Origin of the sequence: Pseudomonas sp. LAM2023 (genome assembly GCF_016620375.1) — a bacterium.
GTDB classification, from domain to species: Bacteria; Pseudomonadota; Gammaproteobacteria; order Pseudomonadales; family Pseudomonadaceae; genus Aquipseudomonas; species Aquipseudomonas anuradhapurensis.
The window spans coordinates 280,096-336,472 of the sequence record NZ_JAENHV010000023.1 but is presented as its reverse complement, the minus strand read 5'-3'; the positions used below and the strand labels follow the sequence as shown (position 1 = coordinate 336,472).

Here is a 56,377-nt window from a genome sequence, read left to right as displayed (position 1 = left end):
GGCTGGTCCACATCGACACGCGCTGGTCGAACAGCACGATGCTGGTGAACAGCCCCAGGCGGCGCAGGCCCAGGCCCAGCGCACGGGAGTTCTGCCGCAGGTTGTTGCCATACCAGCGGTACATCAGCTTGCGGCTGGCCTTGAGGAAGCTCTTTTCCGGCGGGTGCTCGACCGTGTTGATGGCGGCATCCGGCACGTAGAAGGTGTCGTAGCCCAGGCGCATCAGGCTGAACCAGCTGGACTTGTCGTCACCGGTGAGGAACTTGAAGCGGCCCAGACGCCAGTGCATCAGCGAGTCGCTTTCGACGTCGGCGATGAATTCCGGGTTGGTCACCACGCTGGCGCGAAACATCGACATGCGCCCGGTCATGGTCAGTACGCGCTTGGACAGGGCCATCGAGCACATGTTGATATGGCGCTGGGCAAAGCGCAGCTTGTGCCACTCGCTCATGATGTAGCCGCCACGCACTTCGCAGAACTCGTTGGTGGTCAGGCCACCGACGTTGGGGAACAGCTTGAACCACGGCACGGTCTTGCGGACCACGCCGTCGCCGAGCACGGTGTCACCGTCGATCACCGCCACCACGGCGTTGTCGTCCGGCAGCATGCGCGAGATGGCACGGAAGCCATAGGCCAGGCCGTCACGCTTGCCGGTACCGGCGATGCGCACGATGTCCAGCTTGACGTGAGCTGGCGGGTTGTACTTGGCCCACAGGCTTTTCACCAGCAGTTCGTCCGACATCTCCACCAGCGAGCAGACCACGGTGGTGGGGAAGCCACAGTTGATCGCTTCGCGGATCACCGAGCTGTACACCTGGGCGGTGGTCAGGGCTTCGATACGGAAGCTGGTCACCATCAGGTACACGTGCGACGGGTCGGCGGCATTGCCCATTTTCTGCACCTTGCGGCGCAGGTACGGGTACACGCCGTAGAGGAAGATCATGCCGCGGATGAAATGGGTGGCGCCCATGGAATAGCGCCAGATGCCGACTGCGCCGACCAGGAAGATGAAGTGCTTCGACTGCGAGTCGAAGATATCGGCTGGCAGGGCCAGGGCGATCAGCATGAGCAGGCTCATGTAGAGCAGCCACCCGGCGCACTGCAACAGCACTGTCTGGAGCCTTTGCATGTTCAGCATCCGTCGAGAATTCGGGAAAGGGTGGGCGACGCAGGTATCACCTTGTGGGCAACACCTGCGCCGCCGGCGCCTGCTGTTACCAGCAGATGCCTTCGGTACGGCTGGTAGCGCAGGTCGGTTTGCTCATGAAGCCGACCAGGTCGATCACGTGCTTGCCAGCTGGCGCTTGCTCGGCAAGTGCGCGGAACTGCTCGTCACGGTTGCCCAGGACGATGATGTCGGCATTGTCGATGACCTTCTGGAAATCGGCGTTGAGCAGCGACGAGACGTGCGGGATCTTCGACTCGATGTAGTCCTTGTTGGCGCCGTGGACACGGGCGTACTGGACGTTCTCGTCGTAGATGTCCAGCTGGTAGCCCTTGCCGATCAGGCGTTCGGCCAGTTCCACCAGTGGGCTTTCGCGCAGGTCGTCGGTACCGGCCTTGAAGCTCAGGCCGAGCAGGGCGACCTTGCGCTTGTCGTGGGCTTCGATCAGCTCGAAGGCGTTCTGTACCTGCGACTCATTGCTGCGCATCAGCGAGTCGAGCAACGGTGCGCGGACATCGAGGCTGGCGGCGCGGTAGGTGAGGGCGCGCACATCCTTGGGCAGGCACGAGCCGCCGAAGGCGAAGCCAGGGCGCATGTAGTACTGGGACAGGTTCAGCACCTTGTCCTGGCACACCACGTCCATCACCTCACGGCCATCCACGCCCACCGCCTTGGCGATGTTGCCGATCTCGTTGGCGAAGGTGACTTTGGTGGCATGCCACACGTTGCAGGTGTACTTGATCATCTCGGCCACTTCGATCGGCTTGCGGATGATCGGGGCGTCGAGTTCTTCGTACAGCGCTTGCAGAATGTCGCCGCTGGCGCTGTCCAGTTCACCGATGACGGTCATAGGCGGGTGGTCGTAGTCCTTGATCGCGGTGCTTTCACGCAGGAACTCCGGGTTCACCGCAACGCCGAAATCGACGCCGGCCTTTTTCCCCGAGCAGTCTTCGAGGATCGGGATCACCACGTTCTTCACCGTGCCCGGCAGCACGGTGCTGCGCACCACGATGGTGTGGCGGCGATCGCTGTCGCGCAGTACGTAGCCGATTTCGCGGCACACCGACTCGATGTACTCAAGGCCTAGGTCGCCGTTCTTCTTGCTCGGGGTACCCACGCAGATCATCGACACGTCGCTGGCACGAATGGCTTCGGCGAAGTCGGTGGTACCGCGCAGGCGGCCATTGGCGATGCCCTGTTGCAGCAGTGCTTCCAGGCCAGGTTCGACGATGGGCGACTTGCCCTGATTGATCAGGTCGATCTTGGTGCTGGACACGTCCACACCGATCACTTCATGGCCTCGCGCCGTCAGGCAGCCTGCACAGACTGCACCCACATAACCCAAACCAAAGATGCTGATACGCATCGCTATCACCTCATGTGTTTATCACGTCGGCGCCTCCGCAGAGAGCCGGACTGGGTGGATTAACAACAGTTTTCGGGCGCACGGATCCATGGCGAATGCACACTTCGCCGAGCGCAGGCAAAATAAATCCGGAGCGCAAAAGTTATGCACTCAAACTTGGCAGTAAAAGGCCATCAATTAAAAAACGTGCCCTGGAATGCAGCCGTCTTTATTGCAAAGCGCTACTTGGCGCGTTGCTGTGCTTGTTCTTTCAACTGGAAAAACCCTTTGAAATCAACCACTAGGACGAATTGTAAGGGACGCGTCTCTCCTGCATGGACAGGGGCTCGGGGTGTGCCCGTTATACCTGTCGAAGTTATTAGGGCGGGTAGTGGATACCTGCCGTTGTCATCTGTAAGTCATCTCGTACAGCCCGGGGGCAGGAAAATCGTTACGGCACTATGAGCGATTCGGCGTAGCAGAAGTTCCGGGTCGGTTCGGCCCGGATGAAAGATTTCTAAATATTTTTTCAGTGGCCGACAGATTTCAATCTGATAGCACGCAGGTGTTTCGCCCCGATATATAAAGGGCGAAACTGTTGCGAGATATTTTTTTGCCAGCATCCAAAAAATTTTTTCAAAATTCGTCAAAAAAGGTACGAACGGTCTTATGGCGTTTGGCGATAACGCTAGGAGTGATGGTTTTTTGGCGTCGAACAAATGACATGCTGGCAATGTGATGCCGGCTCTGGACCGAGGCAGCGCGTTAACAGATGCGGAAACACATGATGGCCACATGAATGCTAAGGCTTTTGCCGCGCTGGCCGTTACTCCCTGTGGACGCTCTGCGGAGCTGTTCATGAACGAAGGAGCGTCTTGGGCGGCCTCGGGCCGCTGGCCACCGAGGGCGTCTCATCCATTCATCACATGGAAGAGACGAGAGAACGCCAAATGAAGAAGACATCGCAAATCCTGATCGCCAGCGGTTCCTTGTTGCTGGCTGGTATGGTGCAGGCGGGGCCAAAGGTAGATGTAACCGTAAAAAATCAGGGGACCGGCACCATGGTCCTCAAGCTGGTCACCTCCAACGAAACCAGCACCTATCAAATTGCTAATCCTCGGCCAGCTCAGCAGATAGTCCCTGGCGCTGTCGACGCTTTCGGCGTGCAGCGTGTCGTCAGTCCCGATGTCAACGCGGCGATGGTGCGTTACACGATGGGACTCAAGACTTGCGCTTTCGGGACCACCTTTCAGATGCGCCTCATGCCGGGCGACATCGCGAAGACGCTGCGATGGTGGTGCCTGCCGAGGCCTTGCAGGAGGATGGAGCGGGCAGGCAATACGTGATTTATCGCCAGTCTGCGCAACAGACGCCGCGCAGGGTTGTGGTCAGCGCGGCGAGGGCGGTGGTGCAAGGGCTGCGGGTGGACGGGCTGGAGGCAGGGTTCGTGCTGCTACCGTAGGGCCGCTGTGCGGCCCATTTCGCCGGTAAGCCGGCCCCTGCAGGTATTGCCTCGGCCTGGCGTGCAGCGCAGTACCGGTGGGGGCGGTTTCAACCTCGAGGCGGCCGTTACAGGATCACTCGGCAGGATGATCGCGCAGGAACACCAGGTGGTCCGGTTTCGACTGTTCGGCACTGTAGTAGTAGCCCTGCACATCGAACTGCTTGAGCTGTTCCGGGTCGTTGATGCGCCGCTGGATCACGAAGCGACTCATCATCCCTCGTGCCTTCTTGGCGTAGAAACTGATGATCTTGTACTGGCCGTTCTTCAAGTCCTTGAAATCGACGTTGATCACCCGCGCCGTCAAGGCGCTGCGTTTCACCGCGCTGAAGTATTCGTTGCTGGCAAGGTTGAGTAGCACCTCATCGCCCTGCTCGGCCAGGGCCTGGTTCAACCATTCGCTGATGCGCGTGCCCCAGAACGCGTACAGGTCCTTGCCGCGGGCATTGGCCAGCTTGGTGCCCATTTCCAGGCGATAAGGCTGCATCAGGTCCAGCGGGCGCAGCAGGCCGTACAGGCCCGAGAGCATGCGCAGGTGCTCCTGCGCGTAGCTGAAATCGTCCTCGCCCAGGCTCTCGGCATCGAGGCCGGTGTACACGTCACCCTTGAACGCCAGCAGTGCCTGCTTGGCATTGGCCGGGGTGAAGTCCGGGGTCCAGCTGCCAAAACGCGCGGCATTCAGGCCGGCGAGCTTGTCGGACAAATGCATCAGTTCGCTGATCTGCGCTGGCGACAGTTCGCGCAGTTGCCGAATCAGTTCCTGGGAGTCGTCCAGGTATTGCGGCAGGGTGTAACGCTCGGTCACCGGCGGGGTGTCGTAGTCGAGGGTCTTGGCGGGGGAAATCACCGTCAGCATCGGGTCGGCTCCTGGCATCGTTGGCCAGGGATTCTACGGGCTGGGCGGTCCAAGTCCAAACTATGGCGACGATAGTCACAGACCATGGCCGGTGCAGGCGCTATAGTGCGCGTTTCGCCGTTGCGGAGCCTTCAACCGTGCGCATTGCCTCTGCCTTGCTGGCCGGCCTGCTGAGCCTGGCCGTGCAAGCCGCCCCCTCACCCCAGGTAAGCCTGGACCGCAGCCTGTGGCCCGAACAGCTGGACAGCCCGGCGTTGTTCGATGTGGCCTCGCGGGCGGAAATCCTCTCGTTCGCCCAGGTGCTGCACGAAAGCGAGCTGCTGGACGAGGCGACGCTGGCAACCCGCTTGGGCTTGCGCCAGATCAACCTGCAGAAGGTACGCCTGCTGCGGGCGCGCATGTGGCAGCGGTTGTGGCAAGGCTATCAACAGGCACAGCGCAGTTGCGAACAGGATGCGTCGTTCTGTTATCCGGTGACCTCGATGGCAGAGTTGCGTACCCAGGCGGCAACCTTCGCTGCCGATGTCGGCACGTTCTACACGGGCTGGATCGAACCCAGCCACCAGTTCCATGTGCACTACCTCGACGAGCAACTGCGCAAGGCCGCATTGCTGCCGCAAACCAGTAGCGAGGTGGAGCGGCTGTCGGCGCGCGAGCGCAATGGTGATGAACTGAATGACCGCATGTTCCTGCTGACCTTCGTCGGTGGGCCCGGGCCGCAGGGTGGCACGACCGACCAGCTCACCGATTACCTGCGTCGGCAGAAGCTTGCCGGTACGTTCTTCGTGCTCGGTAACCGCCTGCAGCAACGCCGCGACGCCGGCGCGGCAAGCGCCTTGCGCCAGCTCTATGGCGGCCAGTGCGTGGGTATACAGGGCTGGGAATATCGCTCCCATGCACAGTGGACGGGCTGGCAGGACTCGCTGCGGCGCAGCCAGGCGCGGGTGCAGGCCGACCTGCCGCAACAGTATGTGCCGTTGTTCCGGCCACCTTATGGGCAACGCCGCGCCGACGGCGAGACGTTCATGGCCAGCCAGCAACTGCGGGTATCGTTGTGGGATATCGATGCTCAGGATGATGGTGCACTGACGGCGCAAGCCTCGGCGCAGCGGGTGCTGACCTTGATGCTGCTGTGGCGCAAGGGGGTGATCCAGTTCCATGACAGCTTGCCCAAGGCGCAGCCGGCACTGGACTGGTTGCTGCGCAACACCGCGCAGAGCGGTATCGGCTGGGAAGGCTGCCGCGAGTATGGGTACCGCGAACCAGGGGTGTGACTTCTGACTGTAGTCCCCTCTGGCGCTGCCGCCAAGGCCCCTTCGTCATTCGGCAAAATAAACTTCAAAAACGCGTAAAAACGCTTTTTCCGGTCATGGCTTTTGCGGTATGAAGAAACCAGACAGCCGATTCCTGCAGCACAGGTGGCGTCATCCAGGCCCACCTAGCCAGGTTCGCTTCCCGCCCGTAACAACGCGGATACGGGGAGAACGGCAGTCACTCTGCGGCGTAACAGACCACGCCGTGTGGCTTCGACATAAGGTGACCGAGTATGGATGACCAAGGACGCAACCCTCCCTCCAGCAAGCCAATCCTGTATGTGCTCGATACCAACGTCCTGATTCACGACCCCAACGCGTTACTCAACTTCGAGGAGCACCATGTCGCCATCCCGATGACGGTGCTGGAGGAACTCGACAAGCTCAAGACCGGCAAGCAGAGCATCGCAGCCGAATGCCGCCAGGCCATTCGCCTGATCGACCAGACCCTCGGTGACGCCTCGCCCAACGATGTCGAGCAGGGCGTGCCGATCCAGCGTGGCAAGAGCGGGCCCAAGGGCTTCCTGTCGATCCTGATGACCCCGCGCAACGAGCCCAACAAGCTGCTGCCGGAAAACCTCAACGACAACATCATCATCAACCAGCTGCTCGAAGTGAGGGCCCGGCGCACCGACCTGGACGTGGTGCTGGTTACCAAGGACATCAACATGCGCCTGAAGGCGCGCGCCTGCGGCATCGCCGCCGAGGACTACAGCACCGACCAGTTGGTCGATGACGTGTCCTTGCTGTCCAAGGGCTACCATTCGGTCAGCGGTTCGTTCTGGGACCGGGTAAGCAAGGTCGATACCCGCCAGGAGCGTGGCCGCACCTGGCACCGGGTGCAACTGATCGACAACCTGCCGGCGGTGCATGTCAATGAGTTCATCATCGATGAACAGGGCTTCGTCGGCTGGATCAAGGGCATCCGCAACGATGAGCTGCTGTTGCTCGACCTGCACCAGGAGCCGCTGCTGCACCAGGAGGCCTGGGGCCTCAAGCCTCGCGATATCCACCAGAGCCTGGCGCTGTTCGCGCTGCTCGACCCGGATATCCACCTGGTCAACCTGACCGGCGCCGCCGGTTCCGGCAAGACCATCCTGGCCCTGGCCGCGGCCATCGAGCAGACCATGGTCAGCAAGCGCTACCGGCGCATCATCGCCACCCGCAGCGTGCAGGGGCTGGACCAGGAGATCGGCTTCCTGCCAGGCACCGAGGCGGAGAAGATGGAGCCCTGGCTGGGCGCCATCACCGATAACCTCGAAGCCTTGCACATGGATGACGAAAGCACCCATGGCAGCGTCGAGTACATCCTTGAACGTGTGCCGTTGCAGTTCAAGTCGCTGAACTACATCCGTGGTCGCAGCTTCCAGCAAAGCCTGATCCTGATCGACGAGTGCCAGAACCTGACGCCGCACCAGATGAAAACCATCATCACCCGTGCCGGCTCCGGGTCCAAGGTGGTCTGCCTGGGCAACCTGGCGCAGATCGACACCCCCTACCTGTCCGCGACCAGCTCGGGCCTGACCTACCTGACCGAGCGCTTCAAGGACTTCCCCCATGGCGTGCACATCACCCTGCAGGGCGTGCCCCGCTCGGTGCTGGCCGAGTACGCCGAATCGCACTTGTAAAACCCTGCAGCCGGGCAGTTCACTGCCCGGCCCCCTGCTCAAACCTGACCCACAGGTTTACACTGCCAGTTCCCTTCACAGGAGCAGAGCAGTGCTGACACATCTTGATTCCCAGGGGCGGGCCAACATGGTCGACGTCACTGAAAAGGCCGTGACCGAGCGCGAGGCCACCGCCGAGGCGCGGGTGCGCATGTTGCCGCAGACCTTGCAGATGATCGTCGACGGCGACCACCCCAAGGGCGACGTGTTCGCCGTGGCGCGCATCGCCGGGATCCAGGCGGCGAAAAAGACCAGCGACCTGATCCCGCTGTGCCACCCGCTGATGCTGACCAGTGTCAAGGTCGAGCTCGGTGCCGAGGGCGAGGATGCCGTGCGCATCGTTGCCCGCTGCAAGCTGGCTGGCCAGACTGGTGTGGAGATGGAGGCGCTGACCGCAGCCAGCGTAGCCGCGCTGACGATCTACGACATGTGCAAGGCCGTGGACAAGGGCATGGTCATCGAGCAGGTGCGCCTGTTGGAAAAACTTGGCGGCAAGAGCGGCCACTACAAGGTGGACGCGTGATGAAGGTCAAGGTGATGTACTTCGCCCGTTACCGCGAACTGCTGGGTGTCGATGCCGAGCGGGTGGAGGGTGCTTTCAAGGTGCTGGACGATGTGCGCCAGGCCTTGGTCGCCAAGGGCGGGCCGTACCAGGTGCTGGCCGAGCAGAACTTGATGTGTGCGCGCAACGAAGAGCTGTGCAAGCTCGATGAAGCGCTGGAAGAGGGCGATGAAGTGGCGTTCTTCCCACCGGTGACCGGAGGCTGAACATGGCAGTGCGAGTTCAGGCAGGTGCGTTCGACCCGGGTGCCGAGACCAATGCCATGCATGCGGCCAATGTCGGCGTGGGCGCGGTGGTCGCCTTTGTCGGCTATGTCCGGGACTTCAACGATGGACGGGAAGTGGCGGGGATGTTCCTCGAGCACTATCCGGGCATGACCGAGAAGGCCCTGGCCAAGATCGTGGTCGAGGCTGAGCAGCGCTGGCCGTTGCTCAAGGTCGAGGTGCTGCACCGCATCGGTGCGCTGGAGCCGGGTGAACCGATCGTCTTCGTTGGCGTGGCCAGTGCCCACCGGCAGGCGGCGTTCGATGCCTGCAACTTCATCATGGACTACCTGAAGACCCGGGCGCCGTTCTGGAAGAAGGAAAATACCCAGCAAGGGCCGCGCTGGGTCGAAGGGAAGCAGAGTGACCAGGATGCTGCCGGGCGCTGGTAGCCAAGGCTGCGCCGATTCCTTGTAGGAGCGGCCTTGCGTCGCGAAAGGGCTGCGAAGCAGCCCCTGGATTTCAACCTTGATGCATGGATTGCCGGGGCTGCTTCGCAGCCCTTTCGCGACGCAAGGCCGCTCCTACAGGGACGGTGCCAGCATTCGGATCGTCAGTGGTGCTTGCGCGGCACCGGCTTCAACAGCTCATCCGCTGGCATTTCGCACTTGATCTTGCGCCCCAGCAGCTCTTCGATCGCCGGCAACTGGTAGGAATCATCCTCACCGGCAAAGCTGATCGACACCCCGCTGGTACCGGCACGCCCGGTACGGCCTATGCGGTGCACGTAGTCGTCCGGGTCTTCCGGCAAGGTGAAGTTGATCACGTGGCTGATGCCGTCGATGTGGATGCCGCGCCCGGCCACGTCGGTAGCCACCAGCACGGTGATGCGCCCTTCGCGGAAGCTCTCCAGGGTGCGGATACGCTTGTGCTGTGGCACGTCGCCCGACAACTGGGCGGCATTGATGCCGTCGCGCACCAGTTTTTCCTCGATGCGCCGCACTTCGTCCTTGCGGTTGGCGAATACCATCACCCGTTCCCACTTGTTCTGGGTCACCAGGTTGTACAGCAGTTTATATTTGTCGCTGCCGGCAACGGCATACACGTGCTGTTCCACCGTTTCGCTGGCCACGTTCTCCGGCTCGATCTCGACGATGGCCGGGTTGGTGGTCCACTGCTTGGCCAGGTTCATCACGTCGTCGGTGAAGGTGGCGGAGAACAGCAAGGTCTGGCGCTCGCTTTTCGGTGGGGTCTGGCGAATGATCTGCCGGACCTGGGGGATGAAGCCCATGTCGAGCATGCGGTCGGCTTCGTCCAGGACCATCACCTCGACCATGTCCAGGTGCACCTCGCCACGCTGGTTGAAGTCCAGCAGACGGCCGGGGGTGGCGACCAGGATGTCGCAATGGCGCGCTTCCAGGGCCTTGAGCTGTTTGTCGAAGTCCATGCCGCCGACGAAGCTCATGACGTTGAGGCCGGTGTACTTGGTCAGGGCGATGGCGTCCTTGGCGATCTGCACCACCAGTTCGCGGGTAGGGGCGATGATCAGCGCGCGCGGCTCGCCCATGTAGCGTTCCTTGGGCGGCGGTGTCTGCTGCAACTGGGAAATGATCGAGATCAGGAACGCTGCAGTCTTGCCGGTACCGGTCTGGGCCCGGCCGATGGCGTCCTGGCCACGCAGGGTGTAACCCAGCACCTGCGCCTGGATCGGCGTGCAGTAGGGGAAGCCCAGGTCATGGATGGCGTGCATCAGCTCGTTGGACAGCTTGAAGTCGTGGAAGCGGGTCTTGCCTTCCTGTGGTTCGACCACGAAGTCTTCCGGTTTCCACAGGCTGGCCTGCGGCTTGGGCTTGCGCTCACGGCGCGGTTTGTCCTTGGCCGGCTTGTCGGCGGCCGGTGCAACCACAGCAGGTTGTTCAGCCTTGGGTGCAGGGGTGGCGCGCGGGGCGGTCGGTTTTGCCGCTGGCCGGGCGTCGGTGGCGGGCGCAGGCGCCGTCACGCTGGCAGCAGGAGCGACGGCCTGTGGCGCGGCGTCTCCCTTGCCGAATATTTTCTTGAGTGCCTTGAGCACGATCGTCTCATCAACTGGTTAAGGAATGTACGCCGGCAGTGTAATGCAAGATTCAGGCGCGGCGTAGTGGCTTGGGCTGACAACTACAGGTGGCTTCTGCTTATTGCAGCTGCCTGGCCAGCCAGTCGTGGATGTCGTTCAGCTCTTCCACCACCACTTCGTGCTCCATCGGGTATTCGTGCCAGCGCGCGGCGACGCCCCAGGTGTCCAGGTACTCGAACGCGGTGCGGCCCATGGACGGAATCACCACCGGGTCGTGCACGCCATGCAGGCACAGGGCCGGGGTGCGTTGCTGGCAGGCGCTCAGCTGATGCTGGTCGTTGAAGGTGGGGGCGTAGGTGGACAGGGCGATCACGCCGCCCAGGGCTTCCTGCCACTTTATATAGGCAGTGTGCAGCACCACTGCGCCGCCTTGGGAAAAGCCGGCCAGGAAGATTCGCGACAGGCTGATGCCTTTGGCTTGCTCGGCCTTGATCAGGCCAATCACCTGCTCGGCCGATTCCTCCAGTTGCGCTTCGTCGATGGCGCGGGCCGGGGTCATGGCCTTGATGTCATACCAGCTGGGCATGGCATAGCCGCCATTGATGGTCACTGGGCGGGTCGGTGCCTGGGGCATGATGAAGCGGGTAGTGAGCAGACGCTCCTGCATGAATTCGGCAACCGGTAGGAAGTCGTAACGGTCGGCACCCAGACCGTGCAACCAGATCACACAAGCGTCGGCGGTTTTTTGCGGTTCGAGAATCAGCGGGTTGGTCATGACTGCTCCGAAAGTGTGCGGGTCTCGTTAAGGCGTGCCTGAAAATAAGGCGCTGGAAATGATTGTCTGAAAAAGAATGTCGCAACGATACAACTTTACCTACTTGACGAGCGCTTAAACGCTACAGCCAAACAATCTGGTACGGGCTTTGCAATTCAACCTTCGATGCAAAGGGCGGGCCGTGACGGTAACACCCTTTGCACGCGAAGGCTGTCACAGAACAGCCCATTGCGCCAATTGACCCAATAACAAGCCAATACGGGTCGGATACGCCTCAAAAGGGTGCGGTGCAATTCCGGCTCGATACAACAAGAGCGATTTGGAGGTTGTGAATGAAGATGTTGAAAACCACCCTGGCAGTCCTGACCGCTGCCGCTGCGCTGGGCGCCGTGAGCAACGCCCAGGCCGGCGCCACCCTCGATGCGGTAAAGAAGAAGGGCTTCGTCCAGTGTGGCGTGAGCGACGGTCTTCCAGGCTTCTCGGTACCTGACGCGCAGGGCAAGATCGTCGGTATCGACGCCGATGTGTGCCGTGCCGTGGCCGCCGCCGTGTTCGGCGACGCGACCAAGGTCAAGTTCAGCCAGCTCAACGCCAAGGAACGCTTCACCGCGCTGCAGTCGGGCGAAGTCGACGTGCTGTCGCGCAACACCACCTGGACCAGCTCGCGCGATGCCGGCATGGGCCTGGTGTTCGCCGGTGTTACCTACTACGACGGTGTCGGCTTCCTGGCCAACAAGAAGCTGGGGGTATCCAGTGCCAAGGAACTCGATGGCGCGACCATCTGCATCCAGGCCGGTACCACCACCGAGCTGAACGTGTCGGACTACTTCCGCGCCAATGGCCTGAAGTACACCCCGATCACCTTCGACACCTCCGATGAAAGCGCCAAGTCGCTGGAGTCCGGCCGTTGCGACGTGCTGACCTCGGACAAGTCGCAGCTGTTCGCCCAGCGCTCCAAGCTGGCCGCCCCGGCCGAGTACGTGGTGCTGCCGGAAACCATCTCCAAGGAGCCCCTCGGCCCGGTGGTGCGCAAAGGCGACGAAGAGTGGTTCAGCATCGTCAAGTGGACCCTGTTCGCCATGCTCAACGCCGAAGAGGCGGGCATCACCTCGAAGAATGTCGAGGCCGAAGCCAAAAATACCAAGAACCCGGACGTCGCCCGCTTGCTGGGCGCGGATGGCGAGTACGGCAAGGACCTCAAGCTGCCCAAGGACTGGGTAGTGCAGATCGTCAAGCAAGTCGGCAACTATGGCGAAGTGTTCGAGAAGAACCTGGGCCAGGGCACCGCTCTGAAGATCGACCGTGGCATGAACGCCCTGTGGAACAACGGCGGCATCCAGTACGCGCCACCTGTGCGCTGATGGCTGCACCCTGCGGCGGCATTCGGCCGCCGCAGGTTGTTCGGAACCCTACTTTCCGGGGCACTTCATGCAAAATCGAATTGGCGCACAAAAGGGGTTATCCCTGAGCGATCCACGTGTGCGTGCGTGGCTGTTCCAGATCCTCACGATAGCCTTCGTGGTCGGTCTGGGCTGGTACCTGTTCCACAATACCCAGACCAACCTGCAACACCGAGGTATCACCTCGGGCTTCGACTTCCTCGACCGCAGTGCCGGCTTCGGCATCGCCCAGCACCTGATCCCCTACGTGGAATCCGACAGCTATGCGCGGGTGTTCGTCATCGGCCTGCTCAATACCCTGCTGGTGACCTTCATCGGCGTGATACTGGCGACCATCCTCGGCTTCATCATCGGTGTGGCACGGCTGTCGTCGAACTGGATGATCAACAAGCTGGCGACGGTGTACGTGGAAACCTTCCGCAACATCCCGCCGTTGCTGCAGATTCTGTTCTGGTATTTCGCCGTGTTCCTGACCCTGCCGGGGCCGCGCGGCAGCATCAACCTCCAGGACACCTTCTTCATCAGCAACCGTGGCCTGAACATGCCTGGTGCGACCATGGCCGACGGCTTCTGGCCGTTCGTCATTGCCCTGGGCGTGACCGTGCTGGCCATCGTCGCGATGGTGCGCTACGCCAACAAGCGCTTCGACGAAACCGGCGAGCCATTCCACAAGTTCTGGGTGGGGCTGGCGCTGTTCATCGCCATTCCGGGTGCCTGCGTACTGCTGTTCGGTAGCCCGGTGCACTGGGAAGTGCCGCAATTGAAAGGATTCAACTTCGTCGGTGGCTGGGTACTGATTCCCGAGCTGCTGGCGCTGACCCTGGCGTTGACCATCTATACCGCCGCGTTCATCGCCGAGATCGTGCGTTCCGGTATCCGTTCGGTCAGCCATGGCCAGACCGAGGCCGCGCGCTCGCTGGGCCTGCGCGAGGGGCCGACCCTGCGCAAGGTGATCATCCCCCAGGCACTGCGGGTGATCATTCCGCCGCTGACCAGCCAGTACCTGAACCTGGCGAAGAACTCGTCGCTGGCGGCCGGTATCGGCTACCCGGAGATGGTCTCGCTGTTCGCCGGTACCGTGCTCAACCAGACCGGCCAGGCCATCGAGGTGATAGCCATCACCATGAGTGTCTATCTCGCCATCAGCATCAGCATTTCGCTGCTGATGAACTGGTACAACAAGCGCATTGCGTTGATCGAGCGGTGAGGATACGCCTGTGAATGCCCATGTTTTCAAACCCGACATGCCGCCACCGGTGAAAACCGTCGGCGTGCTCGCATGGATGCGTGCCAACCTGTTTTCCAGCTGGCTCAACACGCTGCTGACCCTGTTCGCCATCTACCTGGTGTGGCTGATCGTGCCGCCACTGCTGCAGTGGGCGTTGATCGACGCCAACTGGGTCGGCACCACCCGTGCCGACTGCACCAAGGAGGGCGCCTGCTGGGTGTTCGTGCAGCAGCGCTTCGGCCAGTTCATGTACGGCTACTACCCGACCGAACTGCGCTGGCGCGTGGACCTGACCGTGTGGCTTGCGGTGCTGGGCGCCGCGCCATTGTTCATCAAGCGTTTCCCGCGCAAGGCTTTCTACGGCCTGGGCTTCCTGGTGCTGTACCCGATCCTGGCCTACACGCTGCTGCACGGCGGCGTGCTCGGCCTGGAGAATGTACCGACCAGCCAGTGGGGCGGGCTGATGCTGACCCTGGTGATCGCCACCGTGGGGATCGTCGGCGCCTTGCCGCTGGGCATCCTGCTGGCCCTCGGGCGGCGTTCGAAGATGCCGGCGGTGAAGGTGGTGTGCGTCACCTTCATCGAGTTCTGGCGTGGCGTGCCGCTGATCACCGTGCTGTTCATGTCATCGGTGATGCTGCCGTTGTTCCTGCCCGAAGGCATGAGCTTCGACAAGCTGCTGCGGGCGATGATCGGGGTGATCCTGTTCCAGTCGGCGTACATCGCCGAAGTGGTGCGTGGCGGCCTGCAGGCCATCCCCAAGGGCCAGTACGAAGCGGCCGCGGCCATGGGCCTGGGCTACTGGCGGGCGATGGGCCTGGTGATCCTGCCGCAGGCGCTCAAGCTGGTGATCCCTGGCATCGTCAACACCTTCATTGCCCTGTTCAAGGACACCAGCCTGGTGATCATCATCGGCCTGTTCGACCTGCTGAACAGTGTCAAGCAAGCCGCCGCCGACCCGGCCTGGCTGGGTATGGCCACCGAGGGCTACGTGTTCGCTGCCCTGGTGTTCTGGATTTTCTGTTTCGGTATGTCCCGCTACTCCATGCACCTGGAGCGCAAGCTGGACACTGGCCACAAGCGTTAGGAGTTTCGAAATGAGTGAAGCGATCAAGCAGCCTGCCGGCCCCGAAGGCATCATCCAGATGCAGGGCGTGAACAAGTGGTACGGCCAGTTCCATGTGCTCAAGGACATCAACCTGAACGTGCGCCAGGGCGAGCGTATCGTGCTGTGCGGGCCGTCCGGCTCGGGCAAGTCCACCACCATCCGGTGCCTCAACCGCCTGGAGGAGCACCAGCAGGGGCGCATCGTGGTCGACGGCGTGGAGCTGACCAATGACCTCAAGCAGATCGAGGCCATCCGCCGCGAGGTGGGCATGGTTTTCCAGCACTTCAACCTGTTCCCGCACCTGAGCATCCTGGAAAACTGCACCCTGGCACCAATGTGGGTGCGCAAGATGCCGCGGCGTAAGGCTGAAGAAATTGCCATGCACTACCTGGAGCGCGTGCGTATTCCGGAGCAGGCGCACAAGTACCCGGGGCAGCTGTCCGGTGGCCAGCAGCAGCGTGTGGCGATTGCCCGTGCATTGTGCATGAAGCCGAAGATCATGCTGTTCGACGAACCGACCTCGGCGCTGGACCCGGAAATGGTCAAGGAGGTGCTCGATACCATGGTGGGCCTGGCCGAGGATGGCATGACGATGCTCTGCGTGACCCACGAGATGGGCTTTGCCCGGACCGTGGCGAACCGGGTGATCTTCATGGACAAGGGCGAGATCGTCGAGCAGGCGTCGCCGGATGACTTCTTCGACCGGCCGCGCAGTGACCGGACCAAGTTGTTCCTGAGCCAGATCTTGCATTGATGCCGTAGCGGCTGCACACGCGGTCCCTGTAGGAGCGGCCTTGTGTCGCGATCGGGCCGCAAAGCGGCCCCGGCGATATCAGCGGTGAAGCTGAAATCCCGGGGCCGCTGCGCGCCCCATCGCGACGCAAGGCCGCTCCTACACGGGTTGCCAGACCGGAGCGTTACTTCTCTTCGTTGGCCACCGCCGGCGCTGGCGGCGGCCGCAGGCCGACCTCGGCAATCAGCTTCAGCTGCTGCCCGTTGCGCATCACTTCGATGGTGATTTTCTCGTTCGGCTTGATCCGCGCCACCTGGTTCATCGACTTGCGCCCGTCACCGGCCGGCTCGCCGTTGATACTCAGGATCACGTCACCCAGCTGCAACCCGGCCTTCGCCGCCGGCCCCTCGCGGAAGATACCTGCTACCACGATGCCCGGGCGGCCTTTCATGCCGAACGATTCGGCCAGCTCCTGGCTCAGCGGCTGCACTTCGATGCCCAGCCAGCCCCGGATCACCTGGCCGTGCTCGACGATCGACTTCATCACCTCCAGCGCCAGTTTCACCGGGATCGCGAAGCCGATGCCCTGCGAACCGCCCGACTTGGAGAAGATCGCCGTGTTGATACCGATCAGGTTGCCGTTGGCGTCCACCAGCGCACCACCGGAGTTGCCCGGGTTGATCGCCGCGTCGGTCTGGATGAAATCTTCGTAGTTGTTCAGCCCCAGCTGGTTGCGCCCAGTGGCGCTGATGATGCCCATGGTCACGGTCTGGCCGACCCCGAACGGGTTGCCGATGGCCAGCGACACGTCGCCGATGTGAATGGTGTCGGAGCGGCCGATGGTGATCGCCGGCAGGTTCTTCAGGTCGATCTTCAGCACTGCCAGGTCGGTTTCCGGGTCGCTGCCGATAACCCGGGCCAAGGTCTCGCGGCCATCCTTCAGGGCCACGACGATCTGGTCGGCGCCGCTGGTCACGTGGTTGTTGGTCAGCAGGTAGCCTTCGGGGCTCATGATCACCGCCGAACCCAGGCTCGACTCCCAGCGGCGCTGCTTGGGCAGGTTGTCACCGAAGAAGCGGCGGAACTGCGGGTCTTCGAACAGCGGGTGCGAGCTCTTGTTCACCACCTTGGTGGTGTACAGGTTGACCACTGCCGGGGCGGCCAGGGTCACGGCCTCGGCATAGGACACCGGGCCCTGCATGATCCGTGAAGTCTGCGGTGCTTGCTGCAGGTTGACGTCCTGGCTGGGCAGGCCGACCCATTGCGGAAAGCGCTGGATGATCAGCATGGCGACCAGTATGCCGGTAAGCAGGGGCCAGCCAAAGTAACGCAAAGCCTTGAACATGAACGAATCCTGGAAAGAGCAAAGGCCGGAGGGCGCGCGGTGGGGCATGAGCGCGCGCGATCATACACCGGTTCCCCCAGTGCCGGCGACGGCCCATAATGGCCGGCATTATACGGGCGTTGCATGGGCGTTGTGCCCGATAAAAATGCAGATTTCGAGGAGATTTTCATGGCCGTCGCTCTGAACACCCTGGTCGAGGAAGCCGAGCGTTACCTGGGCAGCGCGAAGATCCAGGATTACTGCCCCAATGGCCTGCAGGTCGAGGGCCGGCCGCAGGTCAGCCGCATCGTCAGCGGGGTCACCGCCAGCCAGGCGCTGCTGGATGCAGCGGTCGAGGCCGAGGCCGACCTGGTGCTGGTGCACCATGGTTATTTCTGGAAGGGGGAAAACCCGTGCGTCACCGGCATTCGCCAGCGCCGCTTGAAGACCTTGCTGAACAACGACATCAGCCTGCTGGCGTTCCACCTGCCGCTGGATGTGCACCCGGACGTGGGCAACAACGTGCAGCTGGCGCGGCAGCTGGAGATCACCGTCGAAGGCCCGCTGGACCCGGAAAACCCCAAGGTGGTCGGGCTGGTCGGTTCGCTGGCCGAGCCGCTGACCGCACGCGACTTTGCCCGTCGTGTGCAGGAAGTGCTGGGACGCGAGCCGTTGCTGGTCGAGGGTGAGCAGATGATCCGCCGGGTTGGCTGGTGCACCGGCGGTGGCCAGGGCTACATCGACACCGCGATAGCCGCCGGGGTCGACCTGTACCTGACCGGGGAAGCCTCCGAGCAGACCTACCACAGCGCGCGCGAGAACGGCATCAGCTTCATTGCCGCCGGGCACCATGCCACCGAGCGCTATGGGGTACAGGCGCTGGGCGATTACCTGGCGCGGCGGTTTGCCGTCGAGCACCTGTTCATCGATTGCCCGAACCCGATCTGACTACGGCGTGGCTTTCTTCGCGGGCAGGCCCGCGAAGAGGCCCAAAACTTCAGTCATATGGTTAGATTTTTTCGATCTAGCCGGCCGCCTAAATAGAAGCACCCGCTGTGATAAAGTGGCTCGCTCGAACACGGCCCGCAGGCCGTCCATAAGATCGTTTTTCGTGAGTAGCCATGGTCGACAAACTGACGCACTTGAAACAGCTGGAGGCGGAGAGCATCCACATCATCCGCGAGGTGGCCGCCGAGTTCGACAACCCGGTGATGCTGTACTCGATCGGCAAGGATTCCGCCGTGATGCTGCACCTGGCGCGCAAGGCCTTCTTCCCGGGCAAGCTGCCGTTCCCGGTGATGCACGTCGACACCCAGTGGAAGTTCCAGGAGATGTACCGCTTCCGCGACAGGATGGTCGAGGAAATGGGCCTGGAGCTGATCACCCACGTCAACCCCGAGGGCGTGGCGCAGGGTATCAACCCGTTCACCCATGGCAGCTCCAAGCACACCGACATCATGAAGACCCAGGGCCTGAAGCAGGCGCTGGACAAATATGGCTTCGATGCCGCCTTCGGTGGCGCGCGCCGCGACGAAGAGAAGTCGCGGGCCAAGGAGCGCGTGTACTCGTTCCGTGACAGCAAGCACCGCTGGGACCCGAAGAACCAGCGCCCCGAGCTGTGGAACGTGTACAACGGCAAGGTCAACAAGGGCGAGTCGATCCGGGTCTTCCCGCTGTCGAACTGGACCGAGCTGGACATCTGGCAGTACATCTACCTCGAAGGCATCCCGATCGTGCCGCTGTACTTCGCTGCCGAGCGTGAGGTCATCGAGAAGAACGGCACCCTGATCATGATCGACGACGAGCGCATCCTCGAACATCTCACCGATGAAGAGAAAGCCCGCATCGTCAAGAAGAAGGTGCGTTTCCGTACCCTTGGCTGCTACCCGTTGACGGGTGCTGTCGAGTCGCAAGCCGAGACCCTGACGGACATCATCCAGGAAATGCTCCTGACCCGTACGTCCGAACGCCAGGGCCGTGTCATCGACCACGATGGCGCCGGCTCCATGGAAGACAAGAAACGCCAAGGCTACTTCTAATTTCAGGGTTACTCCATGTCGCACCAATCTGATCTGATCAGCGAGGACATCCTCGCCTACCTGGCCCAGCACGAGCGCAAGGAACTGCTGCGTTTCCTGACCTGCGGCAACGTCGACGACGGCAAGAGCACCCTGATCGGGCGCCTGCTGCACGACTCGAAGATGATCTACGAGGACCACCTCGAGGCCATCACCCGTGATTCGAAGAAGGTCGGCACCACCGGCGAAGAAGTCGACCTGGCGCTGCTGGTCGACGGCCTGCAGGCCGAGCGCGAGCAGGGCATCACCATCGATGTCGCCTACCGCTACTTCTCCACCGCCAAGCGCAAGTTCATCATTGCCGACACCCCGGGCCACGAGCAGTACACCCGCAACATGGCCACCGGCGCGTCCACCTGCGACCTGGCGATCATCCTGGTCGATGCCCGCTACGGCGTGCAGACCCAGACCCGCCGCCACAGCTACATTGCCTCGCTGCTGGGCATCAAGCACATCGTGGTCGCGGTCAACAAGATGGACCTCAAGGGCTTCGACCAGGGCGTGTTCGAGTCGATCAAGGCCGACTACCTGAAGTTCGCCGAAGCCATCAACCTGGTGCCGAGCAGCCTGCACTTCGTGCCGATGTCGGCGCTCAAGGGCGACAACGTGGTCAACCACAGCGAGCGCTCGCCGTGGTACGCCGGCCCGACGCTGATGGAAATCCTCGAAACCGTCGAGGTTTCGGCCGACCGCAACTTCACCGACCTGCGCTTCCCGGTGCAGTACGTCAACCGCCCGAACCTGAACTTCCGCGGCTTCGCCGGCACCATCGCCAGCGGCGTGGTGCACAAGGGCGATGAAATCGTCGTGCTGCCATCGGGCAAGAGCAGCCGGGTCAAGTCCATCGTCACCTACGAGGGTGAGCTGGAAAACGCCGGCCCCGGCCAGGCCGTGACCCTGACCATGGAAGACGAAATCGATATCTCCCGTGGCGACCTGCTGGTGCATGCCGACAACGTTCCACCGGTCACCGACCAGTTCGACGCCATGCTGGTGTGGATGGCCGAGGAGCCGATGCTGCCGGGCAAGAAGTACGACATCAAGCGCGCCACCAGCTACGTGCCGGGCTCGATTGCCAGCATCACCCACAAGGTCGACGTGAATACCCTGGAGCAGGGTGCTGCCAGCGCGCTGCAACTGAACGAGATCGGCCGCGTCAAGGTATCCCTGGATGCCCCGATCGCCCTGGACGGCTATGACAGCAACCGCACCACCGGTGCGTTCATCGTCATCGATCGCCTGACCAACGGCACCGTCGGCGCCGGCATGATCATCGCCCCGCCAGTGCTGCCGCACGGCAGCACCGGCCATCACGGCAAGCAGGCCCACGTGTCCACCGAAGAGCGCGCCCTGCGCTTCGGCCAGCAGCCGGCCACTGTGCTGTTCAGCGGCTTGTCCGGCGCTGGCAAGAGCACCCTGGCCTATGCCGTGGAGCGCAAGCTGTTCGACATGGGCCGTGCGGTGTACGTGCTCGATGGCCAGAACCTGCGCCATGATCTGAACAAGGGCCTGCCGCAGGACCGTGCCGGCCGCACCGAGAACTGGCGCCGCGCCGCCCATGTGGCGCGCCAGTTCAACGAAGCCGGCCTGCTGACCCTGGCCGCGTTCGTGGCCCCGGATGCCGAAGGCCGCGAACAGGCCAAGGCATTGATCGGCAAGGAGCGCCTGGTGACCGTTTATGTCCAGGCTTCGCCATTGGCCTGCCGTGAGCGTGACCCGCAAGGCCTGTACGCAGCTGCTGGCGACAACATCCCGGGCGAAAGCTTCCCGTACGATGTACCGCTGGATGCCGACCTGGTGATCGACACCCAGACCACCAGCGTGGACGAGGGCGTGAAACAGGTGCTGGACGTACTGCGTCAGCGTGGCGCGATCTAAGCGCTAGCCAGCAAGAAAAACCCCGCCTCGGCGGGGTTTTTTGTTTGTCGATATGCTTGCGGGGCCCTTGTGAGCGGCCTTGTGTCGCGCTGGGCTGCACAGCAGCCCCAGCGTAGCCATAATCCGCACAGACATTTCATACGAGGGTAACAGCGCAAAGCGTACAGCCGCAGGCAGGTCCGTCTCGTTTTGAACGGTCGAGGTGGCTTGCGCAGCATCATTTCACTGGCTCTTCCGTCAATCGGAAATGCTCTTGGTAGTCTTTCATTCGTTCACACCCTTGTTTGTATGGGTCCATGTCACAGCTGAAATTTTCATGCTCGCGGTCAGGAAGTATCAGGAGCCTCTCACCGCTGCACCCCGATAATAGAAAAATACCAATTAGTGTCAGATGTTTCATGGATATGATCTCCTAGCAATGACTGAAGCCTGCTTTTGATCGAATTTGTGCTGTTCTGCGCAGATATTGTCTCGCATTCTGCAAGTTGAATTTGGGTAGATGTAAGTGGTCTTGATCTTTTTAAGCTGTAAGATTTTTTACTGTTTTTTCCAGGGGTGTATTTCTGGTTATTTATAATGGGAGGTCCCGGAGAAAATGGGTGTGCAACCTTCGCTAGAGGGCTTGTTAAATTTTTCGGAATAAGGGGGCTGCTATGGGAAAGAGTAAGTATCGGAAGATTCAATACAAACCGTTTCATAATTCTGGAGGCGAATTGCTTCCTCCAAATTAGGCCATGCGGCCGGGCCAATTTATCAAATCCAGCAGCGGTAGGTTCCTGCTTCGTCTCCGGCACGATGGAAACCTGGTCCTGGAAGATGGTGGCGCCGTTATCTGGGTCGCAGACGAAAGGCAGCCATATAGTTATACGCTTCGTACTAGAAAGCGAGAGCCGTTGCAGTTCGTCGTTAGCAACTCAGGGTTACTGCATGACCCTGCTCGCGAGCGACTATGGGCCGCAGCGAGTACGGAGCCACTTGATAGATCCTATTGGGAGAATAATTATCTCAAAGTAACCGATACTGGTAATATCTTGATTTTTGATGGGCGCAATGCAGAAATTCGATGGGGGCGATTCGGTTTTGTGCCGGGACGGATATCAAATAAACCAAAAGTTTACCCGGAAATATATCCGCCAATTCCTCCACCGTTGATTAAGATTCCTCATGATTTTCCATAGTGATCAGCATATTTTGTGACTGGGGTAGGCTTAGAAGCTGGAGATATCTCACAGCTTCGAGGCCTGCACTAGACAAACGAGCCAAATTCATCGATCAAATATGTCGTTCTGTTACCGGAATAACTCGCTTGCTTTTCACCTCTTTGTAGGAAAAGCTCGAATAGATCTCCTTTACGCCTGGCAATCGCTGCAAAACCTCTCGCGCAAACTCACCAAACGACTCCAGGTCCCGCGCCAATATTTCCAGCAGAAAGTCATAACGCCCGGAAATATTATGACAGGCGACTATCTCGGGAATTTCCATTAGCCGCTGTTCGAACGCCAGTGCCATGTCCTTGGTGTGCGAGTCCATCATGATGCTGACGAACGCGGTAACACCGAAGCCCAGCGATTTAGGCGAAAGGATCGCCTGGTAGCCGGTGATGTAACCGTTGTCTTCCAGCAGCTTTACCCGCCGCCAGCAGGGCGAGGTGGTCAGTGCCACCTGGTCGGCCAGTTCGGCAATGGTCAGGCGGGCATTGTCCTGCAGGGCTGCGAGCAGGGCGCGGTCGGTGCGGTCGAGGCTTGAAGGCATTTTTTGCCCTCCTGATCCGGTAATTATTGTTTTTGTTCCAACAAGCGCGCGATTGCGTGGGTCATTTTGGAAAAAATCGGGCAGCTCGGTGGCATAAGCTTATAACAAACCACAAGAGGCTGTTGCGATGCGCGGCTCCGATAACAACACCGGTTTTTCCACACGGGCCATTCATCATGGCTACGACCCGCTTTCCCACGGTGGCGCCCTGGTGCCGCCGGTGTACCAGACCGCTACCTACGCCTTCCCCAACGTCGAGTACGGCGCTGCGTGCTTTGCCGGCGAACAACCGGGGCACTTCTACAGCCGCATTTCCAACCCCACCCTGGCCCTGCTAGAACAGCGCATGGCCTCGCTTGAAGGGGGCGAGGCGGGGCTGGCCCTGGCGTCGGGCATGGGCGCCATTACCTCGACGATCTGGACCCTGCTGCGGCCCGGCGACGAGTTGATCGTCGGGCGCACCTTGTACGGCTGCACTTTCGCCTTCCTGCACCATGGCATCGGCGAATTCGGGGTGAAGGTCCGCCATGTCGACCTGAATGACGTCAAGGCACTGAAAGCGGCGATCAACAGCAAAACGCGGATGATCTACTTCGAAACCCCTGCCAACCCCAACATGCAACTGGTGGATATCGCGGCGGTTGCCGAGGCCGTGCGCGGGCACGATGTACATGTGGTGGTCGACAATACCTACTGCACGCCGTACCTGCAGCGGCCGCTGGAGCTGGGGGCTGATCTGGTGGTGCATTCGGCCACCAAGTACCTCAGCGGCCACGGCGATATCACCGCCGGCCTGGTGGTGGGGCGCAAGGCGCTGGTCGACCGCATCCGCCTGGAAGGCTTGAAGGACATGACCGGGGCGGTACTGTCGCCGCACGACGCCGCGCTGTTGATGCGCGGCATCAAGACCTTGGCGCTGCGCATGGACCGCCATTGTGCCAATGCCATGCAGATCGCGCGGTTTCTCGCGCGGCAGCCGCAGGTGGAGTTGATTCACTATCCGGGGTTGCCATCGTTTGCCCAGTACGAACTGGCGCAGCGGCAGATGCGTCTGCCGGGCGGGATGATCGCGTTCGAACTCAAGGGCGGTATCGAGGCGGGCCGGCGTTTCATGAACGCGCTACAGCTGTTCGCCCGCGCGGTGAGCCTTGGCGATGCGGAGTCACTGGCGCAGCATCCGGCGAGCATGACCCATTCCAGCTATACGGCGCAGGAGCGGGCGCACCACGGGATTTCGGAGGGACTGGTGCGGTTGTCGGTGGGGCTGGAGGATGTGGAAGACCTGCTGGCGGATGTCGAGCAGGCATTGCAGGCTTGCAGCTAGGTTGCCTGGGCCGGCCTCTTCGCGGGCACGCCCGCTCCCACAGGTATCACACGGATTTCAAATGCTGTGGTGTACCTGTGGGAGCGGGCGTGCCCGCGAAGAGGCCAGTGAATCCAGCCCACAAAAAAGGCCTCTTGCGAGGCCTTTGTCATGTTCGGCAGTTCAGCGCTTGAGGCCGTAGCTCTCGTCGAGCATGCCCGGCGAGTTCGGCGCCTTCGGTGCGTAGTCGCGCGGCGCTTCGGCGTCCTTCGGCGGGGTCAGGCGGTCGCGCGGGCCTTGCGCTGCCTCGGAGTGCAGGGCCGCCAGCAGGCGTTGGCGAGTGACGTCGTCGAGGGCCAGGCTGTTGGCGCCTTCGGCCAGGTGATCTTGCACGTCCTGATAGCTCTGGGTCAGCTTCTTGACCAGTACGGCAGTGCTGTTGAAATGAGTTACCACTTCGTTCTGATAGCTGTCGAAGCGCTTCTGGATATCATCCAGTTGACGTTGGGTGCTGCTCGGTGCTGCATTGGGCAGCAGGCGAGCGACGACGAAACCGACCACCACGCCGATGACCAGGGCCAGGGTCGGCAACAACCAAACAAGGAGCGAGAGTTCCACGAGTCCTTCCTCTATAAACGGCTTTGCTTTACGTTAACGGCTCAGACCTGCGCTGTATACCGCGAGCGATCGCAAATCAGAACAGAATTCCTCACCTAGACGAATCGACCCCTTCCGAGGTCACGGAGTAGTGCCTTGCTTGTCCGCGAAACCCCCTTGTTCATCGATGGCCCCAGCGGCCAGCTGGAAGCCTTGTATCTGGACGTGGCCGATGCCCGTGGCGTGGTGCTGATCTGCCACCCCAACCCGGTCCAGGGCGGCACCATGCTCAACAAGGTGGTCTCGACCCTGCAACGCACTGCCCGTGATGCTGGCTATGTGACCCTGCGTTTCAACTACCGTGGCGTCGGCCAGAGCGCCGGCAGCCATGACATGGGCGCTGGCGAAGTGGCCGATGCCGAGGCTGCCGCGGCCTGGCTGCGCGAAAAGCACCCCGGGCTGCCGCTGGTGCTGATGGGCTTCTCGTTCGGTGGCTTTGTCGCCATTAGCCTGGCCGGCCGCCTGGAAGCCGCCGGGGTAACCCTGCAGCAGCTGTTCATGATCGCCCCGGCGGTGATGCGCCTGACGCCGGAATTTGCGCTGCCGCAGCAGTGCCCGATCATCGTGGTGCAGCCTGACACCGATGAAGTCGTTGCGCCGCAGCTGGTTTACGAATGGTCCGACAGCCTGTCGCGCCCCCATGAGCTGCTGAAAGTGGCAGAATGCGGACACTTCTTCCATGGCAAGCTGACCGATCTGAAGGATCTGCTGCTGCCGCGCCTTTCGAACTGAGCCAAGCCTGAATAAGCGAACACCCATGACCACGCGCATTCTTACCGGTATCACCACCACCGGCACTCCGCACCTGGGCAACTATGCCGGCGCCATCCGCCCGGCCATCCTTGCCAGCCAGCAGCCCGGCGTCGACTCGTTCTATTTCCTGGCGGACTACCACGCGCTGATCAAGTGCGACGACCCGCTGCGCATCCAGCGCTCGCGCCTGGAAATCGCCGCCACCTGGCTGGCCGGCGGCCTCGACCCGGACAAGGTGACCTTCTACCGCCAGTCCGACATCCCGGAAATCCCCGAACTGACCTGGCTGCTGACCTGCGTCAGCGCCAAAGGCCTGCTCAACCGCGCGCACGCCTACAAGGCCTCGGTGGACAAGAACCTGGAAAACGGCGAAGACCCGGATGCCGGGGTGACCATGGGCCTGTACAGCTACCCGGTGCTGATGGCTGCCGACATCCTGATGTTCAACGCCAACAAGGTGCCGGTCGGGCGTGACCAGATCCAGCACGTGGAAATGGCCCGTGACATCGGCCAGCGCTTCAACCACCTGTTCGGCCAGGGCAAGGACTTCTTCGCCTTGCCTGAGGCGGTGATCGAGGAAAGCGTGGCGACCCTGCCGGGCCTGGACGGGCGCAAGATGTCCAAGAGCTACGACAACACCATCCCGCTGTTCGCCAGCGCCAAGGAAATGAAGGACGCCATTTCGCGCATCGTCACCGACTCGCGCGCCCCCGGCGAAGCGAAAGACCCCGACAACGCCCATCTGTTCACCCTGTTCCAGGCCTTCTCGACGCCGGCACAATGCGCCGAGTTCCGCGAGGAACTGCTGCAGGGCCTGGGCTGGGGCGAGGCCAAGCAGCGCCTGTTCCAGCTGCTGGACGGCCAGCTGGCGGAGAAGCGCGAGTACTACCACCAGCTGATTGCCCGCCCGGCAGACCTGGAAGACATTCTGCTGGCCGGTGCCGCCAAGGCGCGCAAGATCGCCACGCCGTTCCTCGAACAACTGCGCGAGGCGGTTGGCCTGCGTTCGTTCCGCACCAATCTGCAAGCCAGCACCGAAGTGAAGAAAAAGGCCGCCAAGAGCGCGCGGTTCGTCAGCTTCCGTGATGAAGACGGCAGCTTCCGCTTCCGCCTGCTGGGCGCCGACGGTGAACAGTTGCTGCTGTCGCGCAGCTTCGCCGACGGCAAGAGCGCCGGTGCCGTGAGCAAACAGCTGCAACAAGGTGGCGAGGCAGATGTGCGCGTCGAGGGCCTGGGCTTCGGTCTGTGGCTGAACGGCGAACAGGTCGCCGACGGGCCGCAGTTCGACAACGCCGAGGCGCGTGATGCGGCCATCGAAAGCCTGCGTGTAGCCTTGGCGCCACAACCAGACTGATGTGGGAGCGGGCGTGCCCGCGAAACAGGCGCCGCGGTGCATGGCACCGGCTTTGCCGGTGTTCGCGGGCACGCCCGCTCCCACAGACTGATTGCCATTAAGCGGGCCTGTCGCTACAGTGACGGCCCGTTTTTTGTTGCCCCGCTAACGAAATCATGACGCCCCTAGAACGATATCAAGCAGATCTGAAACGTCCCGACTTCTTTCATGATGCGGCGCAGGAAACTGCGGTACGTCACCTGCAGCGCCTGTACGACGACCTGGTGCATGCGCAGAACAACAAGCCGGGCATGTTCGGCAAGCTGTTCGGCAGGAAGGAGCAGGCCCCGGTCAAGGGCCTGTACTTCTGGGGTGGGGTAGGGCGCGGCAAGACCTACCTGGTCGATACTTTCTTCGAGGCGCTGCCGTTCAAGCAGAAGATGCGTACGCACTTCCACCGCTTCATGAAGCGTGTGCACGAGGAAATGAAAACCCTCAAGGGCGAGAAGAACCCGCTGACCATCATCGCCAAACGCTTCAGCGAAGAAGCCAAGGTAATCTGCTTCGACGAATTCTTCGTCTCGGACATTACCGACGCGATGATCCTCGGCACCTTGATGGAAGAGCTGTTCAAGAACGGCGTATCGCTGGTGGCGACCTCCAACATCGTGCCGGACGGCCTGTACAAGGACGGCTTGCAGCGCGCGCGCTTCCTGCCGGCGATTGCCATGATCAAGCAGTACACCGAGGTGGTGAACGTCGACAGCGGGGTCGACTATCGCCTGCGTCACCTGGAACAGGCCGAACTGTACCACTACCCGCTCGATGAGGCGGCGCACCAGAGCCTGCGCGCCAGCTTCAAGGCATTGACCCCTGAGTGCACCCAGGCGGTCGAGAACGACGTGCTGATGATCGAGAATCGCCCGATCCAGGCCCTGCTGACCTGTGACGACGTGGCCTGGTTCGACTTCCGCGCCCTGTGCGATGGCCCGCGTAGCCAGAACGACTACATCGAGCTGGGCAAGATCTTCCATGCCGTGCTGCTGAGCAACGTCGAGCAGATGGGCGTCACCACCGACGACATCGCCCGGCGCTTCATCAACATGGTGGACGAGTTCTACGACCGCAACGTCAAGCTGATCATCTCGGCCGAGGTGGAGCTGAAGGACCTGTATACCGGCGGGCGCCTGGCCTTCGAGTTCCAGCGTACCCTGAGCCGGTTGCTGGAGATGCAGTCGCACGAATTCCTGGCGCGCGCGCACAAGCCGTAAACATGCTTGGGGCCGCAAAGCGGCCCCCTGGCCCTCGGCCCTATGGCCTTCAGGCCTCCTGCATGAACTGCTGCCGATACTGGTTCGGCGACAACTCCGTGTGCTGACGGAACAGCCGCGCGAAGAAACTGGCATCGTCATAGCCGACCTCGTAGCTGATGGTCTTGATGCTCTTGCGCGTACTCGACAGCAAGCCCTTGGCCGTCTCGATCCGCAGCCGTTGCAGGTAATGTAGCGGCTTGTCGCCGGTCGCTCCCTGGAAGCGGCGCATGAAGTTGCGGATGCTCATGCCGTGGTTGCGGGCCACGTCCTCGAAGCGGAACTTGTCGGCGAAGTGTTCCTCCAGCCAGTGCTGGATCTGCAGGATGATCAGGTCCTGATGCAGCTTCTGGCCGCCAAAGCCCATGCGCCCCGGGGTGTAGTTGCGCTGCACTTCGTAGAGGATGTCACGCGACACGGCGCGGGCCACGTTGGCGCCGCAGAAACGTTCGATCAGGTAGATGTACAGGTCGCAGGCCGAGGTGGTGCCGCCGGCGCAATACAGGTTGTCGGCGTCGGTCAGGTGCTTGTCCTGGTTCAGCCGGATCTTCGGGAAACGCTCGGCAAAGCTGTTGAAGAAGCGCCAGTAGGTGGTCGCCTCCTTGCCGTCGAGCAGGCCGGACTCGGCCAGCCAGAATACACCGCTGGCCTCGGCGCACAGCACCGCGCCACGTGCATGCTGCTCGCGCAACCATGGCAGCACCTGTGGATAACGCTGCAGCAAGTTGTCGAAATCGTCCCAGAAGGCCGGCAGGATGATCACGTCGGCATCGTCCAGGCCACCGTCGACCGGCAGCTGCACATTGCTGAAGCTGTCCACGGGCTGGCCGTCCGGGCTCACCAGGCGAATCTCGAACATGGGCTGCAGGCCCAGGCCAAGCTGCTTGCCGTAGCGCAGGCTGGCGAGGTGGAAGAAGTCCTTGGCCTGCATCAGGGTCGAAGCGAACACCTTGTCAATGGCCAGGATGCTGACGCGCCGCAGCGACGCGGAGGGTTGGGTAAACATCATTGTCATTGTTCTTATAGGGTAGAGTGGTCAATCACCGGCTGGATCGTCTTATTTTTTGGCGATGCTGTCCAGCCTGTGCAATTGGGGGCCGCTGCGCGACCCCTTTCGGCTCAAGGCGCCGGGTTCGGCTGCTGCTGGTGAATTGCCTCGATCGCCGCCAGCAGCTCATCGCTCAGCTTCAGCTCCAGGCTGGCCAGGTTGCTGTCCAGCTGCGCGAGGCTGGTCGCGCCAATGATGTTGCTGGTCACGAACGGCTGCCGGGTGACGAATGCCAGGGCCATCTGCGCCGGGTCCAGGCCGTGCTCGTGGGCCAACTGCACATAACGGCTGCAGGCGGCCACGGTCTGCGGGTTGGAATAGCGGGCAAAACGGCTGAACAGGGTCAGGCGCGCATTGGCTGGCCGCGCGCCGTTCTCGTACTTGCCCGAGAGCATGCCGAAGGCCAGCGGCGAGTAGGCCAGCAGGCCGCACTGCTCGCGGATGGCCACTTCCGCCAGGCCCACTTCGAAGCTGCGGTTGAGCAGGTTGTACGGGTTCTGGATCGACACCGCCCGCGGCCAGCCACGGCTCTCGGCCAACTGCAGGAACTTCATGGTGCCCCACGGTGTTTCGTTGGACAGGCCGATGTGGCGGATCTTGCCGGCACGCACCTGCTCGTCGAGCACTTCGAGGGTTTCTTCCAGCGGGGTGAAGTGGTCCTGTGGCAGGTGCTGGTAGCCCAGCTTGCCGAAGAAGTTGGTGCTGCGCTCCGGCCAGTGCAACTGGTACAGGTCGATGCGGTCGGTGTGCAGGCGCTTGAGGCTCTCGTCCAGCGCCGCAACGATGTGCTGGCGGTTGTGCTTGAGCTGGCCGTCGCGAATGTGGCTGATGCCGTTGCCCGGGCCGGCGACCTTGCTGGCCAGCAGCCAGTCGTCGCGATCACCCCTGGCGCGGAACCAGTTGCCGATGATGCGCTCGGTGGCGGCGTAGGTTTCGGGGCGGGGCGGCACCGGGTACATTTCGGCGGTGTCGATGAAGTTGACCCCGGCGGCTTTGGCCCGGGCAATCTGCTCGAAGGCCTCGGCCTGGTCGTTCTGTTCGCCCCAGGTCATGGTGCCCAGGCACAGGGCGCTGACGTTGAGGTCGGTACGGCCGAGCTGGCGGTATTCCATCGGGTAGACACTCCTTGGCAATGAAAGCTCATCAAAGCAGGTTGAAAAATTTCGCGCAATCTGGATAATTCGGCCCCTCTCCGTGTGGCGGAAGTGATGCACCACCATGCAGGAAGAACCCCGTCGAACGTTGGCGTGCCTGACCCGAGCCCCCAAAAGCGTCAGTGTTCGGCTGCGCGCTTGCCCTTGGCAAGCTGTGCACTATCCAGTAAGATTCGCCGTCTATTTTTCGCTGGGCGGCCTCTGAGGCTTTAGAGAATGAAAACTTTTACTGCTAAACCGGAAACAGTAAAGCGCGAGTGGTTCGTAGTCGACGCCGCTGGCCAGACCCTGGGTCGTCTGGCTACCGAAATCGCTAGCCGTCTGCGTGGCAAACACAAGCCAGAATACACCCCTCACGTTGACACCGGCGACTACATCGTCGTTATCAACGCCGAGCAGGTTCGTGTGACTGGTGCCAAGTCTTCCGACAAGATGTACTACTCCCACTCCGGTTTCCCGGGCGGTATCAAGGAAATCAACTTCGAGAAGTTGATCGCCAAGGCCCCTGAGCGTGTTATCGAAACTGCGGTCAAAGGCATGCTGCCGAAGAACCCGCTGGGTCGCGACATGTACCGCAAGCTGAAAGTGTACGCGGGTGCTGCTCACCCACACACTGCTCAGCAGCCTCAAGAACTGAAGATCTAACGGGATAGTTCATTATGTCGGCGACTCAAAACTACGGCACTGGCCGTCGCAAGACCGCAACCGCTCGCGTATTCCTGCGTCCGGGTACTGGTAACATTTCCATCAACAACCGTTCTCTGGACGTGTTCTTCGGTCGTGAAACCGCTCGCATGGTTGTTCGTCAGCCGCTCGAGCTGACCGAAACCGTCGAGAAGTTCGACATCTACGTCACCGTTTCCGGTGGTGGTGTCAGCGGTCAGGCCGGTGCGATCCGTCACGGTATCACCCGCGCTCTGATGGAATACGACGAAACCCTGCGTGGCGCTCTGCGTCGTGCTGGCTACGTCACCCGCGACGCTCGTGAAGTCGAGCGTAAGAAAGTGGGTCTGCGTAAAGCGCGTAAGCGTCCTCAGTACTCCAAGCGTTAATACCGCTTCGGCAGTCGAAAAAAGCCCGGTTCCTTGGAACCGGGCTTTTTTTATGTCTTGAACTAACCTGTCAGCATGTCAGTGACCACTTGTCGCATAGACGCAGATCAAGCAAAGCGTGGGTAGGCGCCCTTGGTCGGGGTAATCACCTTGTCAGTGTGTGGATTTGTTTCTTACCATGGCGGCCAATTTTTAGTGCCACTGACACAACCTAAGTACAGGTCTGGTTCAACAGGCCAAGCAAGCTGATGGGAGAGGACTGAATGAGCAATGACGGCGTCAACGCAGGCCGGCGCCGCTTCCTCGTAGCCGCGACATCCGTAGTCGGGGCAGCGGGGGCAGTGGGGGCTGCGGTACCGTTCGTGGGGTCATGGTTTCCCAGTGCCAAGGCGAAAGCCGCAGGTGCACCGGTGAAGGTCAATATTGCCAAGGTCGAGGCCGGGCAGCAGATGGTGGCCGAGTGGCGGGGCCAGCCTGTGTTCATCGTGCGGCGAACGGATGAAATCCTTGGCAACCTGAAGAAAGTCGCTGGTGATTTGGCCGACCCCGAGTCCAAGGCGTCGGTACAGCCAACCTACGTTGACCCGCAGGTTCGTTCGATCAAGCCGGAAATCCTTATCCTCGTCGGGTTGTGCACGCACCTCGGCTGCTCACCCACCTTCCGCCCGGAAGTCGCGCCTGCCGACCTCGGCCCGAAATGGGTTGGTGGTTACTTCTGCCCTTGCCACGGCTCCCACTATGACCTGGCAGGTCGTGTCTACAAGTCGCAGCCTGCACCTCTCAACCTGCCCGTGCCACCGCACTCTTACGAGTCGGACGAGATCGTCGTCATCGGCGTTGACCAGGAGAACGCATGATGAGCAAGTTCATGGACTGGATTGATGCTCGCTTCCCCGCCACCAAGATGTGGGAAGACCACCTGAGCAAGTATTACGCACCCAAGAACTTCAACTTCCTGTACTTCTTCGGCTCCCTCGCGTTGCTGGTGCTGGTCAACCAGATCGTCACCGGTGTGTGGTTGACCATGAGCTTCACCCCCTCGGCGGAAGAGGCGTTCGCCTCGGTCGAGTACATCATGCGTGACGTGGAGTACGGCTGGATCCTGCGCTACCTGCACTCTACCGGTGCGTCGGCGTTCTTCATCGTGGTCTACCTGCACATGTTCCGCGGCCTGCTCTACGGCTCCTATCAGAAACCGCGCGAGCTGGTATGGTTGTTCGGCATGCTGATCTACCTGGCGTTGATGGCCGAAGCGTTCATGGGCTACTTGCTGCCGTGGGGGCAGATGTCCTACTGGGGTGCCCAGGTGATCATCTCGCTGTTCGGTGCCATCCCGGTGATCGGGGGCGACCTCACCCAGTGGATTCGCGGTGACTACCTGATCTCGGGTATTACCCTTAACCGCTTCTTCGCCCTGCACGTCGTTGCCCTGCCGATCGTGATCCTCGGCCTGGTGGTGTTGCACATTCTTGCCTTGCACGAAGTGGGTTCGAACAACCCTGATGGCGTCGACATCAAGAAGAAAAAGGACGAAAACGGCATCCCGCTGGACGGTATTCCGTTCCACCCGTACTACACCGTCAAGGATATTGTCGGGGTGGTGGTGTTCCTCTTCGTGTTCTGCGCCGTGGTGTTCTTCTTCCCGGAAATGGGCGGTTATTTCCTGGAAAAACCGAACTTCGAGCAGGCCAACGCCTTCAAGACCCCTGAGCACATCGCGCCTGTGTGGTACTTCACGCCGTTCTACGCGATCTTGCGTGCCGTGCCTGACAAGCTGATGGGTGTGATCGCCATGGGGGCAGCCATTGCCGTGTTGTTCGTGCTGCCCTGGCTCGACCGCAGCCCGGTGCGCTCCATGCGCTACAAGGGCTGGATCAGCAAGCTCTTCCTGCTGGTGTTCTGCATTGCCTTCGTCATCCTCGGCGTGCTGGGCGTACTGGCGCCGACACCTGGGCGTACCTTGCTGTCGCAGGTGTGCACGGTGTTGTACTTCGCCTACTTCCTGCTGATGCCGTTCTATACAAGGCTCGAGAAGACCAAACCGGTTCCGGAAAGGGTGACTGGCTGATGAAAAAGTTGATTGCAGTATTTTTGCTGGCAGTGATGCCTGCCTTTTCCTTCGCGGCTGAAACCGGTGTGGAGCTGGACAAGGTCGACATCGACCTGAGCGACAAGGCCGCCATGCAGGACGGAGCGCGCACCTTTGCCAACTATTGCATGGGTTGCCACAGTGCCAAGTTCCAGCGTTACGAGCGGGTGGCCGATGACCTGGGCATCCCTCACGAACTGATGCTCGAAAAGCTGGTGTTCACCGGTGCCAAGATCGGTGACCATATGCAGATCGGCATGAAGCCCAGTGACGCCAAGACCTGGTTCGGTGCCGCACCGCCCGATCTCACCCTGGTGGCCCGGGTGCGCGGCACCGACTGGCTGTACACCTACCTGCGCAGCTTCTACGAAGACCCGGCGCGGCCATACGGGGTGAACAACAAGGTGTTCCCGAACGTGGGCATGCCCAACGTGCTGGTTGGCCTGCAGGGCAACCAGGTGATCGGTTGCAAGCAGGTGCAGACCGTGACCGATGGCAAGAAGCAGTTCGACCCGTTGACCGGCAGCCCGATCACCCATGAAGCCTGTGACCAGCTGACCATTACGCCGAATTCCGGTACCCTGACGACCGAGCAGTTCGACGAGAAGGTCAAGAACCTGGTGACCTTCCTGGCCTATTCGGCCAACCCGGTCAAACTGGAAAGCCAGCGCATCGGTACCTACGTGTTGCTGTACCTGGCTTTCTTCTTCGTATTCGCCTATTTGCTCAAGCGTGAATACTGGAAGGACGTGCACTGATCACGCAGTAGTTTCTGGTTGTTGAACGCGCCCGTGGAGGCCAGGCAGAACTGCCTGGCCTCCACGGGCGCGTTTTCATTTACAGTTTCACAAGCATCCCGTGCGAGGAGGCGCTACATGGGCGCAACCAACAGGTTAGCCTGCTATTCCGACCCCGCTGATCACTATTCTCACCGGGTACGCCTGGTGCTGGCCGAGAAGGGTATCAGCGTGCAGGTCATCGATGTCGAGCCCGGTCGCCTGCCGCCCAAGCTGGTAGAGGTGAACCCTTACGGGAGCGTGCCGACCCTGGTCGATCGTGACCTGGCGTTGTATGAATCCACCGTGGTGATGGAATACCTCGAGGAGCGTTATCCGCATCCGCCGCTGATGCCGGTATACCCGGTGGCGCGCGGTAACAGCCGTTTGCTGATGCACCGCATCCAGCGCGACTGGTGCGCCCTGGCCGATACCGTGCTCGATCCACGCAGCAGCGAGGCGGCCCGGAGCGAGGCGCGCAAGGCCCTGCGCGAAAGCCTGACCGGGGTCTCGCCGTTGTTCGGCGAGTTCGCCTGCTTCATGAGCGATGAGCAAAGCCTGGTCGATTGTTGTCTACTGCCCATACTCTGGCGTTTGCCGGTATTGGGTATCGAGTTGCCGCGGCAAGCCAAGCCGCTGCTGGATTACATGGAGCGGCAGTTCGCCCGCGAGCCTTTCCAGGCGAGCCTGTCCTCCGTAGAACGTGAAATGCGCAAGCTTTAAGGAGCCGTTGATGAACTCCAGTCGCCCCTATCTGGTTCGAGCACTGTACGAGTGGATCGTCGACAACGATTGCACCCCCCATATGCTGGTCAACGCCGAATACCCAAAGGTCCAGGTGCCGGACGGTTTCGCCAGCGATGGCCAGATTGTCTTGAATATCTCGCCAAACGCCGTGCGCAATCTGCACATGGATAACGATGCGGTCAGCTTCGAAGGTCGTTTCAGTGGCGTGGCTCATTCGTTGTTCGTGCCGTCTGGCGCGATCCTGGGCATATATGCCCGGGAAAATGGCCAGGGTATGGTCTTCGAGCTGGAGCCGTCGCAGGATGACATGCTCGACGACGAGGACGAAGTGCAGCCGGATGATGACGGCCCACCGGAAGGTGGCGGGCAGCCACCGCGCCCGAGCGGCCGACCAAGCCTCAAAGTGGTCAAGTAATGAAAAAGGCGACCTGTTCAGGTCGCCTTTTTTTTGCCGCCAATATCGGATTACAGGTCGCTGATGGTGCGAACCTGGTCCTTGTTGATGCGGGTGCGCTTGCCGTCGAGTTGCTGGAACTCGTAGAAGCCGGCGTCGCGGTCGAACTCCGGTACGTCGACGGCCTGGATTTCACGACCATCGTTGAGAGTGATCAGGCTTGGTGTGGAGCAGCCGGCTAGGGTGGCGAAAGTGCCGAACAGCAGGGCAGGCAGCAGAAGCTTCTTCATGCGGTGTTTCCTGGGTTTTCTGAAAGGTGTGGCAGTGATGCCGCCTGTGCTGGCCTTTCGCGGGTAAACCCGCTCCCACAGGAATACAACAAGCCTCGAAAGCTGTGAGATCCCTGTGGGAGCGGGTTTACCCGCGAATGTTCGGTGCAGGCGATCAGTGAATCAGTCGATGTACTCGAACAGCTTGACGATCTTCTGCACGCCCGACACGCCCTGCACCACGGCAGTAGCCGAGTTGGCCTCCTGCTGGGTTACCAGGCCGAGCAGGTAGACGATACCGTTTTCGGTAATGACCTTGATGCGCGAGCTGGGCACGGCATTGTCGGTCAGCATCTGGGCTTTGATCTTGGTGGTCAGCCAGGCGTCATTGTTGCGCGCCAGGATGGAGGAGGGCTGCATGACCTGCAGCTCGTTGTGCACTTTCTTGACCCGCTGTACCTGGCTGGCGGTTTGCTCGGCGAGGCTCTTGAGGTCGGCGCGTGGAGTCTGGCCGGCCAGCAGGACGATACCGTTGTAGCTGGTGACCACGATGTGCGAGCCCTTGTCCAGGTCAGGGCTGGCCTTGGCGATGTTGACTGCCGCCTTGGTTTCGATCATGGAGTCGTCGATCTTGCTGCCGATGGTGCGCGTGCCGCGGTCATCTTCGATCGGCGAATTGCGGGTGGAGGTCAGTACCGAGCTGCAACCGGTGATACTCAGGCACAGGGTCAGGGCCATCAGGCCGAGGCGCATAGGGGTCATTCTTCACTCCCGAACAGTTGGCTGTCGATCAGGTCGCAGAGGCAGTGGATCGCCAGCAGGTGGACTTCCTGGATACGCGCGGTAACCATCGAAGGTACGCGGATTTCCACGTCTTCGGGCAGCAACAGCGAAGCCATTCCGCCGCCGTCGCGGCCAGTCAATGCTACGACAATCATTTCGCGGTCATGTGCGGCCTGGATCGCCTGGATCACGTTGGCCGAGTTGCCGCTGGTGGAGATTGCCAGCAGAACGTCGCCGGGCTGGCCCAGGGCACGGATCTGCTTGGAAAAGACCTCGTTGTAGCTGTAGTCGTTGGCGATGGAGGTCAGGGTCGAGCTGTCGGTGGTCAGCGCGATGGCCGGCAGGCTCGGGCGCTCGCGCTCGAAGCGGTTGAGCAGTTCCGAGGAAAAGTGCTGGGCATCACCGGCCGAGCCGCCGTTCCCGCAAGCGAGCATCTTGCCCTCGTTGAGCAGCGCGTTGACCATGACCAGGCTGGCCTGCTCGATGTGCGGTGCCAGGATGTCCATTGCCTGTTGCTTGGTATCGATGCTGGCCTGGAACAGCCGGCGAATTCGGGATTGCATGTCCATCTGGTGACCTTAAGTAGGGCGGTGGCCGGCGCGACGCGCAACAAGGACCAGCCCGCGAAACATAGAGCAAAAAAATCGAAGTGGGTTCAGCATTCGAAGGCGTTTTTCAGCCATTGCAGCGGCCTGCCTGCGTGGTGGCTGCCCTGCAGGGCGACTACGTCGAAGCGGCAGGGGTGGTTGCCCCAGTGGGCCTGCTGCTGCAGGAACAGGCTGGCGGCGAGCACCAACCGTTTCTGCTTGCGCCCGTCGATACTGCCGAGGGCGCCACCGAAGCCCGCGTGCAACCGGTAGCGGACTTCGACGAATACTACTGTATCGGCGTCGAGCATGACCAGATCAAGCTCACCGCCTTTGCATCGCCAGTTGCGCGCCAGCAACTGCAGACCCTGCCCTTGAAGGTACTCAAGGGCCTGGGTTTCTGCCGCCTGGCCGGCGCTGGTGGGCGACGCCGCGGCCATCAGCGAGGGGTGTCGGGCAGGCGCTTGACCTGGCCACCGGCGAACTCGGCCCAGGGCAGCTGGCGCTCGACACGCTGGCTGGCGTTCATGCTCAGGCTACCCGAAAGGCCCATTACCCGGTTGTCCGGCAGCGCTTTCAGCTGGCCCAGGCGCGGCGCCAGGCTATAGGCATCGACGCCCATGGCATACAGGCGGCCCAGGCTGCCGGCAGCCTGTGGCCATTGCTGCACCACCTGCTGGCGCAGGCTGTTGCTGGTGTCCAGCAGCCACGGCGTTTCGCAGAAGCGGATGCCGTTCATGTCGTTGTACTGGTTGACGTCGCCGCTGGCGCTGTACAGGTTCGAGGTGGCGTAGACCGGCACGTCACCGGCGTACTGGAAGTTCAGTGTCGGCTTGATCTGCTGCGCCTGTTGCGGGGTCGAGGCGAGGAAGATGAAGTCGATGTCCTGGCGGCGCGACGGCTGTGCGGCAATGCTGCCACCGACCGTGCTCTGCAGGCTCTTGGCGCGGCCTTCGCTCTGGCGCAGCTGGAACAGGTCGGCAATCTGCTGGGCCAGGGCGACCGGCTGGGCGATGCGCTCGGCGGCGAGCAGGGTGCCACCATTGCCTTCCCACTCCTGGCGGAAGGCGGCCAGCACGCGGTCACCCCATTCGCCGCTCGGTACCAGCGCCACGGCGCGCATCATGCCATCGGCGCGGGCACGGCGTGCCACTTCGCGGGCTTCGTCTTCGGCAGCCAGGCCGAACTGGAACAGCTGCGGCGGCGCCTTTTGCCCGGCATCGGCGTAGTTCAGCGCCAGGGTGGTGATTGGCAGTTGCGGTTTGCTGGCCAGCTGCTTAACCAGCGGTTTTTCCAGCGGGCCGATGACCAGTTGCACGCCAGCGGCCTGGGCCTGGCGATAGAAGTCGTCGAGCGAGCCGATGCGCGAGCTGTCGAACACCTGCACCGCGGGTGCTGGCTGGCCGGCTTGCTGGGCCTGGAAGTGCGCGGCCATGAAGCCGTCACGCAGGGCGCGGGCGACGCCGGCCAGCGGGCCGTCCTGGGGTAGCAGCAGGGCGATCTTGGTCAGCGGCTGGCTGGCCAGTTCCTTGAGCTTGGTCAGCGCCAGCGGCAGTTGCTGTGCCGCAGGGTGGCCCGGGTGCTGCTTGACCCAGGCGTCGATAGCGGCCTGTTGCTGCTCCAGGGTGCCGGCGCTTTTCACGGCGAAGGCCAGGCTGGTCCAGCCGGCCAGGGCCTGGTCGTTGACAGGCTGCTGCAGTTGCTCTGCCGGCAGCGAGGCGACCAGGGCCCAGATGGCGTCATGGTTGGCGCTGGCGGCCGGGCCGCTGAGCAGCGGGGCCAGCAGCACACGCTGCTGCGCGGCGGCCAGGGCCTGGCCATCGGCTTCGAGGGCGGCGGCGTGCACACTGTAGGTACGCACCTGCTGTTCTTCCGGCAGTTCGCCGACGCGCTGCAGGCTGGGGTGGGCCAGGGCTGTCAGGGCCGCCTTGGGCTGGTTGCGGCTCATCGCCAGTTCGGCACCGAGGGTGCTGGCGAACACCTGCTGGGCCGGTTTCAGTGGGTCCAGCGGCACCTGCTCGAGAATGCGTGCGGCGCGCGGGAAGTCCTTCTGCTTGTAGGCCAGGTCGGCCGCGCTCAGGCGCAGCAGGGCCGCGTCTTCTGCAGACTTGCTGGATGCGGCCTTTTCGAGCAGTTGCTCGATGCTGGCGTCCGGGGTGCGTGGCAGTTCGCCCAGGCTGGATGAGGGCGAGCTGGCGCAGGCTGCCAGCAGGGCAGCCAGGCAGAGGGCTGTGAACAGCCGCAGGCAAGCGATCATGTAAAGGTCCTGTTACTCGATCAAGGTGGCCGGCAATTGTACCCAAGCGCTGGCCGGGGCGCGATGTTGCCGTGTCGATCCTTCACTATAGGTGGCCTGCCACTGGTCGCCGGCGAAGTTCTTTGCGACCTGTTGCAGGCGCTCGGGCTACAATGGCGGCTTTGATCCGGACGACAGGTGTACGCAGTGACTGATGTGCCAGGGGCTTCGAAATCCACCGTGGGGACGCTGTATGTGGTCGCCACCCCGATCGGCAACCTCGACGACATGAGCGCCCGGGCGCTGAAAGTGCTGGCGGACGTGGCCCTGATCGCGGCCGAAGATACCCGTCATTCGGTCCGCCTGCTGCAGCACTTTGGCATCGACACGCCGCTGGCGGCCTGTCATGAACACAACGAGCGTGACGAGGGCGGGCGTTTCCTTGCCAAGCTGCTGGCCGGCGAGGATGTGGCGCTGGTGTCCGACGCGGGTACGCCGCTGATTTCCGATCCGGGCTATCACCTGGTGCGCCAGGCGCGCGCGGCGGGGGTCAACGTGGTGCCGGTGCCGGGTGCCTGCGCCCTGATCGCCGCCTTGTCGGCGGCCGGCCTGCCGTCGGACCGCTTCATCTTCGAAGGCTTTCTGCCGGCCAAGGCGGCGGGGCGGCGGGCGCGCCTGGAGCAGGTAAAGGAAGAGCCGCGCACGTTGATCTTCTATGAGGCACCGCACCGCATCCTGGAATGCCTCGAGGACATGGAGGCGGTATTCGGCGGCGAGCGCCCGGCGTTGTTGGCGCGCGAGCTGACCAAGACCTTCGAGACGCTCAAGGGCTTGCCCCTGGCTGAGCTGCGCGCCTTCGTGGCCGGCGACAGCAACCAGCAGCGCGGCGAATGCGTGGTGTTGGTCGGTGGCTGGAGTGCGCCCGAGGGCGAGCAGGCGATCAGTGCCGAGGCGCAGCGGGTGCTCGGGCTGCTGCTGGCCGAGTTGCCGCTCAAGCGGGCGGCGGCGCTGGCTGCGGAAATCACCGGGGTGCGCAAGAACCTGCTGTATCAATTTGCCCTGGAAAAGCAGAAGGCCGAGTAGTGGCACATTGATATAAATGCCGGTATTGCTTGTTCTTGGGCGCGCCTGCCGTTAATCTTGACGGCGGAGAGTCGATCGGACAGTCGCTGCCTGTTTTTGTTCCACAAGGACAGGGGGAGGAAAGTCCGGGCTCCATAGGGCAGAGTGCCAGGTAACGCCTGGGAGGCGCGAGCCTACGGAAAGTGCCACAGAAAATAACCGCCTAAGCACTTCGGTGCCGGTAAGGGTGAAAAGGTGCGGTAAGAGCGCACCGCACGGCTGGTAACAGTGCGTGGCTAGGTAAACCCCACTCGGAGCAAGACCAAATAGGGTTCCATCAGGCGTGGCCCGCGTCGGAACCGGGTAGGTTGCTAGAGGCGTCCAGTGATGGCCGTCGTAGAGGAATGACTGTCCTCGACAAAACCCGGCTTACAGATCGACTCTCCACCTTCCTTCCCTGCTTGATTCGATAGCAGATGCTCTCTGGTAATACCGAAAAGATCTTACTCTTCATAAATCACTTTAACTTCGAACTCCACTGGCTTGTGTGGGTTTGATTTTTCTTGTGTTTTTTTCTCCTCGGCAGTCCTTCCCCCTTCCTTTAATGCGCTAAATCTCGGTCCTGTAAGGCTTTTCCTTCCGAACGTGCCTTGACGGTGCTGCGGGCGGATTCCTATAGTGTGCGCAAGTGGCAGAAAGTGGGATGAAGTGGGTTTTCTGGCACAAAAAAGATAACATTGTGGGGAATCGCAGCCGTGTTCCGCGGAGCCAACGCCGTCAGCCTCGATGCCAAGGGACGTCTCGCCATGCCGAGCCGGTACCGTGACGAGCTCGATTCGCGTTGCAATGGTCAGCTGATCGTGACCATCGACGCCGTTGACCCCTGCTTGTGTGTTTATCCCCTCGATGAGTGGGAACAGATAGAAGCCAAGTTGCGTGCCTTGCCATCGTTGCGTGAGGAAAACCGCCGTCTGCAGCGCTTGCTGATCGGTAATGCGGTTGACCTGGAGCTCGATGGCAGCGGGCGTTTCCTGGTGCCGCCCCGTTTGCGTGAGTACGCCAAGCTCGACAAGAAGGCGATGCTGGTGGGGCAACTGAACAAATTCCAGCTGTGGGATGAGGATGCCTGGAACGCGGTTTCGGCAGCCGACCTCGCAGCTATTCAACAACCGGGTGCCATGCCCGACGAATTGCGTGACCTGATCCTGTGACCATAGATAGCGGCTTCAACCACATTACCGTCCTGCTCGACGAGGCTGTCGAGGCATTGGCCCTGCGCGCCGACGGTTGCTATCTGGACGGCACCTTCGGCCGTGGCGGACACAGCCGGCTGATTCTCAGCAAGCTCGGGCCGCAAGGGCGGCTGCTGGGGTTCGACAAGGATCCACAGGCGATTGCCACCGGGCAAGCGCTGGCGGCCGAAGACGGCCGCTTTGTCATTGTGCAGCGCAGCTTTGCCGAGCTGGGCGCGGAAGTGGCCGAGCGCGGCCTGCATGGCAAGGTCAGCGGCGTGTTGCTGGACCTGGGTGTGTCCTCGCCGCAGCTGGATGACCCCGAGCGGGGCTTCAGCTTCCTCAATGATGGCCCGCTGGACATGCGCATGAACCCGGACCAGGGCATCAGCGCCGCCGAATTCATCGCCACCGCGCCCGAAGAAGAAATCGCCCGGGTATTCAAGGAATACGGCGAAGAGCGTTTCGCCAAGCGCATGGCTCGCGCCGTGGTGCTGCGCCGCGAACAGCAGCCGTTCACCCGCACCGGCGACCTTGCCGAAGTGCTGAAGGTGGCCAACCCGGCCTGGGAGAAGGGCAAGAACCCGGCGACCCGTGCCTTCCAGGGCTTGCGCATTCACGTCAATAACGAACTCGGTGACCTCGAGACGGGCCTGGAGGCCGCGATCGACGCGCTGGAAGTGGGCGGCCGCCTGGCGGTGATCAGTTTCCACTCGCTGGAAGACCGTATCGTCAAACTGTTCATGCGCAAGCTGGCCAAGGGCGAGGCAGACAACCTGCCGCGCAACCTGCCGGTGCAGCACAAGGCCTTCGAGCCGAAAATCAAGCTTGTCGGCAAGGCCCAGTTCGCCTCCGACGCCGAGCTCAAGGCCAACCCGCGGGCGCGCAGCGCCGTGATGCGGGTCGCGGAGAAGCTGCGGTGAGCAGGTTGTTTGCCAAACCCTTGCCAGGCGGAAGCTTCCTGATGCTTCTGCTGTTCGTTGCCGTGCTGGTTTCGGCGATCGCCGTGTCCTACAGCGCGCACTGGAACCGCCAGTTGCTCAACACCCTGTATGGCGAACTGAACGAGCGCGACAAGGCCCAGGCCGAGTGGGGCCGGTTGATCCTCGAGCAAAGCACCTGGACGGCTGCCAGCCGTATCGAAAGCCTGGCTTCCGAGCAGCTGAAAATGCGTGTGCCCTCCGCTGACGAAGTACGGATGGTGGCGCCATGATGAAGCTCGAAGGCGCACTATACCCCTGGCGCTTCCGCGTGGTGATCGCCTTGCTGGCGATCATGGTCGGTGCCATCTGCTGGCGCATCATCGACCTGCAGGTGGTCGACCGTGACTTCCTCAAGGGGCAGGGCGATGCGCGCAGCCTGCGGCACATCCCTATCCCGGCACACCGCGGCCTGATCACTGACCGTAATGGCGAACCGTTGGCGGTCAGTACCCCGGTCACTACCCTGTGGGCCAACCCCAAGGAAATGCAGGCGTCCAAGGACCGCTGGCCGCAGCTGGCCGCAGCGCTGGGGCAGAACCCGCAGCAGCTGATCGAGCGCCTGACCCAGCAGGCGAACAAAGAGTTCATCTACCTGGTCCGTGGCCTGACCCCGGAGCAGGGCCAGCACGTGCTCGACCTGAAAGTCCCGGGTGTATATGGCCTGGAAGAATTCCGCCGTTTCTACCCGGCCGGTGATGTCACCGCGCACATGGTCGGCTTCACCGACCTCGACGACCACGGTCGCGAAGGGGTGGAGCTGGCCTATGACGAGTGGCTGGCCGGCGTGCCCGGCAAACGGCAGGTGATCAAGGACCGGCGCGGCCGGCTGATCAAGGACATTCAGGTCACCAAGAACGCCAAGGCCGGCAAGACCTTGGCGTTGTCGATAGACCTGCGCCTGCAGTACCTGGCCACCCGTGAATTGCGCAACGCCATTGCCGAACAGGACGCCAAGGCCGGCAGCCTGGTGATCATGGACGTCAAGACCGGTGAGGTCCTGGCCATGGTCAACCAGCCGACCTACAACCCCAACAACCGCCGCAGCATGTTCCCCGCTGCCATGCGTAACCGGGCGATCATCGACGTGTTCGAGCCGGGCTCCACGGTCAAGCCGATTTCCATGAGCGCGGCGCTGGAGAGTGGCCGCTGGAAACCGACCGACAAGGTCGAGGTGTACCCGGGTAGCCTGCAGATCGGTCGCTACACCATCAAGGACGTGTCCAAGAGCGAGGGGCCGATCCTCGACCTGACCGGCATCCTGATCAACTCCAGTAACGTCGGCATGAGCAAGATCGCCTTCGATATCGGCGGCGAGGCCATCTACCGGGTCATGTCCCAGGTCGGCCTGGGCCAGTACACCGGCCTTGGCTTCCCGGGTGAACGGGTCGGCAACCTGCCCAACCACCGCGAATGGCGCAAGGCCGAGACTGCGACCTTGTCCTATGGCTATGGCGTGTCGGTCACCGCCCTGCAGTTGGTGCACGCCTACGCGGCGCTGGCCAACGACGGCAAGATGGTGCCGCTGTCGATCCTCAAGGTCGACAAGGCACCGGAAGCGGTGCAGGCCATACCGAAGGAAACCGCCGAAACCATCCAGGGCATGCTGCAGCAGGTGATCGAAGCGCCACGCGGCGTATTCCGCGCGCAGGTGCCGTTCTATCACGTGGCCGGCAAGTCCGGTACCGCGCGCAAGGCCACCGTGGGTTCCAAGGGCTACACCGAGAACGCCTACCGCTCGCTGTTCGCCGGCTTCGGGCCGATGAGCGACCCGCGCTACGCCATCGTCGTGGTCATCGACGAACCGGGCAAGGGCGGCTACTTCGGTGGCCTGGTTTCGGCACCGGTGTTCAGCAAGGTCATGTCCGGCACCCTGCGCCTGATGAACGTGCCGCCGGACAACCTGCCGCCACCGGCCCCCGTCGAACAATCGCAAGTCAATGCCGCAGCAGCCGCCAAGGGAGGGCGTGGATGATGACAATGCCATTGAGCAAGCTTTTCGCCCACGCCAGCCGTGACCCGCTGATCCGTGAGCTGAGCCTGGACAGCCGCAACGTGCGCCCGGGTGACCTGTTCCTGGCCGTGCCGGGCGCCAAGGTCGATGGCCGCGAGCATATTGCCGATGCCCTGGCCCGGGGCGCTGCCGCGGTGGCCTATGAAGAACAGGGGGCCAACGTGCTGCCGTTGACCGAGGTGCCGCTGATCCCGGTCAAAGGCCTGGTCGCCCAGTTGTCGGATATCGCCGGCCGATTCTACGGCGAACCGAGCCGCCAGCTCGACCTGGTCGGCGTCACCGGCACCAACGGCAAGACCAGCGTCACCCAGCTGGTGGCCCAGGCCCTGGACGCGCTCGGCCAGCGCTGCGGCCTGATTGGTACCCTGGGTACCGGCTTCTACGGTGAGCTGCAGAGCGGTCGCCTGACCACGCCGGACCCGATCGCCGTGCAGTCGACGCTCAACGACCTGAAAAAGGCCGGAGCCAAGGCCGTGGCCATGGAGGTTTCCTCCCACGCCCTGGAACAGGGCCGCGTCGCCGCGCTGGAGTTCGACATCGCGGTCATGACCAACCTGTCTCGCGACCACCTGGACTATCACGGCAGCATGGAGGCCTACGAGGCCGCCAAGGCCAAGTTGTTCGCCTGGCCAAGCCTGCGCTGCCAGGTGGTCAACCTGGACGATGCCTTCGGCCGTCGCCTGGCCGACGACTTCGCCCGCCGCCCGAGCTTCGACCATGTCGAGACCCGGCTGCTCAGCTACAGCCTGGAAAACCCGGACGCCTCGCTGTTCTGCCGGGAAGCGCTGTTCAACGATGATGGCGTGCGGGCCACGCTGGTCACTGCCCAGGGTGAGCGTACCCTGCGCAGCCAGCTGCTGGGCCGCTTCAACCTCAGCAACATGCTCGCCGCCGTGGCCACGTTGCTGGCGCTGGACTATGCGCTGGACGAGATTCTCGAAGTCACCCCGCAACTGCAGGGGCCGGTGGGCCGCATGCAGCGCCTGGGGGGCGGCGACAAGCCGCTGGTAGTGGTGGATTACGCGCACACCCCGGACGCCCTGGAGAAGGTGCTCGAAGCCCTGCGCCCGCACGCGCACGGCAAGCTGCTGTGCCTGTTCGGCTGCGGCGGTGATCGTGATCGTGGCAAGCGCCCGCTGATGGCCGAGGTGGCCGAGCGCCTGGCCGACCGCGTGCTGGTCACCGACGACAACCCGCGTAGCGAAGACCCGCTGCGCATCTTCGACGACATCCGCCCCGGTTTCGCCAAGCCTGCCAAGGTCGAGTTCGTCGCCGGTCGCGGCAATGCCATTGCGCACCTGATCGCCAGCGCCGCTGCCGACGACGTGGTCGTCCTGGCAGGCAAGGGGCACGAGGATTACCAGGAGATCAATGGCCAGCGCCATGACTTCTCCGACCTGATCGAAGCCGAGAAGGCACTTGCAGCCTGGGAGGCGCCACATGCTTAAGCCGATGTCACTCAGCCAGCTGACCACGGCACTGGGTGGCCAGCAATTGGGCGCAGACGCCACGTTCACCGGGGTCAGCATCGACAGCCGTAGTGTTACTGCCGGGCAACTGTTCGTCGCCCTGGCCGGCCCGCGTTTCGATGGGCATGACTACCTGGCCGATGTGAAGGCCAAGGGCGCTGTCGCGGCGCTGGTCGAGCGCGAAGTGCCCGACGTCGATCTGCCCCAGCTGCGGGTGGCCGACTGCCGCCTGGCCCTCGGCCAGCTTGGCGCGCTGAACCGTGCAGCTTTCGACAAGCCGGTGGTGGCCATTACCGGCTCCAGCGGCAAGACCACGGTCAAGGAGATGCTGGCCAGCATCCTGCGTACCCGTGGCCTGGTGCACGCCACCCGCGGCAACCTGAACAACGACCTCGGCGCACCGCTGACCTTGTTGGAAATCGCCCCGGAGCACAGCGCCGCCGTGATCGAACTGGGCGCCTCGCGCATTGGCGAGATCCGCTACACCGTCGGCCTGACCCGACCGCAGGTGGTCATTATCAACAACGCCGGTACCGCCCACGTTGGCGAGTTCGGTGGCCCGGAGAAGATCGTCGAGGCCAAGGGCGAGATTCTCGAAGGCCTGGGCGAAGGTGGCACGGCCATCCTCAACCTGGCCGACAAGGCGTTCGAGACCTGGCGCAAGCGCGCCGGTAATCACCGCATTGTCAGCTTTGCCCTGGACAATCCGCAGGCCGACTTCCACGCCAGTGACATCGGGCGTGATGCCCGTGGCTGCCCTTCGTTCACCTTGCACGGGCCGGGCGGCAGCGTGCCGGTACAGCTGAACCTGTTGGGTACCCATAACGTCAGCAACGCCCTGGCCGCCGCCGCTGCCGCCCATGCCGTCGGTCTGAGCCTGGACGGCATCGCCGCCGGCCTGGCCGCGGTGCAGCCGGTCAAGGGCCGCACCGTGGCGCAGCTCGCGGCGAATGGCGTGCGCGTGATCGATGACAGTTACAACGCAAATCCCACCTCCATGTGCGCGGCCATTGATATACTCGCCGGCTTTTCCGGGCGCACCGTCCTGGTGCTTGGGGATATCGGCGAACTGGGGCAATGGGCGGAAGAAGGCCACCGTCAGGTGGGCGCCTACGCATGTGGCAAGGTCGACGCCCTGTATGCCGTAGGCGCCAACATGGCGCACGCGGTACGGGCATTCGGCGCCAATGGTCGCCATTTCGCTACACAAGCTGAGCTGATCGACGCGGTTCGCGCCGAAAACGCCAGCGACACCACTATCTTGATCAAGGGCTCGCGCAGCGCTGCGATGGAAAACGTCGTGGCGGCTTTGTGCGGTGCCAGCGGGGAGAAACATTAATGCTGCTGCTGTTGGCCGAGTATCTGCAACAGTTCCACAAAGGCTTCGCGGTCTTCCAGTACCTGTCCCTGCGCGGGATCCTCGGTGTACTGACCGCGTTGTCGCTGGCGCTGTGGCTGGGGCCGTGGATGATCCGTACCCTGCAAATCCGCCAGATCGGCCAGGCCGTACGTAACGACGGCCCGCAATCGCACCTGTCCAAGTCCGGCACCCCGACCATGGGTGGCGCGCTGATCCTGTCCGCCATTGCCGTCAGCACGCTGCTGTGGGCCGACCTGACCAACCGTTACGTGTGGGTGGTGCTGATCGTGACCCTGGCATTCGGTGCCATCGGCTGGGTCGACGACTACCGCAAGGTCATCGAGAAGAACTCGCGGGGCCTGCCGAGCCGCTGGAAGTACTTCTGGCAGTCGGTGTTTGGCCTGGCTGCAGCGGTGTTCCTGTACCAGACCGCGCCGACCAGCGTCGAGACCACGCTGATCCTGCCGTTCGTCAAGGATGTCACCATCCCGCTGGGCATCGGTTTCGTCGTGCTGACCTACTTCGTCATCGTCGGCTCGAGCAACGCGGTCAACCTCACCGATGGCCTCGACGGCCTGGCGATCATGCCGACGGTGATGGTCGGTGGTGCCCTGGGCATCTTCTGCTACCTGTCGGGTAACGTGAAGTTCGCCGAATACCTGCTGATCCCCTACGTGCCAGGGTCCGGCGAACTCATCGTGTTCTGCGGCGCCCTGATCGGTGCCGGCCTGGGCTTCCTGTGGTTCAACACCTACCCGGCGCAGGTGTTCATGGGCGATGTCGGCGCACTGGCGCTGGGCGCTGCGCTGGGCACCATCGCGGTGATCGTGCGCCAGGAAATCGTGCTGTTCATCATGGGTGGCGTGTTCGTCATGGAAACCCTGTCGGTGGTGATCCAGGTCGCCTCCTTCAAGTTGACCGGCAAACGCGTGTTCCGCATGGCCCCGATCCACCACCACTTTGAACTCAAGGGCTGGCCAGAGCCACGGGTGATCGTCCGCTTCTGGATCATCACCGTGATCCTGGTGCTGATCGGCCTGGCAACCCTGAAACTGAGGTAGATGAGCGTGTCTTTGATCGCTTCCGACCAATTCCGCATCGTTGTCGGCCTCGGCAAGAGCGGCATGTCCCTGGTTCGCTTCCTGGCGAGCCGGGGCATTGCCTTTGCGGTCGCTGACACCCGCGAGCAACCGCCGGAACTGGACACCCTGCGCCGTGATTACCCGCAGGTGGAAGTGCGCTGTGGTGAACTGGACGTGGACTTCCTGTGCCGTGCCAGCGAGCTGTACGTGAGCCCCGGCCTGGCCCTGGCCACCCCGGCCCTGCAGCAGGCGGCAGCGCGTGGCGTGAAGCTGTCCGGCGATATCGAGTTGTTCGCCCGCCATGCCAAGGCGCCGATCATTGCCATCAGTGGCTCCAATGCCAAGAGCACCGTGACCACCCTGGTCGGCGACATGGCGGCCAAGGCCGGCAAGCGTGTCGCGGTCGGTGGCAACCTCGGTACCCCGGCGCTGGACCTGCTGGGCGACGAGGTCGAGCTGTACGTGCTCGAGCTGTCCAGCTTCCAGCTGGAAACCACCGACCAGCTCAACGCTGAAGTGGCGACCGTGCTGAACATCAGCGAAGACCACATGGACCGCTACAGCGGCCTGCCGGCCTACCACCTGGCCAAGCACCGGATCTTCCGTGGGGCACGCCAGGTCGTGGTCAATCGCCAGGATGCGCTGAGCCGACCGCTGCCGGTGGAAGGCCGCCCGTGCTGGACTTTCGGCCTCAACCAGCCGGACTTCAAGGCCTTCGGCCTGCGTGAAGTCGACGGCGAGAAATACCTGGCGTTCGAGTTCCAGCTGCTGATGCCGGTGCGCGAGCTGAAGATTCGTGGCGCCCACAACCAGAGCAACGCGCTGGCCGCCCTGGCCCTGGGGCACGCTGCCGGCCTGCCGTTCGAGCCCATGCTCGAAGCCTTGCGCGAGTTCACCGGCCTGGCCCACCGTTGCCAGTGGGTACGCGAGCGCAACGGGGTGAACTGGTACGACGATTCCAAGGCCACCAACGTCGGCGCCGCCCTGGCTGCCATCGAAGGCCTGGGCGCCGATATCCGAGGCAAGCTGGTGCTGATTGCCGGTGGTGATGGCAAGGGCGCCGATTTCGCCGCGCTGCGCGCGCCGGTCCAACGCTTCTGCCGCGCCGTGGTCCTGCTTGGCCGTGACGCCGAGCGCCTGGCCCAAGCCCTCGGCGATGGCGTGCCGCTGGTGCGGGTCAAGACCCTCGACGACGCCGTGCAGCAATGCGCCGACCTGGCCCAGGCCGGTGATGCCGTGCTGCTGTCGCCGGCGTGCGCCAGCCTCGACATGTTCCGCAACTTCGAAGAACGCGGGCGCCTGTTCGCCCAGGCGGCAGGAGGTCTTGCATGATCTTCGGCATTCTCAAGCCGTACCCGTCGCCATTGATCAGCGGCCGGGGCATCGACCTGGACTTCCCGATGCTGGCCGGCTGCCTGGCACTGCTGGGCCTGGGCCTGGTGATGATCACCTCGGCCTCCTCGGAAGTGGCGGCGGTGCAGTCGGGCAACCCGCTTTATCACATGTTCCGCCACCTGGTGTACGTGTTCCTCGGCCTGGTGGCCTGTGGCGCGACCATGATGGTGCCGATCGCCACCTGGCAGCGCATGGGCTTCATGATGCTGCTGGGCGCCTTCGGCTTGCTGGTGCTGGTGCTGGTACCGGGTATCGGCCGTGAAGTGAACGGTTCCATGCGCTGGATCGGCTTCAGCTTCTTCAACGTGCAGCCCTCGGAAATTGCCAAGGTGTTCGTGGTCATCTACCTGGCCGGTTACCTGGTACGCCGGCAGACCGAGGTGCGCGAAACCTGGATGGGCTTCTTCAAGCCGTTCATCGTGCTGCTGCCCATGGCTGCCCTGTTGCTGATGGAGCCGGACTTCGGCGCCACCGTGGTGATGATGGGCGCGGCGGCGGCCATGTTGTTCCTTGGCGGTGTCGGGCTGTTCCGCTTCAGCCTGATGGTGGTGCTGGCGGTGGTGGCAGTGTTCGTCCTGGTACAGGCCCAGCCTTACCGCATGGCGCGCCTGATCACCTTTACCGACCCGTGGTCCGATCAGTTCGGCTCGGGCTACCAGCTGACCCAGGCGCTGATTGCCTTTGGCCGTGGCGAATGGCTGGGCGTTGGCCTGGGCAACAGCGTGCAGAAGCAGTTCTACCTGCCGGAAGCGCACACCGACTTCGTGTTTTCGGTGCTGGCCGAGGAGCTCGGCGTGGTCGGCTCGCTGCTGACCATCGCGCTGTTCGTGTTCGTCACCGTGCGGGCCTTGTATATCGGCCTGTGGGCCGAGAAAGCCAAGCAGTTCTTTGCCGCCTATGTCGCATTCGGGCTGGCGTTCCTGTGGATCGGCCAGTTCCTGATCAACATCGGCGTGAACGTCGGCCTGCTGCCGACCAAGGGCCTGACTCTGCCATTCCTTAGTTATGGCGGTAGCTCGCTGGTGATCTGCTGTGCCTGCGTCGGCCTGTTGCTGCGCATCGAGTGGGAAAGCCGCACGCACCTGGGCAGCGAGGAACACGAATTCAGCGAAAGCGATTTTGCCGAGGAGACCAGTCATGGCCGCTGACGGCAAGAACGTACTGATCATGGCCGGCGGCACCGGTGGCCACGTGTTCCCGGCGCTGGCCTGCGCCCGTGAGTTCCAGGCCCGCGGTTACAGCGTGCACTGGCTGGGTACCCCGCGTGGCATCGAGAACGAGCTGGTGCCCCAGGCGGGCCTGCCGTTGCACCTGATCCAGGTCAGCGGCCTGCGCGGCAAGGGCAAGCTGTCATTGCTCAAGGCACCGTTCACCCTGGTCAAGGCCGTGCTCCAGGCCCGGCGCATCATCCGCCAGCTCAAGCCGGTGTGCGTGTTGGGCTTTGGTGGCTACGTGACCGGCCCTGGTGGCGTGGCCGCGCGGCTGTGCGGCGTGCCGCTGGTGATCCACGAGCAGAACGCCCGTGCCGGTACCGCCAATCGGTTGCTGGTGCCACTCTCGGCGCGGGTCTGCGAAGCTTTCCCGAACACCTTCGAGGCCAGCGACAAACGCCGCACCACCGGCAACCCGGTGCGCCCGGAGCTGTTCATGGACGCGCAACGCGCGCCCCTGGCCGAACGCCGTGCCCGCCTGTTGGTGCTCGGTGGCAGCCTGGGTGCGGAACCATTGAACAAATTGTTGCCTAAGGCCCTGTCCGAAGTGCCCGCCGCGCTGCGGCCAGAGGTGTTCCACCAGGCCGGCAAGCAACATGCGCCGATTACCGCCGAGCGTTACCGCGAGGCCGGTGTCGAGGCTCAGGTAGAGCCCTTCATCAAGGACATGGCCCAAGCCTATGGCTGGGCCGACATGGTGGTGTGCCGGGCCGGTGCCCTGACCGTCAGCGAGCTGGCGGCAGCGGGCCTGCCTTCGATGCTGGTGCCGTTGCCCCACGCCATCGACGACCACCAGACCCACAACGCCCAATATCTGGCCCGGGAAGGTGCTGCCTTCCTCATGCCACAAGCGACAACTGGCGCAGCGCAGCTCGCTGAACGCCTGAACGAGGTGCTGATGCAACCCGAGAAACTCAACGTCATGGCAGGCACCGCGCGGCGCCTGGCCAAACCTGCTGCAACCAGCACCGTGGTCGATATCTGCCTGGAGGTGGCCCATGGTTGAGAGCCAGAAAGCCATGCCCCAGCCGAAAATGGGCCGTATCCGCCGTATTCACTTCGTCGGTATCGGCGGCGTGGGCATGTGTGGCATCGCCGAAGTGTTGCTGAACCTGGGCTATGAAGTGTCCGGTTCCGACCTGAAAGCCTCGCCGGTGACCGAGCGCCTGGAATCGTTCGGCGCCGAGATCTTCGTAGGCCACCGCGCCGAGAACGCCGCCAGCGCCGATGTACTGGTGGTGTCCAGTGCGATCAACCCGGCCAACCCGGAAGTCGCCACTGCGCTGGAACGGCGCATTCCGGTGGTGCCGCGTGCCGAAATGCTCGCCGAGCTGATGCGTTACCGCCATGGCGTGGCCGTTGCCGGCACCCACGGCAAGACCACCACCACCAGCCTGCTGGCTTCGGTATTCGCCGCCGGCGGCCTGGACCCGACCTTCGTCATCGGTGGCCGCCTGACGGCTGCCGGGACCAACGCCCAGCTGGGCACCAGCCGCTACCTGATCGCCGAAGCAGACGAAAGCGATGCCAGCTTCCTGCACCTGCAGCCGATGGTGGCCGTGGTCACCAACATCGACGCCGATCACATGGCGACCTACGAAGGCGACTTCAACAAGCTGAAGAAAACCTTCGTCGAGTTCCTGCACAACCTGCCGTTCTATGGCCTGGCCGTGATGTGCCTGGACGACCCGGTGGTGCGTGAGATCCTGCCGCAGGTCAAGCGCCCGACGGTGACCTACGGCTTCAGCGAAGAAGCCGACGTGCGCGCCATCAACGTGCGCCAGCAGGGCATGCAGACCCATTTCACCGTGTTGCGCCGTGACCGCGAGCCGCTGGAGGTGTCGGTGAACATGCCCGGCAACCACAACGTGCTCAATGCCTTGGCCACCATCGCCATCGCCACTGACGAAGGCATCAGCGACGAGGCCATCGTCCAGGGCCTGTCCGGCTTCCAGGGCGTCGGTCGGCGCTTCCAGGTGTACGGCGAACTGCCGGTCGAAGGCGGCAGCGTGATGCTGGTCGACGACTACGGCCACCACCCGACCGAAGTGGCGGCAGTGATCAAGGCCGTGCGCGGTGGCTGGCCAAGCCGCCGCCTGGTGATCGTCTACCAGCCGCACCGCTACAGTCGCACCCGCGACTTGTACGACGATTTCGTCCAGGTGCTGGGCGATGCCAACGTGTTGCTGCTGATGGAAGTCTACCCAGCGGGTGAAGAGCCGATTCCCGGCGCCGACAGCCGCCAGCTGTGCCACAGCATCCGCCAGCGCGGCAAGCTGGACCCGATCTACATCGAACGTGGCGTCGAGCTGGCGCCACTGGTCAAGCCACTGCTGCGCGCTGGCGACATCCTGATCTGCCAGGGTGCCGGTGATGTCGGCGGGCTGGCCCCGCAATTGATGAAAAGCCCGCTGTTCGCAGGCGCCAAGCAGGAGAAGTCGAAATGACCAGCGCCTACGAAAAACTGCATTCGACCCTGGACGTCAAGGCGTTCGGCCGCGTCGCGGTGCTGTACGGCGGCAAGAGTGCCGAACGGGAAGTGTCGCTGAAGTCTGGCGCTGCGGTGATCGACGCGCTGACCACCGCCGGTGTCGACGTGGTCGCCATCGACGTGGGTGACGACCTGCTCGAGCGCCTGCAAAGCGAGAAGATCGACCGCGCCTTCATCATCCTCCACGGCCGTGGCGGTGAAGACGGCAGCATGCAAGGCCTGCTCGAGTGCCTGGGCATCCCTTATACCGGCAGCGGCATCCTTGCCTCGGCGCTGGCCATGGACAAGCTGCGCACCAAGCAGGTGTGGCAGAGCCTGGGCATTCCGACCCCGCGCCACGCGGTGCTGGGCAGCGAACACGATTGCGTTGCCGCCGGTACTGAACTGGGCTTCCCCTTGATCGTCAAACCGGCCCATGAAGGTTCGAGTATCGGCATGGCCAAGGTGAACAGCGTGGAAGAGCTGGTCGCCGCCTGGAAAGATGCCGCCAAGTACGATTCGCAAGTCTTGGTCGAGCAATGGATCCACGGCCCGGAGTTCACCGTCGCGGTATTGCGCGGCCAGGTGTTGCCGCCGATCGCCCTGGGTACGCCGCACGTGTTCTACGACTACGACGCCAAGTACATCGCCAACGATACCCAGTACCGCATTCCGTGCGGCCTGGACAGTGTCAAGGAACAGGAACTGATCGACCTGACCGCACGCGCCTGCGATGCCATCGGCATCGAAGGCTGGGGGCGGCTGGACGTGATGCAGGACGAGCAAGGCCGGTTCTGGCTGCTCGAAGTCAACACCGCACCCGGCATGACCGACCATAGCCTGGTGCCCATGGCGGCCCGCGCGGCCGGCCTGGACTTCCAGCAACTGGTGCTGGCGATCCTGGCCGAAAGCGTGGCGACGCGAGGTTAACAACCATGCAAGGCGCGATGATACGTCAGCAGCAACCCGTTACCGGCCGTAGCAAGCCGGTGCCGCGTGGTGCCAGCCGGCTGGTGGCCGACGAGCCCGTATCGGCGCGCCTGCCGCGGCCCAGCCTGGGCGGCCTCAAGCGCCTGCTGTGGCCGGTGGTGCTGGTGGCGGCCGGTTTTGGTGCCTATGAAGGCGCCATTCGGCTGATGCCGTACGCTGACCGGCCGATCACCAAGATCGACGTGCAGGGCGACCTCAGCTACATCAGCCAGCAGTCGGTGCAGCAACGCATTGCGCCGTACGTCGCGGCGAGCTTCTTCAGTGTCGACCTGCCGGCGATGCGTGCCGAGCTCGAGCAGATGCCGTGGATCGCCCATGCCGAAGTGCGCCGGGTGTGGCCCGACGAGGTGGTGATCCACCTGGAAGAACAGTTGCCGGTAGCTCGCTGGGGTGACGAGGCCCTGCTCAACAACCAGGGCCAGGCCTTCACCCCGCGCGAACTGGCCAACTACGAGCACCTGCCGCAGCTGGCCGGGCCGCAGCGTGCGCAGCAACAAGTCATGCAGCAGTATCAGGTATTGAGCCAGATGCTGCGCCCCTTGGGCTTTTCCATCGCTCGCCTGGAGCTGCGCGAGCGAGGCAGCTGGTTCCTGACTACCGGTGCGAGCAGCGCCGGGCCGGGTATCGAGCTGCTGCTGGGGCGCGACCATCTGGTGGAGAAGATGCGCCGTTTCATTGCCATTTACGACAAGACGCTTAAAGAGCAGATCACCAACATCGCCCGCATCGATCTGCGATACGCCAACGGACTTGCCGTTGGATGGCGGGAACCGATTGCACCGACGACGGCCCAACCCGCCGTTGCGAAGAATTAGAGAGAGGCAGGACCATGGCAAACGCGCATAGCGGCAAAATGATCGTCGGGCTGGACATCGGCACCTCCAAGGTGGTGGCGCTGGTGGGTGAAGTGGGCGAGGACGGCACCCTGGAAATCGTCGGGATCGGTACCCATCCGTCCCGCGGCCTGAAGAAAGGCGTGGTGGTGAACATCGAGTCCACCGTGCAGTCGATCCAGCGCGCTGTCGAAGAAGCGCAGCTGATGGCCGGCTGCCGCATCCACTCGGCGTTCGTCGGCGTGGCCGGCAACCACATCCGCAGCCTGAACTCCCACGGCATCGTCGCCATCCGCGACCGCGAAGTCAGCCTGGCCGACCTGGAGCGCGTGCTCGATGCCGCCCAGGCCGTGGCCATCCCGGCCGACCAGCGGGTGCTGCATACCCTGCCGCAGGACTACGTGATCGACAACCAGGAAGGCGTGCGCGAGCCGCTGGGCATGTCTGGCGTACGCCTGGAAGCCAAGGTCCACGTGGTTACCTGCGCGGTCAATGCGGCACAGAACATCGAGAAGTGCGTACGCCGCTGCGGCCTGGAGATCGACGACATCATCCTCGAGCAACTGGCCTCGGCCTACTCGGTACTGACCGACGATGAGAAAGAACTGGGCGTGTGCCTGGTGGACATCGGCGGCGGCACCACCGATATCGCCATCTTCACCGAGGGCGCGATCCGTCACACCGCGGTGATCCCGATCGCCGGCGACCAGGTGACCAACGACATCGCCATGGCCCTGCGTACGCCGACCCAGTACGCCGAAGAAATCAAGATCCGCTACGCCTGCGCGCTGGCCAAGCTGGCCGGTGCCGGCGAGACCATCAAGGTGCCGAGCGTGGGCGACCGCCC

General features: G+C 62.7%; 54 protein-coding genes and 1 other RNA gene (2 of these 55 running past the window's edge). 40 read left to right on the top strand and 15 right to left on the bottom strand.

Going from position 1 to position 56,377, the window contains the following annotated elements; translation table 11 throughout:
• Both JKP78_RS14480 and JKP78_RS14475 read right to left on the bottom strand, forming a co-directional pair.
• A protein-coding gene (locus JKP78_RS14480; protein WP_170032494.1) for a glycosyltransferase family 2 protein crosses the window boundary here: on the bottom strand, nt 1-1,129 show its 5' portion. It extends 353 nt beyond the left edge of the window; 1,129 of the gene's 1,482 nt are visible here — the first part of the coding sequence; it begins with the start codon at nt 1,127-1,129; the stop codon falls past the left edge of the window.
• Nucleotides 1,130-1,214: 85 nt separating this feature from the next.
• On the bottom strand, nt 1,215-2,531 hold the full coding sequence (locus tag JKP78_RS14475) for a nucleotide sugar dehydrogenase (protein ID WP_170032492.1): 1,317 nt from the start codon (nt 2,529-2,531) through the stop codon (nt 1,215-1,217).
• A 929-nt stretch (nt 2,532-3,460) separates the two neighbouring features.
• On the opposite strand from JKP78_RS14475, the gene JKP78_RS14470 reads away from it, so the two are divergent.
• Nucleotides 3,461-3,856 carry a hypothetical protein gene (locus JKP78_RS14470; protein ID WP_200626854.1) on the top strand — a complete coding sequence of 132 codons (396 nt, stop codon included), beginning with the start codon at nt 3,461-3,463 and terminating at the stop codon, nt 3,854-3,856.
• A 231-nt stretch (nt 3,857-4,087) separates the two neighbouring features.
• Here the strand turns inward: JKP78_RS14470 and yaaA are convergent, their stop codons facing one another.
• The gene (gene yaaA / locus JKP78_RS14465) at nt 4,088-4,867 is read right to left on the bottom strand and encodes a peroxide stress protein YaaA (RefSeq protein ID WP_200626853.1); all 780 of its coding nucleotides are present in this window, start codon (nt 4,865-4,867) and stop codon (nt 4,088-4,090) included.
• Nucleotides 4,868-5,004: 137 nt separating this feature from the next.
• On the opposite strand from yaaA, the gene JKP78_RS14460 reads away from it, so the two are divergent.
• The 5 genes from JKP78_RS14460 to moaE all read left to right on the top strand — a co-directional run bounded on the left by JKP78_RS14460 (nt 5,005) and on the right by moaE (nt 9,064).
• Complete coding sequence (locus JKP78_RS14460; protein ID WP_170032484.1) at nt 5,005-6,141, top strand: polysaccharide deacetylase family protein; 1,137 nt, start codon at nt 5,005-5,007, stop codon at nt 6,139-6,141.
• A 272-nt stretch (nt 6,142-6,413) separates the two neighbouring features.
• The gene (locus JKP78_RS14455) at nt 6,414-7,808 is read left to right on the top strand and encodes a PhoH family protein (protein WP_200626852.1); all 1,395 of its coding nucleotides are present in this window, start codon (nt 6,414-6,416) and stop codon (nt 7,806-7,808) included.
• Nucleotides 7,809-7,899: 91 nt separating this feature from the next.
• Nucleotides 7,900-8,370 carry a cyclic pyranopterin monophosphate synthase MoaC gene (moaC, locus tag JKP78_RS14450; protein ID WP_186685369.1) on the top strand — a complete coding sequence of 157 codons (471 nt, stop codon included), beginning with the start codon at nt 7,900-7,902 and terminating at the stop codon, nt 8,368-8,370.
• On the top strand, nt 8,370-8,615 hold the full coding sequence (locus JKP78_RS14445; protein WP_186685520.1) for a MoaD/ThiS family protein: 246 nt from the start codon (nt 8,370-8,372) through the stop codon (nt 8,613-8,615). Before moaC ends, JKP78_RS14445 begins: the two co-directional genes overlap by 1 nt.
• Nucleotides 8,616-8,617: 2 nt before the next feature.
• The gene (moaE, locus tag JKP78_RS14440) at nt 8,618-9,064 is read left to right on the top strand and encodes a molybdopterin synthase catalytic subunit MoaE (protein WP_170032478.1); all 447 of its coding nucleotides are present in this window, start codon (nt 8,618-8,620) and stop codon (nt 9,062-9,064) included.
• A 161-nt stretch (nt 9,065-9,225) separates the two neighbouring features.
• Here moaE and rhlB read toward each other — a convergent pair whose 3' ends face one another.
• Both rhlB and JKP78_RS14430 read right to left on the bottom strand, forming a co-directional pair.
• Nucleotides 9,226-10,683 carry an ATP-dependent RNA helicase RhlB gene (gene rhlB, locus JKP78_RS14435; RefSeq protein ID WP_200626851.1) on the bottom strand — a complete coding sequence of 486 codons (1,458 nt, stop codon included), beginning with the start codon at nt 10,681-10,683 and terminating at the stop codon, nt 9,226-9,228.
• A 100-nt stretch (nt 10,684-10,783) separates the two neighbouring features.
• Entirely contained in the window at nt 10,784-11,440 is a 657-nt protein-coding gene (locus JKP78_RS14430) for an alpha/beta hydrolase (protein ID WP_170032474.1), read from the bottom strand.
• Nucleotides 11,441-11,772: 332 nt separating this feature from the next.
• Here JKP78_RS14430 and JKP78_RS14425 point away from each other — a divergent pair, with 332 nt between their 5' ends.
• The 4 genes from JKP78_RS14425 (at nt 11,773) to JKP78_RS14410 (ending at nt 15,930) form a co-directional block, all read left to right on the top strand.
• Nucleotides 11,773-12,801, top strand: coding sequence for an amino acid ABC transporter substrate-binding protein (locus JKP78_RS14425; RefSeq protein ID WP_186685365.1), 1,029 nt, complete (start codon nt 11,773-11,775; stop codon nt 12,799-12,801).
• Between the two features lie 67 nt (nt 12,802-12,868).
• The gene (locus JKP78_RS14420; protein ID WP_186685364.1) at nt 12,869-14,047 is read left to right on the top strand and encodes an amino acid ABC transporter permease; all 1,179 of its coding nucleotides are present in this window, start codon (nt 12,869-12,871) and stop codon (nt 14,045-14,047) included.
• 10 nt (nt 14,048-14,057) lie between these two features.
• Nucleotides 14,058-15,155: an amino acid ABC transporter permease gene (locus JKP78_RS14415; protein ID WP_170032468.1), complete on the top strand. Its 1,098-nt coding sequence runs from the start codon at nt 14,058-14,060 to the stop codon at nt 15,153-15,155.
• Between the two features lie 10 nt (nt 15,156-15,165).
• A complete protein-coding gene (locus JKP78_RS14410) occupies nt 15,166-15,930 on the top strand; it encodes an amino acid ABC transporter ATP-binding protein (RefSeq protein WP_170032466.1) in 765 nt (254 codons plus the stop codon).
• Nucleotides 15,931-16,093: 163 nt separating this feature from the next.
• Here the strand turns inward: JKP78_RS14410 and algW are convergent, their stop codons facing one another.
• On the bottom strand, nt 16,094-17,254 hold the full coding sequence (algW, locus tag JKP78_RS14405) for a Do family serine endopeptidase AlgW (RefSeq protein WP_186685363.1): 1,161 nt from the start codon (nt 17,252-17,254) through the stop codon (nt 16,094-16,096).
• Between the two features lie 168 nt (nt 17,255-17,422).
• Here algW and JKP78_RS14400 point away from each other — a divergent pair, with 168 nt between their 5' ends.
• From JKP78_RS14400 to cysN, 3 genes are all read left to right on the top strand, one after another.
• Nucleotides 17,423-18,181, top strand: a complete 759-nt coding sequence (locus JKP78_RS14400; protein ID WP_170032462.1) for a Nif3-like dinuclear metal center hexameric protein — start codon at nt 17,423-17,425, stop codon at nt 18,179-18,181.
• A 173-nt stretch (nt 18,182-18,354) separates the two neighbouring features.
• Entirely contained in the window at nt 18,355-19,272 is a 918-nt protein-coding gene (gene cysD, locus JKP78_RS14395; RefSeq protein ID WP_200626850.1) for a sulfate adenylyltransferase subunit CysD, read from the top strand.
• Between the two features lie 15 nt (nt 19,273-19,287).
• The gene (gene cysN / locus JKP78_RS14390; protein WP_170032458.1) at nt 19,288-21,189 is read left to right on the top strand and encodes a sulfate adenylyltransferase subunit CysN; all 1,902 of its coding nucleotides are present in this window, start codon (nt 19,288-19,290) and stop codon (nt 21,187-21,189) included.
• Nucleotides 21,190-22,461: 1,272 nt separating this feature from the next.
• Here the strand turns inward: cysN and JKP78_RS14385 are convergent.
• Nucleotides 22,462-22,941, bottom strand: coding sequence for an Lrp/AsnC family transcriptional regulator (locus tag JKP78_RS14385; RefSeq protein WP_186685360.1), 480 nt, complete (start codon nt 22,939-22,941; stop codon nt 22,462-22,464).
• 127 nt (nt 22,942-23,068) lie between these two features.
• Here JKP78_RS14385 and JKP78_RS14380 point away from each other — a divergent pair, with 127 nt between their 5' ends.
• On the top strand, nt 23,069-24,265 hold the full coding sequence (locus JKP78_RS14380) for a methionine gamma-lyase (protein ID WP_200626849.1): 1,197 nt from the start codon (nt 23,069-23,071) through the stop codon (nt 24,263-24,265).
• Between the two features lie 162 nt (nt 24,266-24,427).
• Here the strand turns inward: JKP78_RS14380 and JKP78_RS14375 are convergent, their stop codons facing one another.
• Complete coding sequence (locus JKP78_RS14375; protein ID WP_186685356.1) at nt 24,428-24,862, bottom strand: YhcB family protein; 435 nt, start codon at nt 24,860-24,862, stop codon at nt 24,428-24,430.
• Nucleotides 24,863-24,997: 135 nt separating this feature from the next.
• On the opposite strand from JKP78_RS14375, the gene JKP78_RS14370 reads away from it, so the two are divergent.
• The 3 genes from JKP78_RS14370 to zapE all read left to right on the top strand — a co-directional run bounded on the left by JKP78_RS14370 (nt 24,998) and on the right by zapE (nt 28,258).
• Entirely contained in the window at nt 24,998-25,633 is a 636-nt protein-coding gene (locus tag JKP78_RS14370; protein ID WP_186685354.1) for an alpha/beta hydrolase, read from the top strand.
• A gap of 25 nt (nt 25,634-25,658) precedes the next feature.
• The gene (locus JKP78_RS14365) at nt 25,659-27,008 is read left to right on the top strand and encodes a tryptophan--tRNA ligase (protein WP_170032450.1); all 1,350 of its coding nucleotides are present in this window, start codon (nt 25,659-25,661) and stop codon (nt 27,006-27,008) included.
• 155 nt (nt 27,009-27,163) lie between these two features.
• Nucleotides 27,164-28,258, top strand: a complete 1,095-nt coding sequence (gene zapE / locus JKP78_RS14360) for a cell division protein ZapE (RefSeq protein WP_186685352.1) — start codon at nt 27,164-27,166, stop codon at nt 28,256-28,258.
• 49 nt (nt 28,259-28,307) lie between these two features.
• On the opposite strand, the gene JKP78_RS14355 is transcribed toward zapE, so the two are convergent.
• Nucleotides 28,308-29,228, bottom strand: a complete 921-nt coding sequence (locus JKP78_RS14355; protein WP_170034281.1) for a GlxA family transcriptional regulator — start codon at nt 29,226-29,228, stop codon at nt 28,308-28,310.
• 188 nt (nt 29,229-29,416) lie between these two features.
• A complete protein-coding gene (locus JKP78_RS14350; RefSeq protein ID WP_170032446.1) occupies nt 29,417-30,457 on the bottom strand; it encodes an NADP(H)-dependent aldo-keto reductase in 1,041 nt (346 codons plus the stop codon).
• A gap of 258 nt (nt 30,458-30,715) precedes the next feature.
• Here JKP78_RS14350 and rplM point away from each other — a divergent pair, with 258 nt between their 5' ends.
• From rplM to JKP78_RS14315, 7 genes are all read left to right on the top strand, one after another.
• A complete protein-coding gene (gene rplM, locus JKP78_RS14345; protein WP_003260798.1) occupies nt 30,716-31,144 on the top strand; it encodes a 50S ribosomal protein L13 in 429 nt (142 codons plus the stop codon).
• Nucleotides 31,145-31,158: 14 nt separating this feature from the next.
• On the top strand, nt 31,159-31,551 hold the full coding sequence (rpsI, locus tag JKP78_RS14340; RefSeq protein ID WP_003260797.1) for a 30S ribosomal protein S9: 393 nt from the start codon (nt 31,159-31,161) through the stop codon (nt 31,549-31,551).
• A gap of 263 nt (nt 31,552-31,814) precedes the next feature.
• Nucleotides 31,815-32,408: a ubiquinol-cytochrome c reductase iron-sulfur subunit gene (petA, locus tag JKP78_RS14335; RefSeq protein WP_170032444.1), complete on the top strand. Its 594-nt coding sequence runs from the start codon at nt 31,815-31,817 to the stop codon at nt 32,406-32,408.
• The gene (locus tag JKP78_RS14330) at nt 32,408-33,619 is read left to right on the top strand and encodes a cytochrome b (protein WP_170032442.1); all 1,212 of its coding nucleotides are present in this window, start codon (nt 32,408-32,410) and stop codon (nt 33,617-33,619) included. The genes petA and JKP78_RS14330 overlap by 1 nt, the downstream gene beginning before the upstream one ends.
• Nucleotides 33,619-34,398: a cytochrome c1 gene (locus JKP78_RS14325; RefSeq protein ID WP_170032440.1), complete on the top strand. Its 780-nt coding sequence runs from the start codon at nt 33,619-33,621 to the stop codon at nt 34,396-34,398. Before JKP78_RS14330 ends, JKP78_RS14325 begins: the two co-directional genes overlap by 1 nt.
• Nucleotides 34,399-34,515: 117 nt before the next feature.
• A complete protein-coding gene (locus tag JKP78_RS14320; protein WP_170032438.1) occupies nt 34,516-35,139 on the top strand; it encodes a glutathione S-transferase N-terminal domain-containing protein in 624 nt (207 codons plus the stop codon).
• 10 nt (nt 35,140-35,149) lie between these two features.
• Nucleotides 35,150-35,578: a ClpXP protease specificity-enhancing factor gene (locus JKP78_RS14315; RefSeq protein WP_170032436.1), complete on the top strand. Its 429-nt coding sequence runs from the start codon at nt 35,150-35,152 to the stop codon at nt 35,576-35,578.
• A gap of 50 nt (nt 35,579-35,628) precedes the next feature.
• On the opposite strand, the gene JKP78_RS14310 is transcribed toward JKP78_RS14315, so the two are convergent.
• The 5 genes from JKP78_RS14310 to JKP78_RS14290 form a co-directional block, all read right to left on the bottom strand.
• Nucleotides 35,629-35,847, bottom strand: coding sequence for a YgdI/YgdR family lipoprotein (locus tag JKP78_RS14310; protein ID WP_025340556.1), 219 nt, complete (start codon nt 35,845-35,847; stop codon nt 35,629-35,631).
• 162 nt (nt 35,848-36,009) lie between these two features.
• Nucleotides 36,010-36,588, bottom strand: coding sequence for a BON domain-containing protein (locus tag JKP78_RS14305; protein ID WP_200626848.1), 579 nt, complete (start codon nt 36,586-36,588; stop codon nt 36,010-36,012).
• On the bottom strand, nt 36,585-37,178 hold the full coding sequence (locus JKP78_RS14300) for a phosphoheptose isomerase (protein WP_170032430.1): 594 nt from the start codon (nt 37,176-37,178) through the stop codon (nt 36,585-36,587). Before JKP78_RS14300 ends, JKP78_RS14305 begins: the two co-directional genes overlap by 4 nt.
• Before the next feature lie 86 nt (nt 37,179-37,264).
• Nucleotides 37,265-37,636, bottom strand: a complete 372-nt coding sequence (locus JKP78_RS14295; protein WP_186685350.1) for a YraN family protein — start codon at nt 37,634-37,636, stop codon at nt 37,265-37,267.
• The gene (locus tag JKP78_RS14290) at nt 37,636-39,453 is read right to left on the bottom strand and encodes a penicillin-binding protein activator (RefSeq protein ID WP_186685348.1); all 1,818 of its coding nucleotides are present in this window, start codon (nt 39,451-39,453) and stop codon (nt 37,636-37,638) included. The genes JKP78_RS14295 and JKP78_RS14290 overlap by 1 nt, the downstream gene beginning before the upstream one ends.
• 186 nt (nt 39,454-39,639) lie before the next feature.
• On the opposite strand from JKP78_RS14290, the gene rsmI reads away from it, so the two are divergent.
• From rsmI to ftsA, 16 genes are all read left to right on the top strand, one after another.
• Nucleotides 39,640-40,515 carry a 16S rRNA (cytidine(1402)-2'-O)-methyltransferase gene (gene rsmI / locus JKP78_RS14285; RefSeq protein ID WP_170032424.1) on the top strand — a complete coding sequence of 292 codons (876 nt, stop codon included), beginning with the start codon at nt 39,640-39,642 and terminating at the stop codon, nt 40,513-40,515.
• Nucleotides 40,516-40,582: 67 nt separating this feature from the next.
• An RNA gene (rnpB, locus tag JKP78_RS14280) (RNase P RNA component class A) lies at nt 40,583-40,942 on the top strand.
• Nucleotides 40,943-41,249: 307 nt separating this feature from the next.
• Nucleotides 41,250-41,705: a division/cell wall cluster transcriptional repressor MraZ gene (mraZ, locus tag JKP78_RS14275; protein ID WP_004575120.1), complete on the top strand. Its 456-nt coding sequence runs from the start codon at nt 41,250-41,252 to the stop codon at nt 41,703-41,705.
• A complete protein-coding gene (gene rsmH, locus JKP78_RS14270) occupies nt 41,702-42,649 on the top strand; it encodes a 16S rRNA (cytosine(1402)-N(4))-methyltransferase RsmH (protein WP_420831023.1) in 948 nt (315 codons plus the stop codon). The genes mraZ and rsmH overlap by 4 nt, the downstream gene beginning before the upstream one ends.
• Entirely contained in the window at nt 42,646-42,939 is a 294-nt protein-coding gene (gene ftsL / locus JKP78_RS14265; protein WP_056801817.1) for a cell division protein FtsL, read from the top strand. The genes rsmH and ftsL overlap by 4 nt, the downstream gene beginning before the upstream one ends.
• Nucleotides 42,939-44,681: a peptidoglycan D,D-transpeptidase FtsI family protein gene (locus JKP78_RS14260; RefSeq protein WP_186685518.1), complete on the top strand. Its 1,743-nt coding sequence runs from the start codon at nt 42,939-42,941 to the stop codon at nt 44,679-44,681. The genes ftsL and JKP78_RS14260 overlap by 1 nt, the downstream gene beginning before the upstream one ends.
• The gene (locus tag JKP78_RS14255) at nt 44,678-46,168 is read left to right on the top strand and encodes a UDP-N-acetylmuramoyl-L-alanyl-D-glutamate--2,6-diaminopimelate ligase (protein ID WP_186685346.1); all 1,491 of its coding nucleotides are present in this window, start codon (nt 44,678-44,680) and stop codon (nt 46,166-46,168) included. Before JKP78_RS14260 ends, JKP78_RS14255 begins: the two co-directional genes overlap by 4 nt.
• Entirely contained in the window at nt 46,161-47,528 is a 1,368-nt protein-coding gene (locus tag JKP78_RS14250; protein ID WP_186685344.1) for a UDP-N-acetylmuramoyl-tripeptide--D-alanyl-D-alanine ligase, read from the top strand. Before JKP78_RS14255 ends, JKP78_RS14250 begins: the two co-directional genes overlap by 8 nt.
• Nucleotides 47,528-48,610, top strand: coding sequence for a phospho-N-acetylmuramoyl-pentapeptide-transferase (mraY, locus tag JKP78_RS14245; protein ID WP_186685342.1), 1,083 nt, complete (start codon nt 47,528-47,530; stop codon nt 48,608-48,610). Before JKP78_RS14250 ends, mraY begins: the two co-directional genes overlap by 1 nt.
• A gap of 6 nt (nt 48,611-48,616) precedes the next feature.
• Complete coding sequence (gene murD / locus JKP78_RS14240; RefSeq protein WP_186685517.1) at nt 48,617-49,963, top strand: UDP-N-acetylmuramoyl-L-alanine--D-glutamate ligase; 1,347 nt, start codon at nt 48,617-48,619, stop codon at nt 49,961-49,963.
• Entirely contained in the window at nt 49,960-51,174 is a 1,215-nt protein-coding gene (gene ftsW, locus JKP78_RS14235; protein WP_189665715.1) for a putative lipid II flippase FtsW, read from the top strand. The genes murD and ftsW overlap by 4 nt, the downstream gene beginning before the upstream one ends.
• The gene (gene murG, locus JKP78_RS14230) at nt 51,164-52,243 is read left to right on the top strand and encodes an undecaprenyldiphospho-muramoylpentapeptide beta-N-acetylglucosaminyltransferase (protein ID WP_170032416.1); all 1,080 of its coding nucleotides are present in this window, start codon (nt 51,164-51,166) and stop codon (nt 52,241-52,243) included. The genes ftsW and murG overlap by 11 nt, the downstream gene beginning before the upstream one ends.
• Complete coding sequence (murC, locus tag JKP78_RS14225) at nt 52,236-53,684, top strand: UDP-N-acetylmuramate--L-alanine ligase (protein WP_186685340.1); 1,449 nt, start codon at nt 52,236-52,238, stop codon at nt 53,682-53,684. The genes murG and murC overlap by 8 nt, the downstream gene beginning before the upstream one ends.
• Complete coding sequence (locus JKP78_RS14220; RefSeq protein WP_186685337.1) at nt 53,681-54,637, top strand: D-alanine--D-alanine ligase; 957 nt, start codon at nt 53,681-53,683, stop codon at nt 54,635-54,637. Before murC ends, JKP78_RS14220 begins: the two co-directional genes overlap by 4 nt.
• A 5-nt stretch (nt 54,638-54,642) precedes the next feature.
• Complete coding sequence (locus JKP78_RS14215; protein ID WP_186675142.1) at nt 54,643-55,512, top strand: cell division protein FtsQ/DivIB; 870 nt, start codon at nt 54,643-54,645, stop codon at nt 55,510-55,512.
• Nucleotides 55,513-55,526: 14 nt separating this feature from the next.
• A protein-coding gene (gene ftsA, locus JKP78_RS14210; RefSeq protein ID WP_015271706.1) for a cell division protein FtsA crosses the window boundary here: on the top strand, nt 55,527-56,377 show its 5' portion. Its footprint extends 406 nt past the window's final position; 851 of the gene's 1,257 nt are visible here — the first part of the coding sequence; it begins with the start codon at nt 55,527-55,529; its stop codon lies beyond the right edge, outside the window.

Bases quoted from the DNA above. Each gene is read 5' to 3' on its own strand.
- JKP78_RS14475 (WP_170032492.1), bottom strand. From the start codon at position 2,531: ATGCGTATCAGCATCTTTGGTTTGGGTTATGTGGGTGCAGTCTGTGCA.
- JKP78_RS14470 (WP_200626854.1), top strand. From the start codon at position 3,461: ATGAAGAAGACATCGCAAATCCTGATCGCCAGCGGTTCCTTGTTGCTG.
- yaaA (WP_200626853.1), bottom strand. From the start codon at position 4,867: ATGCTGACGGTGATTTCCCCCGCCAAGACCCTCGACTACGACACCCCG.
- JKP78_RS14455 (WP_200626852.1), top strand. From the start codon at position 6,414: ATGGATGACCAAGGACGCAACCCTCCCTCCAGCAAGCCAATCCTGTAT.
- JKP78_RS14445 (WP_186685520.1), top strand. From the start codon at position 8,370: ATGAAGGTCAAGGTGATGTACTTCGCCCGTTACCGCGAACTGCTGGGT.
- moaE (WP_170032478.1), top strand. From the start codon at position 8,618: ATGGCAGTGCGAGTTCAGGCAGGTGCGTTCGACCCGGGTGCCGAGACC.
- JKP78_RS14430 (WP_170032474.1), bottom strand. From the start codon at position 11,440: ATGACCAACCCGCTGATTCTCGAACCGCAAAAAACCGCCGACGCTTGT.
- JKP78_RS14425 (WP_186685365.1), top strand. From the start codon at position 11,773: ATGAAGATGTTGAAAACCACCCTGGCAGTCCTGACCGCTGCCGCTGCG.
- JKP78_RS14420 (WP_186685364.1), top strand. From the start codon at position 12,869: ATGCAAAATCGAATTGGCGCACAAAAGGGGTTATCCCTGAGCGATCCA.
- JKP78_RS14410 (WP_170032466.1), top strand. From the start codon at position 15,166: ATGAGTGAAGCGATCAAGCAGCCTGCCGGCCCCGAAGGCATCATCCAG.
- algW (WP_186685363.1), bottom strand. From the start codon at position 17,254: ATGTTCAAGGCTTTGCGTTACTTTGGCTGGCCCCTGCTTACCGGCATA.
- JKP78_RS14400 (WP_170032462.1), top strand. From the start codon at position 17,423: ATGGCCGTCGCTCTGAACACCCTGGTCGAGGAAGCCGAGCGTTACCTG.
- cysD (WP_200626850.1), top strand. From the start codon at position 18,355: ATGGTCGACAAACTGACGCACTTGAAACAGCTGGAGGCGGAGAGCATC.
- cysN (WP_170032458.1), top strand. From the start codon at position 19,288: ATGTCGCACCAATCTGATCTGATCAGCGAGGACATCCTCGCCTACCTG.
- JKP78_RS14385 (WP_186685360.1), bottom strand. From the start codon at position 22,941: ATGCCTTCAAGCCTCGACCGCACCGACCGCGCCCTGCTCGCAGCCCTG.
- JKP78_RS14380 (WP_200626849.1), top strand. From the start codon at position 23,069: ATGCGCGGCTCCGATAACAACACCGGTTTTTCCACACGGGCCATTCAT.
- JKP78_RS14365 (WP_170032450.1), top strand. From the start codon at position 25,659: ATGACCACGCGCATTCTTACCGGTATCACCACCACCGGCACTCCGCAC.
- zapE (WP_186685352.1), top strand. From the start codon at position 27,164: ATGACGCCCCTAGAACGATATCAAGCAGATCTGAAACGTCCCGACTTC.
- JKP78_RS14355 (WP_170034281.1), bottom strand. From the start codon at position 29,228: ATGCAGGCCAAGGACTTCTTCCACCTCGCCAGCCTGCGCTACGGCAAG.
- JKP78_RS14350 (WP_170032446.1), bottom strand. From the start codon at position 30,457: ATGGAATACCGCCAGCTCGGCCGTACCGACCTCAACGTCAGCGCCCTG.
- rplM (WP_003260798.1), top strand. From the start codon at position 30,716: ATGAAAACTTTTACTGCTAAACCGGAAACAGTAAAGCGCGAGTGGTTC.
- rpsI (WP_003260797.1), top strand. From the start codon at position 31,159: ATGTCGGCGACTCAAAACTACGGCACTGGCCGTCGCAAGACCGCAACC.
- petA (WP_170032444.1), top strand. From the start codon at position 31,815: ATGAGCAATGACGGCGTCAACGCAGGCCGGCGCCGCTTCCTCGTAGCC.
- JKP78_RS14330 (WP_170032442.1), top strand. From the start codon at position 32,408: ATGAGCAAGTTCATGGACTGGATTGATGCTCGCTTCCCCGCCACCAAG.
- JKP78_RS14325 (WP_170032440.1), top strand. From the start codon at position 33,619: ATGAAAAAGTTGATTGCAGTATTTTTGCTGGCAGTGATGCCTGCCTTT.
- JKP78_RS14320 (WP_170032438.1), top strand. From the start codon at position 34,516: ATGGGCGCAACCAACAGGTTAGCCTGCTATTCCGACCCCGCTGATCAC.
- JKP78_RS14315 (WP_170032436.1), top strand. From the start codon at position 35,150: ATGAACTCCAGTCGCCCCTATCTGGTTCGAGCACTGTACGAGTGGATC.
- JKP78_RS14310 (WP_025340556.1), bottom strand. From the start codon at position 35,847: ATGAAGAAGCTTCTGCTGCCTGCCCTGCTGTTCGGCACTTTCGCCACC.
- JKP78_RS14305 (WP_200626848.1), bottom strand. From the start codon at position 36,588: ATGACCCCTATGCGCCTCGGCCTGATGGCCCTGACCCTGTGCCTGAGT.
- JKP78_RS14300 (WP_170032430.1), bottom strand. From the start codon at position 37,178: ATGGACATGCAATCCCGAATTCGCCGGCTGTTCCAGGCCAGCATCGAT.
- JKP78_RS14295 (WP_186685350.1), bottom strand. From the start codon at position 37,636: ATGGCCGCGGCGTCGCCCACCAGCGCCGGCCAGGCGGCAGAAACCCAG.
- JKP78_RS14290 (WP_186685348.1), bottom strand. From the start codon at position 39,453: ATGATCGCTTGCCTGCGGCTGTTCACAGCCCTCTGCCTGGCTGCCCTG.
- JKP78_RS14260 (WP_186685518.1), top strand. From the start codon at position 42,939: ATGAAGCTCGAAGGCGCACTATACCCCTGGCGCTTCCGCGTGGTGATC.
- JKP78_RS14255 (WP_186685346.1), top strand. From the start codon at position 44,678: ATGATGACAATGCCATTGAGCAAGCTTTTCGCCCACGCCAGCCGTGAC.
- JKP78_RS14250 (WP_186685344.1), top strand. From the start codon at position 46,161: ATGCTTAAGCCGATGTCACTCAGCCAGCTGACCACGGCACTGGGTGGC.
- mraY (WP_186685342.1), top strand. From the start codon at position 47,528: ATGCTGCTGCTGTTGGCCGAGTATCTGCAACAGTTCCACAAAGGCTTC.
- ftsW (WP_189665715.1), top strand. From the start codon at position 49,960: ATGATCTTCGGCATTCTCAAGCCGTACCCGTCGCCATTGATCAGCGGC.
- murG (WP_170032416.1), top strand. From the start codon at position 51,164: ATGGCCGCTGACGGCAAGAACGTACTGATCATGGCCGGCGGCACCGGT.
- murC (WP_186685340.1), top strand. From the start codon at position 52,236: ATGGTTGAGAGCCAGAAAGCCATGCCCCAGCCGAAAATGGGCCGTATC.
- JKP78_RS14220 (WP_186685337.1), top strand. From the start codon at position 53,681: ATGACCAGCGCCTACGAAAAACTGCATTCGACCCTGGACGTCAAGGCG.
- JKP78_RS14215 (WP_186675142.1), top strand. From the start codon at position 54,643: ATGCAAGGCGCGATGATACGTCAGCAGCAACCCGTTACCGGCCGTAGC.